This window comes from Flavobacterium melibiosi (assembly GCF_048158545.1).
GTDB lineage: Bacteria > Bacteroidota > Bacteroidia > Flavobacteriales > Flavobacteriaceae > Flavobacterium > Flavobacterium melibiosi.
On sequence record NZ_JBLNKU010000007.1, the window covers coordinates 1 to 55389 of the forward strand.

Annotated in this window: 71 protein-coding genes and 2 tRNA genes (1 of these 73 only partly in view); 18 read left to right on the top strand and 55 right to left on the bottom strand. The window is 34.7% G+C overall.

Annotated features, from left to right (window positions below; translation table 11 throughout):
• Positions 1–125 precede the first annotated feature (125 nt).
• Positions 126–530 (bottom strand): hypothetical protein, encoded by a 405-nt coding sequence (locus tag ACM55F_RS09800; RefSeq protein WP_416853619.1) that lies wholly within the window; start codon positions 528–530, stop codon positions 126–128.
• A gap of 460 nt (positions 531–990) precedes the next feature.
• Between ACM55F_RS09800 and ACM55F_RS09805 the strand changes: the two genes are divergently transcribed.
• The 8 genes from ACM55F_RS09805 (at position 991) to serB (ending at position 8219) form a co-directional block, all read left to right on the top strand.
• A complete protein-coding gene (locus tag ACM55F_RS09805; protein WP_416853620.1) occupies positions 991–2316 on the top strand; it encodes a trigger factor in 1326 nt (441 codons plus the stop codon).
• A 310-nt stretch (positions 2317–2626) separates the two neighbouring features.
• Positions 2627–3301 carry an ATP-dependent Clp endopeptidase proteolytic subunit ClpP gene (clpP, locus tag ACM55F_RS09810; RefSeq protein ID WP_416853621.1) on the top strand — a complete coding sequence of 225 codons (675 nt, stop codon included), beginning with the start codon at positions 2627–2629 and terminating at the stop codon, positions 3299–3301.
• Positions 3302–3387: 86 nt separating this feature from the next.
• Positions 3388–4620 (top strand): ATP-dependent Clp protease ATP-binding subunit ClpX, encoded by a 1233-nt coding sequence (clpX, locus tag ACM55F_RS09815; RefSeq protein ID WP_416853622.1) that lies wholly within the window; start codon positions 3388–3390, stop codon positions 4618–4620.
• A 292-nt stretch (positions 4621–4912) separates the two neighbouring features.
• Positions 4913–5323 carry an SRPBCC family protein gene (locus ACM55F_RS09820; protein ID WP_416853623.1) on the top strand — a complete coding sequence of 137 codons (411 nt, stop codon included), beginning with the start codon at positions 4913–4915 and terminating at the stop codon, positions 5321–5323.
• An 11-nt stretch (positions 5324–5334) separates the two neighbouring features.
• Positions 5335–5748 (top strand): VOC family protein, encoded by a 414-nt coding sequence (locus tag ACM55F_RS09825; protein WP_416853624.1) that lies wholly within the window; start codon positions 5335–5337, stop codon positions 5746–5748.
• Positions 5749–5777: 29 nt separating this feature from the next.
• Positions 5778–6218 carry an SRPBCC domain-containing protein gene (locus ACM55F_RS09830; protein WP_416853625.1) on the top strand — a complete coding sequence of 147 codons (441 nt, stop codon included), beginning with the start codon at positions 5778–5780 and terminating at the stop codon, positions 6216–6218.
• A gap of 22 nt (positions 6219–6240) precedes the next feature.
• Positions 6241–6675 carry a VOC family protein gene (locus ACM55F_RS09835; protein WP_416853626.1) on the top strand — a complete coding sequence of 145 codons (435 nt, stop codon included), beginning with the start codon at positions 6241–6243 and terminating at the stop codon, positions 6673–6675.
• Positions 6676–6980: 305 nt separating this feature from the next.
• Positions 6981–8219 (top strand): phosphoserine phosphatase SerB, encoded by a 1239-nt coding sequence (gene serB / locus ACM55F_RS09840; RefSeq protein WP_416853627.1) that lies wholly within the window; start codon positions 6981–6983, stop codon positions 8217–8219.
• 54 nt (positions 8220–8273) lie between these two features.
• On the opposite strand, the gene ACM55F_RS09845 is transcribed toward serB, so the two are convergent.
• Positions 8274–8423, bottom strand: coding sequence for a hypothetical protein (locus tag ACM55F_RS09845; RefSeq protein ID WP_416853628.1), 150 nt, complete (start codon positions 8421–8423; stop codon positions 8274–8276).
• An 11-nt stretch (positions 8424–8434) separates the two neighbouring features.
• Positions 8435–9958 (bottom strand): GH3 auxin-responsive promoter family protein, encoded by a 1524-nt coding sequence (locus tag ACM55F_RS09850; protein ID WP_416853629.1) that lies wholly within the window; start codon positions 9956–9958, stop codon positions 8435–8437.
• 263 nt (positions 9959–10221) lie between these two features.
• On the opposite strand from ACM55F_RS09850, the gene ACM55F_RS09855 reads away from it, so the two are divergent.
• Positions 10222–11016, top strand: coding sequence for a DUF2797 domain-containing protein (locus ACM55F_RS09855; protein WP_416853630.1), 795 nt, complete (start codon positions 10222–10224; stop codon positions 11014–11016).
• An 80-nt stretch (positions 11017–11096) separates the two neighbouring features.
• Here the strand turns inward: ACM55F_RS09855 and ACM55F_RS09860 are convergent, their stop codons facing one another.
• Positions 11097–13724 (bottom strand): AsmA-like C-terminal region-containing protein, encoded by a 2628-nt coding sequence (locus ACM55F_RS09860; protein WP_416853631.1) that lies wholly within the window; start codon positions 13722–13724, stop codon positions 11097–11099.
• Between the two features lie 187 nt (positions 13725–13911).
• A complete protein-coding gene (gene sppA, locus ACM55F_RS09865) occupies positions 13912–15672 on the bottom strand; it encodes a signal peptide peptidase SppA (protein WP_416853632.1) in 1761 nt (586 codons plus the stop codon).
• A gap of 136 nt (positions 15673–15808) precedes the next feature.
• On the opposite strand from sppA, the gene folK reads away from it, so the two are divergent.
• Positions 15809–16942 carry a 2-amino-4-hydroxy-6-hydroxymethyldihydropteridine diphosphokinase gene (gene folK / locus ACM55F_RS09870; protein ID WP_416853633.1) on the top strand — a complete coding sequence of 378 codons (1134 nt, stop codon included), beginning with the start codon at positions 15809–15811 and terminating at the stop codon, positions 16940–16942.
• 9 nt (positions 16943–16951) lie between these two features.
• Here folK and ACM55F_RS09875 read toward each other — a convergent pair whose 3' ends face one another.
• The 3 genes from ACM55F_RS09875 to ACM55F_RS09885 form a co-directional block, all read right to left on the bottom strand.
• Positions 16952–19060 carry an Ig-like domain-containing protein gene (locus ACM55F_RS09875; protein ID WP_416853634.1) on the bottom strand — a complete coding sequence of 703 codons (2109 nt, stop codon included), beginning with the start codon at positions 19058–19060 and terminating at the stop codon, positions 16952–16954.
• A gap of 89 nt (positions 19061–19149) precedes the next feature.
• Positions 19150–19686 (bottom strand): RNA methyltransferase, encoded by a 537-nt coding sequence (locus ACM55F_RS09880; protein ID WP_416853635.1) that lies wholly within the window; start codon positions 19684–19686, stop codon positions 19150–19152.
• Between the two features lie 75 nt (positions 19687–19761).
• Positions 19762–20202, bottom strand: a complete 441-nt coding sequence (locus tag ACM55F_RS09885) for a DUF1573 domain-containing protein (RefSeq protein WP_416853636.1) — start codon at positions 20200–20202, stop codon at positions 19762–19764.
• A 162-nt stretch (positions 20203–20364) separates the two neighbouring features.
• Here ACM55F_RS09885 and mutS point away from each other — a divergent pair, with 162 nt between their 5' ends.
• From mutS to ACM55F_RS09915, 6 genes are all read left to right on the top strand, one after another.
• Positions 20365–22971 (top strand): DNA mismatch repair protein MutS, encoded by a 2607-nt coding sequence (gene mutS / locus ACM55F_RS09890; protein ID WP_416853637.1) that lies wholly within the window; start codon positions 20365–20367, stop codon positions 22969–22971.
• Between the two features lie 148 nt (positions 22972–23119).
• A tRNA-Gly gene (locus ACM55F_RS09895) sits at positions 23120–23195 on the top strand.
• 12 nt (positions 23196–23207) lie between these two features.
• Positions 23208–23293: transfer RNA gene (locus ACM55F_RS09900), tRNA-Leu, on the top strand.
• 126 nt (positions 23294–23419) lie between these two features.
• Positions 23420–24691 (top strand): tyrosine-type recombinase/integrase, encoded by a 1272-nt coding sequence (locus tag ACM55F_RS09905; protein ID WP_416853638.1) that lies wholly within the window; start codon positions 23420–23422, stop codon positions 24689–24691.
• A 108-nt stretch (positions 24692–24799) separates the two neighbouring features.
• Positions 24800–25096 (top strand): hypothetical protein, encoded by a 297-nt coding sequence (locus ACM55F_RS09910; protein ID WP_416853639.1) that lies wholly within the window; start codon positions 24800–24802, stop codon positions 25094–25096.
• Positions 25097–25258: 162 nt separating this feature from the next.
• Positions 25259–25537: a hypothetical protein gene (locus ACM55F_RS09915; RefSeq protein ID WP_416853640.1), complete on the top strand. Its 279-nt coding sequence runs from the start codon at positions 25259–25261 to the stop codon at positions 25535–25537.
• Between the two features lie 267 nt (positions 25538–25804).
• On the opposite strand, the gene ACM55F_RS09920 is transcribed toward ACM55F_RS09915, so the two are convergent.
• From ACM55F_RS09920 to ACM55F_RS10030, 23 genes are all read right to left on the bottom strand, one after another.
• Entirely contained in the window at positions 25805–25972 is a 168-nt protein-coding gene (locus ACM55F_RS09920) for a hypothetical protein (RefSeq protein ID WP_416853641.1), read from the bottom strand.
• 257 nt (positions 25973–26229) lie between these two features.
• Positions 26230–26496 carry a hypothetical protein gene (locus tag ACM55F_RS09925; RefSeq protein ID WP_416853642.1) on the bottom strand — a complete coding sequence of 89 codons (267 nt, stop codon included), beginning with the start codon at positions 26494–26496 and terminating at the stop codon, positions 26230–26232.
• 12 nt (positions 26497–26508) lie between these two features.
• On the bottom strand, positions 26509–29457 hold the full coding sequence (locus ACM55F_RS09930) for a zincin-like metallopeptidase domain-containing protein (RefSeq protein WP_416853643.1): 2949 nt from the start codon (positions 29455–29457) through the stop codon (positions 26509–26511).
• A 27-nt stretch (positions 29458–29484) separates the two neighbouring features.
• Positions 29485–29952 carry a hypothetical protein gene (locus ACM55F_RS09935; protein WP_416853644.1) on the bottom strand — a complete coding sequence of 156 codons (468 nt, stop codon included), beginning with the start codon at positions 29950–29952 and terminating at the stop codon, positions 29485–29487.
• 2 nt (positions 29953–29954) lie between these two features.
• Entirely contained in the window at positions 29955–30593 is a 639-nt protein-coding gene (locus ACM55F_RS09940) for a peptidoglycan-binding domain-containing protein (RefSeq protein ID WP_416853645.1), read from the bottom strand.
• Between the two features lie 27 nt (positions 30594–30620).
• Positions 30621–31169 (bottom strand): hypothetical protein, encoded by a 549-nt coding sequence (locus ACM55F_RS09945; protein WP_416853646.1) that lies wholly within the window; start codon positions 31167–31169, stop codon positions 30621–30623.
• Complete coding sequence (locus ACM55F_RS09950) at positions 31166–31375, bottom strand: hypothetical protein (protein WP_416853647.1); 210 nt, start codon at positions 31373–31375, stop codon at positions 31166–31168. The genes ACM55F_RS09945 and ACM55F_RS09950 overlap by 4 nt, the downstream gene beginning before the upstream one ends.
• Positions 31376–31377: 2 nt before the next feature.
• Positions 31378–31947 carry a hypothetical protein gene (locus ACM55F_RS09955; RefSeq protein ID WP_416853648.1) on the bottom strand — a complete coding sequence of 190 codons (570 nt, stop codon included), beginning with the start codon at positions 31945–31947 and terminating at the stop codon, positions 31378–31380.
• Entirely contained in the window at positions 31947–32585 is a 639-nt protein-coding gene (locus ACM55F_RS09960) for a hypothetical protein (RefSeq protein ID WP_416853649.1), read from the bottom strand. Before ACM55F_RS09960 ends, ACM55F_RS09955 begins: the two co-directional genes overlap by 1 nt.
• A complete protein-coding gene (locus tag ACM55F_RS09965; protein WP_416853650.1) occupies positions 32582–34591 on the bottom strand; it encodes a hypothetical protein in 2010 nt (669 codons plus the stop codon). The genes ACM55F_RS09960 and ACM55F_RS09965 overlap by 4 nt, the downstream gene beginning before the upstream one ends.
• 40 nt (positions 34592–34631) lie before the next feature.
• The gene (locus tag ACM55F_RS09970; protein ID WP_416853651.1) at positions 34632–35837 is read right to left on the bottom strand and encodes a hypothetical protein; all 1206 of its coding nucleotides are present in this window, start codon (positions 35835–35837) and stop codon (positions 34632–34634) included.
• A 28-nt stretch (positions 35838–35865) separates the two neighbouring features.
• Positions 35866–36399 carry a hypothetical protein gene (locus tag ACM55F_RS09975; RefSeq protein WP_416853652.1) on the bottom strand — a complete coding sequence of 178 codons (534 nt, stop codon included), beginning with the start codon at positions 36397–36399 and terminating at the stop codon, positions 35866–35868.
• A 64-nt stretch (positions 36400–36463) separates the two neighbouring features.
• A complete protein-coding gene (locus tag ACM55F_RS09980) occupies positions 36464–37015 on the bottom strand; it encodes a hypothetical protein (RefSeq protein WP_416853653.1) in 552 nt (183 codons plus the stop codon).
• 117 nt (positions 37016–37132) lie between these two features.
• On the bottom strand, positions 37133–37708 hold the full coding sequence (locus ACM55F_RS09985) for a peptidase associated/transthyretin-like domain-containing protein (RefSeq protein WP_416853654.1): 576 nt from the start codon (positions 37706–37708) through the stop codon (positions 37133–37135).
• 1 nt (position 37709) lies between these two features.
• Positions 37710–38144, bottom strand: coding sequence for a hypothetical protein (locus ACM55F_RS09990; protein ID WP_416853655.1), 435 nt, complete (start codon positions 38142–38144; stop codon positions 37710–37712).
• A gap of 16 nt (positions 38145–38160) precedes the next feature.
• Positions 38161–38613: a hypothetical protein gene (locus ACM55F_RS09995; RefSeq protein WP_416853656.1), complete on the bottom strand. Its 453-nt coding sequence runs from the start codon at positions 38611–38613 to the stop codon at positions 38161–38163.
• Between the two features lies 1 nt (position 38614).
• Entirely contained in the window at positions 38615–38806 is a 192-nt protein-coding gene (locus ACM55F_RS10000; RefSeq protein ID WP_416853657.1) for a hypothetical protein, read from the bottom strand.
• Positions 38799–39674, bottom strand: coding sequence for a hypothetical protein (locus ACM55F_RS10005; protein ID WP_416853658.1), 876 nt, complete (start codon positions 39672–39674; stop codon positions 38799–38801). The genes ACM55F_RS10000 and ACM55F_RS10005 overlap by 8 nt, the downstream gene beginning before the upstream one ends.
• 22 nt (positions 39675–39696) lie before the next feature.
• Entirely contained in the window at positions 39697–39957 is a 261-nt protein-coding gene (locus ACM55F_RS10010) for a hypothetical protein (protein WP_416853659.1), read from the bottom strand.
• Position 39958: 1 nt separating this feature from the next.
• Positions 39959–40327 carry a hypothetical protein gene (locus tag ACM55F_RS10015; RefSeq protein WP_416853660.1) on the bottom strand — a complete coding sequence of 123 codons (369 nt, stop codon included), beginning with the start codon at positions 40325–40327 and terminating at the stop codon, positions 39959–39961.
• An 83-nt stretch (positions 40328–40410) separates the two neighbouring features.
• Positions 40411–40995, bottom strand: coding sequence for a hypothetical protein (locus ACM55F_RS10020; protein WP_416853661.1), 585 nt, complete (start codon positions 40993–40995; stop codon positions 40411–40413).
• 70 nt (positions 40996–41065) lie between these two features.
• Complete coding sequence (locus ACM55F_RS10025) at positions 41066–41551, bottom strand: hypothetical protein (protein ID WP_416853662.1); 486 nt, start codon at positions 41549–41551, stop codon at positions 41066–41068.
• Between the two features lie 54 nt (positions 41552–41605).
• Positions 41606–43315 (bottom strand): transglutaminase domain-containing protein, encoded by a 1710-nt coding sequence (locus ACM55F_RS10030; RefSeq protein WP_416853663.1) that lies wholly within the window; start codon positions 43313–43315, stop codon positions 41606–41608.
• A 305-nt stretch (positions 43316–43620) separates the two neighbouring features.
• Here ACM55F_RS10030 and ACM55F_RS10035 point away from each other — a divergent pair, with 305 nt between their 5' ends.
• Positions 43621–43824 carry a hypothetical protein gene (locus ACM55F_RS10035; protein ID WP_416853664.1) on the top strand — a complete coding sequence of 68 codons (204 nt, stop codon included), beginning with the start codon at positions 43621–43623 and terminating at the stop codon, positions 43822–43824.
• A gap of 45 nt (positions 43825–43869) precedes the next feature.
• Here ACM55F_RS10035 and ACM55F_RS10040 read toward each other — a convergent pair whose 3' ends face one another.
• The 24 genes from ACM55F_RS10040 to ACM55F_RS10155 form a co-directional block, all read right to left on the bottom strand.
• On the bottom strand, positions 43870–44235 hold the full coding sequence (locus tag ACM55F_RS10040) for an ASCH domain-containing protein (RefSeq protein ID WP_416853665.1): 366 nt from the start codon (positions 44233–44235) through the stop codon (positions 43870–43872).
• 2 nt (positions 44236–44237) lie between these two features.
• Positions 44238–44807 (bottom strand): hypothetical protein, encoded by a 570-nt coding sequence (locus tag ACM55F_RS10045; RefSeq protein WP_416853666.1) that lies wholly within the window; start codon positions 44805–44807, stop codon positions 44238–44240.
• 353 nt (positions 44808–45160) lie between these two features.
• Complete coding sequence (locus ACM55F_RS10050) at positions 45161–45382, bottom strand: hypothetical protein (protein WP_416853667.1); 222 nt, start codon at positions 45380–45382, stop codon at positions 45161–45163.
• 31 nt (positions 45383–45413) lie between these two features.
• The gene (locus ACM55F_RS10055) at positions 45414–45656 is read right to left on the bottom strand and encodes a hypothetical protein (RefSeq protein WP_416853668.1); all 243 of its coding nucleotides are present in this window, start codon (positions 45654–45656) and stop codon (positions 45414–45416) included.
• Positions 45657–45706: 50 nt separating this feature from the next.
• Entirely contained in the window at positions 45707–46114 is a 408-nt protein-coding gene (locus tag ACM55F_RS10060) for a hypothetical protein (protein ID WP_416853669.1), read from the bottom strand.
• Positions 46115–46247: 133 nt separating this feature from the next.
• On the bottom strand, positions 46248–46508 hold the full coding sequence (locus ACM55F_RS10065) for a hypothetical protein (protein WP_416853670.1): 261 nt from the start codon (positions 46506–46508) through the stop codon (positions 46248–46250).
• A gap of 423 nt (positions 46509–46931) precedes the next feature.
• The gene (locus tag ACM55F_RS10070; RefSeq protein ID WP_416853671.1) at positions 46932–47159 is read right to left on the bottom strand and encodes a hypothetical protein; all 228 of its coding nucleotides are present in this window, start codon (positions 47157–47159) and stop codon (positions 46932–46934) included.
• Positions 47160–47323: 164 nt separating this feature from the next.
• Positions 47324–48046 (bottom strand): DNA cytosine methyltransferase, encoded by a 723-nt coding sequence (locus ACM55F_RS10075; protein WP_416853672.1) that lies wholly within the window; start codon positions 48044–48046, stop codon positions 47324–47326.
• A 93-nt stretch (positions 48047–48139) separates the two neighbouring features.
• The gene (locus tag ACM55F_RS10080; RefSeq protein ID WP_416853673.1) at positions 48140–48481 is read right to left on the bottom strand and encodes a hypothetical protein; all 342 of its coding nucleotides are present in this window, start codon (positions 48479–48481) and stop codon (positions 48140–48142) included.
• Between the two features lie 316 nt (positions 48482–48797).
• On the bottom strand, positions 48798–49031 hold the full coding sequence (locus tag ACM55F_RS10085; protein ID WP_416853674.1) for a hypothetical protein: 234 nt from the start codon (positions 49029–49031) through the stop codon (positions 48798–48800).
• Entirely contained in the window at positions 49028–49363 is a 336-nt protein-coding gene (locus ACM55F_RS10090; protein ID WP_416853675.1) for a hypothetical protein, read from the bottom strand. Before ACM55F_RS10090 ends, ACM55F_RS10085 begins: the two co-directional genes overlap by 4 nt.
• The gene (locus ACM55F_RS10095; RefSeq protein ID WP_416853676.1) at positions 49360–49590 is read right to left on the bottom strand and encodes a hypothetical protein; all 231 of its coding nucleotides are present in this window, start codon (positions 49588–49590) and stop codon (positions 49360–49362) included. Before ACM55F_RS10095 ends, ACM55F_RS10090 begins: the two co-directional genes overlap by 4 nt.
• 2 nt (positions 49591–49592) lie before the next feature.
• A complete protein-coding gene (locus ACM55F_RS10100; RefSeq protein WP_416853677.1) occupies positions 49593–49883 on the bottom strand; it encodes a hypothetical protein in 291 nt (96 codons plus the stop codon).
• A 210-nt stretch (positions 49884–50093) separates the two neighbouring features.
• Positions 50094–51866, bottom strand: coding sequence for a hypothetical protein (locus tag ACM55F_RS10105; RefSeq protein ID WP_416853678.1), 1773 nt, complete (start codon positions 51864–51866; stop codon positions 50094–50096).
• Positions 51867–51902: 36 nt separating this feature from the next.
• A complete protein-coding gene (locus ACM55F_RS10110) occupies positions 51903–52196 on the bottom strand; it encodes a hypothetical protein (protein WP_416853679.1) in 294 nt (97 codons plus the stop codon).
• A gap of 170 nt (positions 52197–52366) precedes the next feature.
• Entirely contained in the window at positions 52367–52687 is a 321-nt protein-coding gene (locus tag ACM55F_RS10115; protein ID WP_416853680.1) for a hypothetical protein, read from the bottom strand.
• A gap of 10 nt (positions 52688–52697) precedes the next feature.
• Positions 52698–52898, bottom strand: a complete 201-nt coding sequence (locus tag ACM55F_RS10120; RefSeq protein WP_416853681.1) for a hypothetical protein — start codon at positions 52896–52898, stop codon at positions 52698–52700.
• A 1-nt stretch (position 52899) separates the two neighbouring features.
• Complete coding sequence (locus tag ACM55F_RS10125; protein ID WP_416853682.1) at positions 52900–53421, bottom strand: hypothetical protein; 522 nt, start codon at positions 53419–53421, stop codon at positions 52900–52902.
• 13 nt (positions 53422–53434) lie between these two features.
• A complete protein-coding gene (locus tag ACM55F_RS10130; RefSeq protein ID WP_416853683.1) occupies positions 53435–53821 on the bottom strand; it encodes a hypothetical protein in 387 nt (128 codons plus the stop codon).
• Positions 53821–54078: a hypothetical protein gene (locus tag ACM55F_RS10135; RefSeq protein WP_416853684.1), complete on the bottom strand. Its 258-nt coding sequence runs from the start codon at positions 54076–54078 to the stop codon at positions 53821–53823. The genes ACM55F_RS10130 and ACM55F_RS10135 overlap by 1 nt, the downstream gene beginning before the upstream one ends.
• 24 nt (positions 54079–54102) lie before the next feature.
• Positions 54103–54315 (bottom strand): hypothetical protein, encoded by a 213-nt coding sequence (locus tag ACM55F_RS10140; protein WP_416853685.1) that lies wholly within the window; start codon positions 54313–54315, stop codon positions 54103–54105.
• A gap of 187 nt (positions 54316–54502) precedes the next feature.
• On the bottom strand, positions 54503–54721 hold the full coding sequence (locus ACM55F_RS10145) for a hypothetical protein (protein ID WP_416853686.1): 219 nt from the start codon (positions 54719–54721) through the stop codon (positions 54503–54505).
• Positions 54722–54783: 62 nt separating this feature from the next.
• Positions 54784–54969: a hypothetical protein gene (locus ACM55F_RS10150; RefSeq protein WP_416853687.1), complete on the bottom strand. Its 186-nt coding sequence runs from the start codon at positions 54967–54969 to the stop codon at positions 54784–54786.
• A 14-nt stretch (positions 54970–54983) separates the two neighbouring features.
• Positions 54984–55193 (bottom strand): hypothetical protein, encoded by a 210-nt coding sequence (locus tag ACM55F_RS10155; protein WP_416853688.1) that lies wholly within the window; start codon positions 55191–55193, stop codon positions 54984–54986.
• Positions 55194–55344: 151 nt separating this feature from the next.
• On the opposite strand from ACM55F_RS10155, the gene ACM55F_RS10160 reads away from it, so the two are divergent.
• Positions 55345–55389, top strand: partial view of a helix-turn-helix domain-containing protein gene (locus ACM55F_RS10160; protein ID WP_416853689.1) — the 5' end (the start) only. 348 nt of this gene lie beyond the right edge of the window; 45 of the gene's 393 nt are visible here — the first part of the coding sequence; its start codon is at positions 55345–55347; the stop codon falls past the right edge of the window.

Sequence of the window (55389 nt, forward strand, 5' to 3'; positions counted from 1 at the left end):
GGAGATTTACATGGAACTCAACCCATCACTTTGCGAACCGCCGTATACGAGACCCGTACGTACGGTGGTGTGAGAGGCGCACTCCGTTAGTTTCTAGCGGAGCCGTCTACTCGATTACCTGCTGGTTATTCTATTTTTTCATAATATTGATTTAAATCCTCAAATAATGAAATTTTAGGATTTCCTACAAACCAAATTCTATTTATAGATGTTTCAAAACTTTCTTTATTTGGTACAGTAACTATTTCCCCATTTATATTTGTTGAAGAATATCCCTCGCCATAATACAATTCAATTCTTGTTCCACCTAAACCATAAGTTAGCTTATATGTTCCTTTTCCATAATATGGACTTTCGAATTGATTATTTTCTTTTATAATTAGAGTGTCGGCAATATGAGGAATATATCCAATAAAGTCATCTCCATAATTCCGATTGACGTATTTACCTAACAACATACCATTAGTAAAGAAATGATTGTAAGAATACACAGCTATAAAAACAGCCAAAATAATTTTTATTTTTTTCAATTTTTATTTTCTTTAATCTAATTAGGTTTTTATCATCTAGTTCGTCTTAACTAGCAGGTAACTTGCATATACCCGCTACAAAGTAGCGCATATACACCCGATTTTGGTTGGCTTTGCGCTACTTTGTTTCGTTTTATCTGTTTTCAAATATATAATAATTATCTCATAAATTTTCAAAGTAATTTTTTATTGTCGAATACCACGAGCCGCGTGAAGGATGGCAGTGGAGCTCTTTTATGGGCTGCCTTTTTTTGGCAGGCGATAAAAAGCGGGAACGTACAGCCTGACCCGCAGTTTTTACGGAGGGACACGCCCAAATTATTTTACTTTTCATACCTCTGATTTTGTCAAATAACCGCCTAAAATTCAATCCCAAAGGTTCGGCACTAAAAAGCTTGTTTGGGTTGGAAAAATTTTATAATTTTGCAGTCCAATTTTATTATGTAAATTAAAGAAGAAGATGGATATTAAAAGAGTAGCAATAGACGCTGTAACTGAGACAATTGTAATGACAGTTGTTCAAATGGATTACAAAGGGCAAGTAGCAAAAAGAATAAACGAAAAAATGCCTTTGGCAACTGTTAAAGGATTTAGAAAAGGGGCTGTGCCTAAAGATCTTGTTGAAAAACAATACGGTAAAGGGATTAAACAAGAAGAAGTTCAGAAAGTTGTGGATTTAGCTTTAGAGCGTTTCGTACAATCTGAAAGATTAAACCTTCTTGGAACGCCACTTGCTAAAGTAAACGAAGATTTCTCTTGGGATACTGAAGAATTGGTTTTTGAATATGAAATTGGTTTAGTGCCAAACTTCGAATTGGATTTAGAAGCAAAAAACGACATCGTTAAATATGTAGTTTCTGCTGATGATAAATTAATAGAAGGTCAAGTAGAACGTATCCAAAAACAATTTGGAACTGCAATTCCTCAAGAAGTTGTTGCTGCAGATTCAGATGTAACAGGAACTTTCACTAACGAAGAAAAAGGAATTAATAACGCTACCACTATTGCTGCTGATCTTTTCAAAGACAAAGCGACTTGGGATAAATTCATCGGTAAAAAAGTAGGTGATGTAGTGACTGTAAACACTAAAGGTTTATTTGAAGACGATCATCAATTGATGGATGTTATGAAAGTAAATCATGATGACGTTCACGGATTAGATGTTGATGTGAACTTCACAATTGAAGCGATCAATACAGCTGAATTGGCTGAATTGAACCAAGATTTGTTTGACAAACTTTTTGGAGCAGGAACTGTTGCTTCACTTGAAGAATTGAAAGCAAAAATCAAGGAAGATGCTGAAAATCAATTTGCGCAACAAGCAGACCAAAAATTATTGGCTGATGTTCAGGATTTCTTGATCGAAAATACAAAATTCGACTTGCCATCTGAATTCTTGAAAAAATGGTTGCAAACTGTTGGAGAGAAAAAATTGTCTCCTGAAGAAGCTGAAGTAGAATATGCACGTTCTGAAAGAGGATTGCGTTTTCAGTTAATCGAAGGTAGAGCAATGGCTTCAAGCGATATCAAAATTACTTTTGAAGACTTGAAATCATTTACTACAAGATCAATCAGACAACAAATGGCTCAATTCGGGCAAACAAATCCTACTGACGAAGAAGTTCAAGGAATTGTTGCAAGAGTTTTGTCAAACCAAGACGAAGTAAAAAGACTTTCTGACCAAGTTGTTGCTGAGAAATTATTGGAATTGTTCAAAGAGAAAGCAAATCCTACTACTAAAGAAGTAACTTACGAAGAATTTATTGCCGCTTCATACGGAGAATAATTTCTAAAAAAATAAGTATATTTGAGCGTCAAAAGAATAATTTTTTTGGCGCTCTTTTATTTAAATTAATTTTAGGAGCTAATCCAGCTATTCGTTTCAAGTTTTTTCTTCCGTTTAAGTTTTTTAAATCCTTACAAGAGATTCTTCCAGTCGCTTTGTAAGAATAAAAAAACTAAAAAACGGAATTCAAAAAGCTTTTCACTGTTATCTGGGCTAAAAATAAGACATATTGACATCATTTGTAAAGAGGTATGACCTTTGCATTAAATGGAATCACAATATAGTAACGTAAAACTTAGAACAAATAAATATGAACTACGGTAAAGAATTTAAAAAATTTGCGACAAAGGACCACGGCGTAAACTCGATGTATTACGATAAAATCGTAGGCGCAATGACTCCTAAAAACATGACTCCATATATCATCGAGGAGCGTCAGTTGAATATTTCACAATTAGACGTTTTCTCAAGGCTGATGATGGACAGAATTATATTCCTTGGAACAGGAATTGATGATCAAATTGCAAATATCGTTCAGGCACAGTTATTGTTCCTTGAAAGTGCTGATGCTTCAAAAGACATTCAGATTTATTTGAACTCTCCTGGAGGAAGCGTTTACGCAGGATTGGGGATTTATGACACGATGCAATACATCAAACCAGATGTAGCCACTATTTGTACAGGAATGGCAGCTTCTATGGGAGCGGTGCTGTTATGTGCAGGAGCTGCAGGAAAACGTTCGGCTTTGCCACATTCAAGAGTTATGATTCACCAACCATCAGGCGGAGCGCAAGGAGTTGCAACTGATATGGAAATCAACTTACGTGAAATGTTGAAACTGAAAGATGAGTTGTACAAAATTATCTCTCACCATTCTGGACAAACTTTCGAAAAAGTGCATGGTGACAGTGAGCGTGATTATTGGATGATTGCCGAAGAAGCAAAAGTATACGGAATGATTGATGAAGTTTTAGTAAGAGGATAAATTATTAGTCGAAAGTCAAAAGTTCGAAAGTCAAAAGCAATGCTCAGACTTTACGACTTTTGACTTTATGACATTAGACTAAAAGAATGGCAAAAGTAGTATTAGAGTGTTCGTTTTGTGGAAGAAAGAAGCCAGAAACCAATTTGTTGATTGCTGGTATCAATGCACATATTTGTGATAAATGTATCGAACAAGCACACGGAATTGTTTTAGAAGAATTAAAATCCGGCGGAAGTTCAAAACTGGTTGGAGATTTGATTTTGAAGAAACCAAAAGAAATCAGAGCGTTCTTGGATCAATATGTAATTGGACAGGACCAAACTAAAAAAGTAATGTCGGTTGCAGTTTACAATCACTACAAACGTTTGATGCAACAGCAACTGGACGATGAGGTTGAGATTGAAAAAAGCAACATCATCATGGTGGGACAAACAGGAACAGGAAAAACATTGGTTGCAAAAACCATTGCAAAAATGTTGGATGTGCCTTTGGCTATTGTTGATGCGACCGTTTTAACAGAAGCAGGTTATGTTGGGGAAGATGTCGAAAGTATTTTGACTCGTCTTTTACAAGCTGCCGATTATGATGTTGCGAAAGCTGAACGCGGGATTGTATTCATTGACGAAATAGACAAAATTGCACGTAAAAGTGACAATCCGTCTATTACGCGTGACGTTTCTGGTGAAGGTGTGCAACAAGCATTATTGAAATTATTGGAAGGAACCGTTGTGAATGTGCCGCCAAAAGGAGGACGCAAGCACCCGGACCAAAAATTTGTTGAGGTTAATACACAAAACATTTTGTTTATCGCCGGTGGTGCTTTTGATGGAATCGAAAGAATTATTTCGAAACGATTAAACCGTCAAGCCGTTGGTTATTCTACTTCTAAAAATGTGGATAATATTGACAAAGACAATTTGTTGCAATATATTATTCCAAAGGACATCAAAGATTTTGGATTGATTCCTGAGATTATTGGTCGTTTGCCAGTTTTGACACACATGGATCCTTTAGACAGAGAAACCTTGCGTGCGATTTTGACACAACCTAAAAATGCGTTAATCAAACAATACGAGAAATTGTTTTTAATGGATGATGTTGAATTTACCATTACAAATGAAGCGTTGGATTTTATTGTTGATAAAGCGTTAGAATACAAATTGGGAGCTCGTGGATTGCGTTCTTTATGTGAAGCCATCTTAACCGATGCGATGTATGAATTGCCAAGTTCTGATGATAAAATATTAGAAATTGACGTAGATTATGCAAAAGAAACGTTGAATAAAAATTTATTGAAACGATTGGAGATTGCATCTTAAATAATTTCAAGCTCAATAGAAACCAAATAAAGCTCAAAAATGTATTTTTTTGAGCTTTGTTTTTTAAATTTTTGAGCTCAAAGTAAGATTTATGGCAAAGTTTAAATTCGATTTAGAAAAAGAGATTTTAGATTATCTCAGTAAACATCCCAATAGCTTATCTAAACCTGTTCATTTATTTGAGCAGGTTTTTTTTATGTATTATTTTAAAGTTATATTCTTGATTATAAAAGAGAACCGACTTTAAATATTTTGTAAATTTATAGTCCGAAATTTAAAAAAGAATCGTGAAATGATAACAGTACAAAACACAATAAACGCTTCAATTGAAAAAGTCTGGGAATTATGGACTGTTCCGGAACATGTCATGAAGTGGAATAATGCCTCAGATGATTGGCATACTCCTTTTGCGGAAAATGACTTGAAAGTTGGAGGAAAATTCAAATATACCATGGCTTCAAAAGACGGTACAATGCGTTTTGATTTTGAAGGGATTTATACTAATGTGGTGAATACTTCTTTAATAGAATACGAAATGGCAGATGGGAGAAAAGTGAAAATTGTTTTTGAAAAAGATGCGGAAGGAATAAAAGTAATAGAAAAATTTGACCCCGAAACAGAAAATCCTGAAGCATTGCAACAACAAGGCTGGCAGGCAATTTTGGATAATTTTAAAAAATATGTTGAAAATTCAACCCTTTAAAAACAAACAAAATGACAAAGCAAATATGGCTTAATTTGCCGGTAAAAGAAGTGGCGAAATCAAAAGAATTTTTCGCTAAAATAGGTTTTTCTTTTAATGAACAATACGCTACTCCGCAATCAACATGCCTGTCAGTTGGCGCTACTAATTTTGCGGTCATGCTTTTTGAGGAAGCGATATTTGAAGGTTTTGTGCAAAATAAAATTACACATACGCAATCAAGTTCCGAAGTATTAATTTCAATTGATGCAGAGAGTAGAGAAGAAGTGGATGAATTCGCAAAGAAAGTAGAAGAAGCCGGAGGTACAGTTTTTTCTAAACCTGCCGAAATTCAAGGGTGGATGTACGGTTGTGGTTTTGCGGATTTAGACGGTCATCGCTGGAATATGTTATATATGGATTTTAGTAAAGTACCAAAACAGTAGGATTTAAGTCAATTTTAAAAACAAACAAAATGACAATAGTAGAATTTAAAATCGAGATAAATGCTCCAAAAGAAAAAGTTTGGGACGTTTTATGGAATGAAGAAACTTACAAACAATGGACATCCGTTTTTTGTGAAGGAAGTTATGCAGTAAGCGATTGGAAAGAAGGCAGTAAAATTAATTTTTTATCTCCAAACGGGGACGGAATGAACAGCATTATTTTAAAAAAAATTGATAATGAATACATGGCTTTTAAACATTTGAGTGAAATCAAAAATTTTCAGGAAATGCCTGTTGATGATGCAACTCAAGAATGGGCTGGTGCTATGGAAACGTACCGATTAACCGAAAACAATGATCGGACTGTTTTAGAAGCTAAAATGGATTCAGTCGAAAAATATGTCGATTATTTCAAAACGACATTGCCAAAAGCGTTAGATTTGGTAAAGAAACTTTCAGAAGAAAAATAAATATTAATCTTATAGTAGAATTATGGCATCAATTAATCCGTATTTAATTTTTAATGGAAACTGCGAAGAAGTATTCCTATTCTATCAATCTGTATTTGGAGGTGAATTCCCTTATATTGGTAAGTTTAAAGACATGCCACCGGCAGAAGGTAATTCCGTGCTTTCTGAAGCGGAAGGCAATAAAATAATGCATGTTACATTGCCAATAGGTGATGGATCTGTATTAATGGGAAGCGACAGTAATTCAGCAAGTGGGGAAGTTGCTTTTGGACAAAACGTTTCGCTTTCAATCAATGCTAAGAGTAAAGAAGAAGCAGATAAATTGTTTAACGGACTTTCGGCAGGAGGAACAGTGACCATGCCAATGAATCAAACCTTTTGGGGCGCTTATTTTGGAATGTTTATAGATAAATTTGGAATCAATTGGATGGTGAATTTTGATGAAAATGAAAAATAATTATCGTTAAAATAAATTATGGATTGCTCATGGATTACATTCTTTTTTAGGAAAAATACCTTTGTCAAAGTTTAAAATTTTGACAAAGGGTAATACTAAACCTGTTCATTTTTGAGCAGGTTTTTTTAGGACTAAAATTATGTGTTTTAATAGTTTCGGCTCCCTCTCCTTTGGAGAGTCCCGAAACTTCGGGAGGGGTGAGGAATTCAAACTTCCATTCTCTCTTTGTGAAAAAATAGGGGATATTCTTTTTTATAAGCAATAGATTGTCGATTTTTGCGCCTTGTAAATCAATAGTAATAAAAATGGCAATAGAAGATAAAGAGATTATTTTGTTAAAAGTTTCTGGTCAGGATAAACCTGGAGTAACAGCTGGTTTAACATCCATATTAGCGAATTATGATGCCATTATTTTAGATATTGGTCAAGCCGATATCCATGATACGCTATCTTTGGGTATTTTATTTGAAATACAAGCAGGGTCTAGTTCGGCGCCTGTTTTGAAAGATTTATTGTTCAAAGCCTATGAGTTGGGGATTAAGGTTAACTTTAGTCCAATTTCTATTCCGGATTACGAAAATTGGGTAAAAGCACAACGTAAGCAACGCTATATCATCAATGTTTTGGGAGAAACATTGACAGCAGTACAATTGGCGGCTGTGACCAAAATAATGTCGGACCAAAATTTAAATATTGATTCTATAATAAGATTGACCGGTAGAACCTCTGTGGTTGAAAAAGAAGAATATCCTCGTTCTTGTGTACAATTATCTGTAACGGGTAATATTGTCGATAAAACGTCGATGACTGCCAGTTTTATGGAAATTTCCAGAACTTTAGATGTGGATATTTCGTTCCAAGAAGACAATATGTATAGAAGAAACAGACGTTTGGTGTGTTTTGATATGGATTCGACCTTAATTCAAACGGAAGTAATTGATGAATTAGCTGAATTAGCGGGTGTAGGTGAGCAGGTAAGAGCCATTACTGAATCGGCTATGAATGGCGAAATTGATTTCAGTGAAAGCTTCAAAAAACGGATGGCTTTGTTAGAAGGCTTAAGTGAAGACGTGCTACAAACAGTTGCTGAAAATCTGCCCATAACACAAGGAGCACATCGCTTGATGAAGGCCTTAAAATATTACGGCTATAAAACCGCTATTTTATCGGGGGGATTCACCTACTTTGGTAATTATTTACAAAAGGAATTAGGGATTGATTATGTTCACGCCAATGAATTAGAGATTAAAGACGGTAAATTGACCGGTAACTATTTGGGTGAAATTGTTGATGGACAAAAGAAAGCTGAATATCTAAAAGCCATTGCGGAAAAAGAAGGCATAAATATCAATCAAACTATTGCTGTGGGAGATGGTGCAAATGATTTACCTATGTTGAATCTGGCCGGTTTAGGAATTGCTTTTCATGCCAAACCAACAGTCAAAGAAAATGCAGCTACTTCAATCTCTAGCTTGGGTCTCGACGGTGTTTTATACCTATTAGGCTATCACGATAGGCATATTGATATGATGGATGAGGAATAAATAGTGCAAATGATAATACAAAAAAGGCTGTCAAATAATTTTAGACAGCCTTTTTTATGCCTTACTAGTAGCTATTTTTTCAGGTTTTTCCAATGTTTGTTTTTCGGGAGATTTACAAATTCCTCTGGCTCCACAACGCATTCTGTGTGGTCCGCAGGAACTCAGAAAAACTAGAGTGATCAAGATGTAGAAGGTATTTTTCATCTTCTCGTTTTTTATATTGTTTGAAACTGCATGCTTTTCAGTTGTTCCAAATAATCTCTTTGGTTTGATAATCTTGGAATTTTATGTTGTCCACCCAGTTTATTTTTTCCTTTTAGCCAGTCATAAAATAAATTTTTTCGGGCTATATTAATTACTAACGGATTCAACGTCATGTTATTGTAGCGTTTCGCTTCGTAATCAGAATTTAAGGATTGTATGGATTCATCCAGTACTTTCTGAAATTGGGATACATCAGCAGGATTATCTTTAAATTCAATCATCCATTCATGGGCACCTTTTTCTTTTCCATTCATAAATACAGGAGCAACGGTATATTCAACGACTTCCATTTGGGTCATTTTACACGCTTTGGCAATAGCCTGATCGGTATTTTCAACCATTAATTCTTCGCCAAAAACATTGATGTGATGCTTGGTCCTTCCCGTAACCCGAATTCGGTACGGATTCAATGAGGTGAAACGTACGGTATCGCCTATCAAATAGCGCCATAAACCGGAATTGGTAGTAATCACTAATGCATAGTTTTTGAAAAGTTCTACATCAGCCAGACGAATTACTTTTTGATCTGGTGTGCCAAAAGTATCCATTGGAATAAATTCATAGAAAATTCCGTAATCCAGCATCAATAATAAATCACTGGAATTATTTAAATCCTGAATGGCAAAAAATCCCTCGGAGGCATTGTATATTTCGTAATATTTAAAATCTTTTTTCGGGAGTATTTTTTTATACTGTTCTCGATAGGGCTCAAAATTTACGCCACCATGAAAGTACACTTCGAGATTGGGCCAGATTTCGAATAAATTTCCTTTTCCGGTTTCCTCCAGCATTTTATTCATTAAAACCAACATCCACGAAGGAACTCCTGCAAAACTGGTTACATTTTCGTTTTTTGTTTCGTTTATAATCGCAGCAATTTTGGTTTCCCATTCACTCATAAGGGAAGTTTTGTTGCTTGGCGTACTGCTGAATTCAGCCCAAATTGGCATGTTTTCGATTAATATTGCGGATAAATCTCCAAAGAATGTATTGTTGTCTTCATAGATTTGTGAGCTTCCGCCAAGACGCAGACTTTTTCCAAGAAAGAGTTCTGAATCTTCGTTGTTATTTAAATACAAACACAATAAATCCTTACTTCCTTTATAATGACAATCTTCCAACGCTTCGTTGCTTACCGGAATAAATTTACTTTTGGCATTGGTTGTTCCGCTTGATTTGGCAAACCATTTTATAGGTTCTTCCCAAAAAACATTTTGCTCGCCTTTACGTGTTCTTTCTATCAAGGGCTGTAATTCTTCGTAAGTGGAGATGGGGACACGCTCTGCAAAATTCGCATAGGATTTTATTGTAGCAAAATCGTATTGCTTGCCTAAAACAGTATTTTTGGAAGACTGAATTAAATTCATAAGCAATTCTTCCTGAACTTCATTTGGATATTTAAGGAAAAGTTCGATCTGATGAATTCTTTGTTTGAGAACCCAAGAGGCAAACGAATTGATTATGGTTAAAGGCATATAGATTTCAGATTGTTGATTAACGATTTCTGATTTTAAATTTCAGATTTTTTTCTATTGGAAAAAGGTTGAAATTTAAGATTTGAATATCGATTGACAAATACTAACTTTGTCAAAGTATCAAAAATAGTGTTTTTTTATAAAAAACAATTCTATATTATAGTAAAGATTTCTACTCAGAAAAGGATTCTAATAATTGAAATCCTAAAAGGGTAGCGTTAAATCTAAAATCAGAAATCATTAATCAACAATCTAAAATCGCAATGACATACGAAGGTGTACTTACAAAAATGCAAACCGAATTTGGAAATCCAATTCAATATTATTTGGTTTTTGAAAATAGCTTTTTAAATGTGAATCAGTTACTGAATAAAAGCATAGAGATTAATTTTGTAGGGTATCAATGTTTGAATTGTGGCAAGAAGAAAAAAATATTCCGACAAGGATTTTGTTATGATTGTTTCTATTCAAGTGCAGCTGTGGGAGATTGGATTATGAAACCGGAGTTAAGTACCGCTCATCTTGGAATTCAGGATAGAGATTTGGCGTATGAAGAAAAAGTACAATTGCAACCGCATATTGTTTATTTGGCTTTGTCCAGCGAAGTCAAAGTAGGAGTGACCAGAAAAACGCAGATGCCGACACGATGGATTGATCAGGGCGCAACTCAAGCCATTTCGATTGTGGAAGTTCCTAATCGCTATTTGGCAGGAATTACGGAGGTCGCTTTGAAAAATCATTATGCCGATAAAACTAATTGGAGAAAAATGCTGACGAATAATGTGGAACAAATTGACTTAGTTGCAGAACGATTGAAAGTGGAGAATTTAATTCCAACGGAAGTTCAGGAATATTTTTATTCGCAGAAGAATGATTTGTATGAGATGCATTATCCTGTTTTACACTATCCAAATAAAGTAAACAGTTTGAGCTTGGATAAAACACCTCAGTTTCAAGGAAAACTTACCGGAATAAAAGGACAATATTTACTTTTTGAAGACGGAACAGTTTTCAATATCCGTGGTTCAGAAGGATATGTAGTGCAGATTAATGTATAAAATTTTACAAAAAAAGCAGGAATTTCTATTTTAGAAATTCCTGCTTTTTTTATGATGAAAAACTACTGTTTTTACTCGAATTATTCCTGTTGCACTTTCGGTTCTTCTACTTTTTTCTTTTTATTAAACAATCCATTTAATAAATCCGCAGCCTTAGCTTTCACCTCTTCCTTTGTCGCAGGGGTTGTAGGAGTTGTAGTTTTTGTAGTATCTCCTGGTTTCTTGTTTTTATTGATGAAATCAGTCAAAGCCGAAGTTCCTTGTTTTACCAATCGTTCTTTTTGTTGTTTCACTAATTGAGTAGTCAAATTGTTAACAGCACTTTTTATATCGGTTGAAATTTTTGGATTAGTAAAATTCCCAGTTAAAATGGCATTTATAGGGAGATTTTCCAATTTAGCAGCATCAGCAGGAGATAATTTAGAAATTAATGCATTGGCTTCTGAACCCAGATATTTAGCCGGAACATCAAATGTGATATTGTAATTCATACTTTGGTCAAAACCATGAGAACCGCCAATTGTTGCTTTAATGTCTTGGTATTTGATGTTAAATGGTTTTACATTCACTTTTCCGTCTTTGAAAGTAATGGCCGCTTTCAAATCATTCAAATTGATTTTACTTACATCGATGAACTTCAGATTAGATCCTAATGCAGTCAGTAAAGTCGAATTACTGGAGTTTACTGTCGTAGAAAGCAATTGTCCTAATAAATCTCCAGTCAGTGTTTTCAAGTCAGGAGTTAGTTCTGTTGCATCAAGATTTCCGTTCAATTTGATGCTTGAATTTAATTTTCCGTTGATGATTCCAGCGATTGGTGCAATTTTTTTCAACATATCCAGTTGGGTGAAAGACTGTGCAATATCGACTTGATTTAATTTTAAATCCATATTAAAAACTGGCGTTTTTCCTTTTGTGGAAACAGCTCCATTTACACCAATTGTTCCACCGAAAATAGATGTTTTTACATTTTCTAAAGTCACTTTTTCGTCTTTCACGATTAGTTTTCCCGAAACATCTTTCAGGGTCAAATTATCATATAAAACCGTAGTCGCTTTTGCGGTAAGCGTACAATTTAAGAAAGCAGGAATCTTCATTGCGTCTGCTTTTTTAGTTTCTGTTTTAGTCCCAACTTTAGTAGTTTCACTGGTTGTCATAAAATCATCAACGGCCAATTGTTTAGAATTCATGTTGAAGTTTCCTTTCAATTCTTGGTTTCTAAATATAAACCCGTAAAAATTCTCTAAAATTCCGGTTACACTAATGTCGCTTTTTCCTGTAGTCGCGTTCAGTTCTTTCAAATTGACCTGACTAGGGTTAAATTGTACCAAGGCATTGTTAATGTTCATTGTTTTACCGTTTTCATCCACATAATTGAAACCGGACAAACTCATTGTTCCCGCATTATTTATATTTTGATATTGACTTTTCTCTACGGATAGCATATCAAATTTCGTAGTCACATCGGCCTTTAAAATTCCTGATAAAGGCTTGTCCAGCTTTATAGGATATGCTTTGGAAAGATTGGCTAAATTGATAGTTCCTTTTAAAGCGGCATCAACTATCGCATTTTGTGTTATGTTTCTAATATTGGCTTTGGCATTAAAAATATCCTGGTCTATTTTGAAAGAGAGCTTGTCTAGATTGACATAAGTGTCATTTAGAACACCCGTTTCATTTATAATTTTAGTGTCAATAACGATATTTTGAACCGATTTTGGTAAATTAGGATATTGAAATGAAGCGTTATTGGAAGCGATTTCAATATTGAATTTTGGCACTGTTGTATCAGAATACAAGCCTTTTGCAAAACCCGCAACAGTAAAATCTCCGGTTGTTTTCACGTTGTCCAAACTCGATGCATACGCTGCAGGGATAATTCCCAAGAAATTTTTGAAAGAAGAAGTCGGAGTTTTAAATTTCAAATCATACTCCTGACCCGTTTCAACCATTTGAATAAATCCATCAAATTCCAGCGGTAGTTGATTAATTAAAGCTTTGTTTTCTTTGAAGGTGTATTTGCTTTTTTCTAAATCGATTCCCAAAACTGCGTCCAGAGTCAAGGCAACATTTTTCATGTAATTGACTTTGTCCATATCGAGTGATACTTTTGCGGTTGACTTGGTAACCAAATCTAATTTTTTGGCTGCAAAATCCCCAGTTCCTTCGTGGTTTAAACTGTCGATTACCATTTTTATTTTTGAACTTTCGTCAAAATAGCGGAACTTGAAATTCTCAATTTTATACTCTTGGATTTTTAATGATAACGGACTGCTTTTTCCATCGTCTTTTGTTTTTTCATCTTTCAAAGCAATGTCGTAATTCCCGATTCCGTCTTTATTAAAAATGATATTGATTAATCCATTTTTCGAAGTGATTCCGTCAATAGATATTGCTTCATTTTTACCTTTAAAAAGTTCTTTAATAGACATTTTTAAATTCAATTCGCCTAGTGAAATCAATGTGTCACCTTCAAAAGGAGCTTTGTTTATAATGACTAATTTTTCCAGCGTTACATTCGCATTTGGAAAATTTTTGAATAAGCTTAAATCAGCTTCTGCAAAAGAGACTTTGGCATCTACTTTGGCATTGATAGCTTCAGAAATTTTAGCTTTTATTTGATCTTTAAATAGATAGGGCGAAGCAAATAAAGTCACGATGAGTAGGATAATCAGAATTCCAATGATTTTTAAAACTTTCTTTACCATAATTTAATTTCTTTAGATTCTATAAGAGTAACAAAAATAATGCCTTCTATTCTTTTGCAAAAATAGTATTTTTAGGACAGAATAATTTTTTTGGTGTTTTTTATAAACAATAATTTAACTTTATATTATAAAAAAAATCCGTTTAAGCAATTGATTAAACGGATTTTTTAGTGAATTATAAAAGCTCTTAATGAATGTTAATTTCAAAAGGCATTAGGGCTTGAACTCCTTTTTGCGCTTGTAATTTTTTTATTTGTTGCATAATTCTATAGTTTTCTTCTCCTATTTCTTCTTTTATGAAATCTTCTTTAGATTTTGCAAAAGGAAGATTAGCTAAAAGATCATTGAAGTTTTTCTCGTATTCAGGATAGTTTTGAGTGCTATATGTTTTTGTTTTTGCCAAAGTAGCGGCTTCATGTATGGCATCATCTAAACCTCCAATTTTATCTACAAGCCCAATTTTTAAGGCCTCGGATCCAGCCCAAACTCTTCCTTGAGCGATAGCATCGACTTGTGCAAATGTCATTTTTCGCCCCTCGGCAACGTGAGTAACAAAAGTTTTGTAGATTTTTTCAACCTCTTCAAGAGTAACTGCTTTAAATTTTTCATCCAATGGTACAAAAGGACTATATTTTGCAGCATTTTCATGCGTTTTTACTTGTTCTACATTTATCCCAATTTTTTTTGTCAGCTTACTAAAATTAGGCAATATTCCAAAAACACCAATAGAACCTGTAATAGTATTGTTTTCGGCAAAAATTTTATTGGCGTTACAAGCGATATAATACCCGCCGGAAGCTGCATAATTTCCCATAGAAACTACCACAGGTTTTACTTTTTTAGTTAATTCAATTTCTCTCCAAATCAAATCTGATGTCAATGCATTTCCACCAGGACTGTTAATCCTAAGCACAATTGCTTTTACATTCTTATCTTTTCTGGCTTCTTGAAGTGAACGGCGCATAGAGCCTTCGCCAATAACGTTTACATCACCTTCACCACTATGAATTTCGCCTTGAGCATATATAATGGCAATTTTGTCATTCGAATCCGTGATTTTAGAGGTGGTAGCCACTTTTTTTGCATAATCCAAAATCTTTACTTTATTGTAATCGTCGTCTTTGGCTACTTTTAATATGTTTTTAATTGCATTATGATACACATCTTCGTAGGCCACAACATCAACTAATCCTTGTTTTTTTGCCATCTCAGGAGTTCTGGCCAAAAGTCCGTTTGCAATTTCGTTTAGTTTGGCAATTGATACGTTTCTGCTTTTAGAAATATCGCTTGTAAAGGAGTTCCATACGGCATTCAACAATGCTGAAATCTGTTCTCTATTAGCATCGCTCATTTTGTCTTCTAGAAAAGGTTCCACAGCACTTTTATATTTTCCGTGGCGTATCACTTCCATTTTCAATCCTGATTTTTCCTGAAAATCTTTGAAGAACATAATTTCCGAAGACAATCCTTTAAAATCCATTTCTCCAACGGGGTTCATGTAAATAGGAGTAGCAACGGAGTTTAAATAATATTCTTTTTGGGAAAATGAATTGGCGTAAGCCATTACAAATTTCCTTGATTTTTTAAAACTTTCTAATGCATCTCGTAATGCTTTACTTTGTGCCATTCCCAATGAAGAATCGGTGTTCAAAATTGAAATTCCCTTGATGTCATCGTCAGTTTTTGCTTCTTCAATTGCATTAATAATGTCCGAAAGACCTATGTTTTTGCCATCGGAAAACAACTCCATCCATGGATCTTTATATTTACCTGCGTAGTCGTTTTTTATGTCTTTTAAGTCCAATTCGATAACTGAATTGTTCTTCACGGTTACACCTTCCGATTCACCTCCAAAAATGGCTCCTATAATTAGTATTCCAAAAAAGAACAGCATAAAAAAGATGAAAATACCGATGATGGTTGCCAACACATTTCCTAAAAACTTCATAATTATATTTTTTTAATAAGTCTAAAAAGAGGCTGAATTGTTACAGATTTAATTTTATAAATTCTAAATTTAGTTATCAACACTCTTTGCAAAGATACTTCTATTCTAAAATTCTTTTAGTTAATTTGTGCTTAATATGAAATCACAACATCAAGTTATTTTATCGATAGGAAGTAACCAAGGTAACCGATTAGAAAACATCGAGCGTTGCTTGCAATTGATTCACCAGGAAGTAGGAACGGTAATTAAAGTTTCAAAGCTGTATGAAACGCCGTCTTGGGGTTTTGACAGTAGTGCATTTTATAATTGCGCATTGGTAATTCACACTTTTAGCTCGGCAAATAAAATTCTGGCTCAGGTTTTGAAAATTGAAAAAGGATTGGGGCGTATTCGCAGTGAAGAATTGGGATACCAATCTAGAAGTATAGACATTGACTTGATTACTTTCGATTCAGCAATTATTGAAACCGAAAAGCTTCAAATCCCACATCCCTTGATGCAAAACAGGAAATTTGTTTTATTGCCAATACAAGATTTAAATTTAGACTGGAAGCATCCTATTTTAAAAAAAACAATTTCGGAGTTGATAGAAATCTCACCGGATCAAAGCGTTTGTGAAATTGTACAAGATTTAGAAAATCCTTTGCAAAATATTCCTTTAGAGCAATTTAATTATGTTGCTTTTGAAGGGAATATTGGAGCAGGAAAGACAACTTTGGCTACAAAAATTGCTGAGGATTTTAATGCAAAAACAATTTTAGAACGTTTCGCAGACAATCCATTTTTACCTAAATTTTATAAAGATCAAAACCGGTACGCTTTTCCGCTCGAAATGTCATTTCTCGCCGACAGATATCAGCAATTATCAGATGATTTAGCGCAATTTGATTTATTTAAAGACTTTTTAGTAGCCGATTATCATATTTTTAAGTCTTTGATTTTTGCCAAAATAACATTGGCTGAAGACGAATACCGTTTGTATCGAAACCTGTTTGATATCATTTACAGAGAAATGCCGAAACCAGATTTGTATATTTATTTGTACCAAAATTCAGAACGCTTATTACAAAATATTAAGAAAAGGGGCAGAAGCTATGAGCAAAAAATCCCAGCAGAATATTTGGATAAAATTAATAACGGATATCTTGATTACATTAAATCACAAACGGAACTGAATGTTCTGATTATTGATGTTTCGGATAAGGATTTTGTAAAAAATCAAAAAGATTATCTCTATATTTTGGATGAAATTCAGCAGAAAATCGGGTAATTTACAAAACTATCTTTTAAGTGAAAAATGACCTTTCACCTCGGGTCTTGTATTGTCGATTTTTAAGACATACCAATAATCGGATGCAGGCAATAGATTTTTGTTCAATGTTCCGTCCCAAGTTAGTTTTGACGCATTTAATTGGGTAATAAGTTTTCCATATCGGTCAAATATGGTTACTTCGGCTTCAGGGTAATTAATTAATCCTTTTACTTCCCAAAAATCATTATAAGTATCGTTGTTTGGGGTAAAAAATTTAGGTATAATTAGAACAATAAAATTTTCTGCGTCGTAACCGCAATAGTTTATTTCCCTAACATAAGCAGTTTGCAATCCACTTGGCACATTAAAAAAGACATTTGAACTTTGGTAATTGATTCCGTCAACGGAATATTCAAAATAAACTTCTTCTTGTTTTAAATAGATGACAACAGTGCTTTCATTGACGTCAATACGGTCTATTTCGGGTGTGTTGTGTTCTATAACAGTGATTTTTTTTGTACTAGTGCAGTTTTCTGGGGCTGGACTTGTTACATTGACAGTATAAGTTCCTGGCGTAGAAACGACAATTTTTTGAGTTGTTTCACCAGTAGACCATAAATAAGTCATACCTGAAAGTGAAGCATCTAATGTTGCAACTCCTGATTTGCATAATACGACTTCTTGATCAGTAACAACTGGCGGTGTATAAATGATAATATCTATAGGATTTCTATTCATGGAAACGCATCCATTGTTTACTGCTTCCGCATAATAAGTTGTGTTTTGCGTAACATTAGGGATTGTAAAACTTGTTCCTGTTGCTTCAATAGTTCCGCCAGTTACGGTAGAATACCAATTGATGTTGCCAATATCTGCGGTTGCTTGGAGCGTTACAGATCCAGGACCACATCTAGGAACTGGAGTATTGGTAGATGTAATGGTAGGAATAGTGTTTACGGTCGCCACAACAGGCGTTCTTGATGTTGGACATCCAGCTTCTACATAATAAGTCGTAGTAGTTGATAATGAGGGGGTGGTATAACTATTGCCAGTTGTCAATAAATTTCCATTTATTGCTGCATCATACCAGTTTACTGTTCCATTGGAAGCAGTTGCTTGAAGAGTAACTGTTCCTGAACCACATCTTGATGCTGGTGTAGTAGAAGTAATTTGAGGAATTGTTATAGTGGTACCAGCTGAAATTTCAAGAATTGGATCTTCAGGCATACCGCCGTATTCCACAATATACCCTTTGGGTTGGTAATTTCCGCTTGCATCACCGTTTAATTGTAAATCATTCCATGAGCCTGATATACCAACACCTGGCGCAGTTATGTGCGCATAGTGTTCTATACCATTGCTATTGTTAGGTTCATTATTATTCCAAAAAGAAAAATTAGGACTTGATCCATTAATGGCTCCATTCCAAAAAATTACTCTGTCAACAGCGGGTCCCGTTACCCATTTCCAAACACTTTCTGTTTCGGCATCGCTACCACCAATCCATCCTGCTCCCAGAGTCTGTTTCCCTGCTAATTGCGCTTCGTCGTCGGCTGTAATTGTTGCTAAGTATCCTTGAAGACCAAAATAGGTACTGGCTTCAGCTGCTGCTTTTGCCGCTGTCCAGCTAATGCCTAAATTAGGAACATATTGATAATAATGGCTGTTTCGAGGTAAGTAGTTTGCCTGCCCAATTGTGATTGAAAAGTTCCTATTACCGAAGGGAGTTGCGGAGGAATTACTGAAAATAATATCTTTTATAGCAGTTATAAAGTCCGTATACAATACTTCTGTTCCAAGAGTTGGACTCGATAATTTTAGTTTTCCTTCGGTAGGATTCCATTCAGAGAGAATATTCGGGTGTAATGCGGGATTGGCTAATTGTATTAAATCCTGCCCATTAACATATCCCGAAGAAATTTGGATATAAATCGCCTCAGTTCCTGTATCAATAGCATCTGATCCTGTTATGTTTACATCGGTTACTATGTTTAATGAAGTTCCCGGACAATAGTTTTGATTGCCTGTGGCAGTAATTCTTGGGGCATTTTCTGTAATAGATGATTTTATTGCTTTTTCGAGTGCATTAAAGGTGTTTTTTTTAATGCAAATTGGAATGGCTGAATAATTTGCCATGGGAACAAACAATAAAAAAGCTAAAGTTATTTTCAAAAAAGGATAAATTCTCATGTGATAAAAGTATTACTATTCTTATTTAAAAAAAATTATTTCGGCCAGTTCAGTTTTTGAAACAAATCCCAAACTACAATACCTGCACTTACTGAAATGTTTAAAGAATGTTTGGTGCCTAATTGTGGAATTTCGATACATCCATCACATAAAGCCACAGCTTCCTGAGAAACACCATAAACTTCGTTTCCGAAAACTAAAGCATATTTTTTTTCTTTTTTAACTTCAAAATCTTGAAGAAAAATAGCACTTTCTACTTGTTCGATTGCAAGTGTGGTTATATTTTCTTTTTTTAATTTTTCAATAACTTCAAGAACGTTTTCATGATGTTCCCAAGCTACGGTTTCAGTTGCGCCAAGTGCTGTTTTATGAATTTCTTTGTTTGGAGGTGTTGCAGTGATACCGCACAAATATATTTTTTCTATTAAAAAAGCATCGGCAGTTCTGAATACAGAGCCAATATTATGCAAACTGCGGATATCATCCAACACTAAAATGAGGGGTGTTTTTTTAGATTCTTTAAAAGCTTCAATGGATTTTCTTTCGAGTTCGCTGTTTTCCAGTTTTCTCATATATTTTTGGATTTTATTTCAATAAAAAAAGCTTCCGAAATTAGGGAAGCTTTTTTGTTATAATTAATTTAGAATTTAGCTCTTTGCGTTATCTGCTAAAACAGTTCCTTTTATTGTAAGTACTTTAGTAGGTTGTCCTTCAGCATTTGAAGTAATTGTTACCGTTTTTGTAAATGCACCAACTCTATCAGTAGCATATTTCACACCAATAACTCCTTTTGCACCCGGTGCAATTGGTTCTTTTGGGCTCGTTGGGACTGTACAACCACAAGAACCTTGGGCATTTGTGATAATTAATGGTTTGGTACCATTATTAGTAAAAACAAACTCACGTTTTCCATCTGCATTATGTGCAATAGTCCCGTAATCAATAACTTCGTTTACAAAAACCATTCCAGCGCCACTTACTTTAGTAGTTGCAGCTTTTATTTTTTTTGTAATCTTTGATGTTTCTTGTGCGTTAGAAGCTGTGACTCCTAAAACTACTAGCATCGCTAGAGTAAATATTTTTTTCATGTCAGTTTTAATTTAAGAATTAAACACAAATCTATAGAAAAAATAGAAATTACATCTTAAATTTTCCTTAAAAATATTTTAATTTTTGAAGTGATAGTTATTCGCTATAAAATATATAAATTCGCTGACACATTTTTTTTCATTTATTAAATATAAAATAACTTGGCATCTAAAGATAAAACGGTTAAGGAAACGCCATTAATGAAGCAGTACAACGAGATCAAAAGGAAATATCCGGATGCGTGTTTGTTGTTTCGAGTAGGAGATTTTTATGAAACTTTTGGAGAGGATGCTGTAAGGGCTTCAAAAATTTTAGGAATTGTATTAACCAAACGTGGAGCGGGATCTGAGACTGAAACGGCACTGGCTGGTTTTCCGCATCATTCCTTGAATACATACTTACCAAAATTAGTCAAGGCAGGACTTCGTGTAGCAATTTGTGACCAACTAGAAGATCCAAAAATGACCAAAACCATCGTGAAACGCGGTGTTACTGAACTTGTGACTCCTGGTGTTTCTATGAATGATGAGGTTTTACAATCTAAAACTAATAATTTTTTAGCCTCCATTTTTTTTGCCAATAAATCAATAGGAATTTCATTTTTGGATGTTTCTACAGGTGAGTTTTTAACGGCGCAAGGAAACGCAGAATATATTGATAAACTATTGCAGAATTTTAATCCAAGTGAGGTTCTGATTCCAAAAAATAATAAAAATGATTTTCGGGAAATTTTCGGGGATGACTATCATAGTTTTTATCTGGAAGATTGGATTTACAAAGAAGACTACGCATTTGAAACCTTAACTAAGCATTTCCAGACCGTTTCCTTGAAAGGATTTGGAATCGAAGAATTGAAAGAAGGAATCATTGCTTCGGGAGCCATTTTGTATTACTTATCCGAAACACAGCATAATAAAGTACAACATATCACGGCGATTCAACGAATTGCGGAAGATGCTTATGTCTGGATGGACCGATTTACAATTCGAAATCTGGAGTTGTATCACAGTTATAATCCAAACGCGGTGACGCTTCTGGATGTTATTGATAAAACGCTTTCGCCAATGGGCGGGCGATTGTTAAAAAGATGGTTGGCACTTCCTTTAAAAGACAGTGCTAAAATAAAAAGTCGTCATCAAGTTGTTTCTTATTTGAAAGAAAATCAAGATGTTTTGAAAAACATTCAGAAGCAAATCAAGCAAATTTCTGATTTAGAACGTTTGATTTCGAAAATTGCAGCCGGAAAAGTGTCGCCTCGTGAAGTGGTTTATCTGAAAGAATCATTGGATGCTATTATTCCGATAAAAACGCTTGCTTTAGAAAGTCCGCAAGAAGCAGTAAAAGTGATTGGTGACAGTTTGCACAGTTGCGAATTGTTGCGTGAAAAAATAAAAACGGTTTTAAATCAAGATGCCCCTGTGTCTATTGCCAAAGGAAATGCGATTGCCAAAGGAATAAATGCGGAATTAGATGATTTACGAGCAATATCAACTTCTGGTAAAGAATTCCTAGAAGGAATCGAAAAACGAGAATCACAATTAACGGGGATTTCATCTTTGAAAATTTCCTTTAATAACGTTTTTGGGTATTATATTGAAGTTAGGAATTTACATAAAGATAAAGTTCCATCGGAATGGATTCGAAAGCAAACTTTGGTTAATGCAGAGCGTTATATTACAGAGGAATTAAAAGAATATGAAACCAAAATCCTTGGTGCCGAAGAGAAAATCCATAAAATAGAAGTAGAATTATTTGAACAATTGGTTAGTTGGATTGCTACTTATATCAAGCCAGTTCAAATGAATGCTAATTTGGTGGCGCAGCTGGATTGTTTGTGTTCTTTCACCCAATTGGCTATCGAAAATAAATATGTTTGTCCGGAACTTGACGAAACATTCGAGCTGGAAATCAAAAACGGAAGGCATCCTGTTATCGAAAAACAATTGCCTGTTGGCATGCCTTATATTGCCAATGATGTTTTCTTGGATAGAGAAACGCAGCAATTGATCATGATAACTGGTCCGAATATGTCCGGAAAGTCTGCTATTTTACGTCAAACGGCTTTGATTGTGCTGTTGTCTCAAATGGGAAGTTTTGTTCCAGCAGACGGTGTGAGAATGGGAATTGTCGATAAAATATTCACCAGAGTGGGAGCGAGTGATAATATTTCGATGGGAGAGTCCACTTTTATGGTCGAAATGAACGAAACGGCTTCTATCTTGAATAATATTTCCGATAGAAGTTTGGTGCTGCTAGATGAAATTGGAAGAGGAACTAGTACCTATGACGGAATTTCTATTGCTTGGGCCATTGCAGAGTTTTTACACGAACATCCTTCAAAACCTAAAACATTGTTTGCAACGCATTATCATGAGTTGAATGAAATGAGTGAATCTTTGCCTAGAATTCAGAATTATAATGTGGCTGTCAAAGAATTGAAAGATACAGTACTTTTCATTCGAAAATTGGTAAAAGGAGGAAGCGCACACAGTTTTGGAATACACGTGGCAAAAATGGCTGGAATGCCTCAAATCGTAATTTTGAAAGCACAAAAGCTTTTGAAAAAATTAGAAAAGAATCATTCGAGTGATGCGTTAAATGGAATAAAAGCTGCTAAAGACGAAATGCAAATGAGTTTCTTTAATCTGGACGATCCTTTGTTAGAGGAAATCAAAGAAGAGATTCTCAATTTAGATATAAATACGATTACGCCTATGGAAGCATTGATGAAACTCAATGAAATTAAAAGAATGTTGACCAGAAAATAATTTATTTTGTTTTAAAGTTTACGATATCAGAACATTAACTTTAATCTGTAATTTTTTTATAAAAAAGGCTTGTTTAATTCAATAAATGTCCTAAATTTGCATCCGCAATACAGAACAAGTATCGCGGTTCTTTCTAAGAATTGAAAATGCGAAAATAGCTCAGTTGGTAGAGCGCGACCTTGCCAAGGTCGAGGTCGCGGGTTCGAGCCCCGTTTTTCGCTCCAACACCACATAATGCTCGGATGGTGAAATTGGTAGACACGCTGGACTTAAAATCCAGTGAACAGCAATGTTCGTGCGGGTTCAAGTCCCGCTCTGAGTACAACAAAAACCCTTATTTTATAAGGGTTTTTTTGTTTTTGGCTCTATCCTGATTATGAAATATTTTGATATAATTATTCAAACCGAGCCTACAAACGAGCCTATAAACTTTAAAATCAAAGTTGGAATGCGGGACTTTTCAGAAGTGAAATTATACATACCAAAAGTGGACGGAAAACCAACGGTTTTACCAAATCACCGTTGGTATGTATATTTTTATTTTAGGAATCCTGCTACTAACAAGATGACAAAGTTTAAATATTCATGCAAAATAAATACCTATAAAACGGTTGCTGATCGGAAGCAAGCGGGCAAGGTTTGGGTAGATTTTTACACACTCTTACTAAATCAAAATCACAATCCATTCAATAAAACAGAAGTGATCTTAAAGACTTTTGACGAAATTGAATTAGTGGCCAAGGAACTTGTTAAGCAAAACGAACCCGAAAAAACCTTTGACGAAATTAGATATACCGTAAAAACAGGACTGCAATACGCTTACAAAAATAAGTTAGGGACTTGGAAAGAAACTACCGCCAGCGACTATAAAACTCGATTAGGCGTTTTTATGGAGTGGGTTACATTAAATTCGTTACAGGATTTAGACATAACAGAACTAAAAGAGGTTCACATCATTGCATTTATAAACTGGCTTATTAAACCAAAGCCTGAAGGTCGTGGAGTGAAAGGAACTTCCCAAGACAATTACAAAAGATGTTTATCCGGATTAATTGGAAAATTAGTAAAAGATAAAATCATTGAAAAGAATATCGTTTCTGAAATTGAAACAAAAAAAGATGATCCAATTAAAAACACTCCGTTCACGGGATATGAAGTCAAAGATATAAGAGACTATCTCTTGGTAAACGACATTCAACTCTATTATTTTATCCAATTTGTAATTTATACCTTTTTACGTCCACGTGAAATTATACGCTTGACAATGGAGGACATCAATTTGCGTGAAAAATATTTACAGGTAGAAACAAAAACTAAGCGAAAACAAACTAAAAAATTAGTGGGTCCTATCATTGACTTTTTGGAAGGAATTGACGTAACTAACTTACCAAGTAAGGCAAATCTATTTACTAAAAACGGGGTTATTGAGGTTTGGAACGCCAAAGAAAAGACGAAAGTCGATTACTATGGACATAAATTTGAGAAGGTAAAAACGCATTTCAAATTTAATAAAGATTACGGGATTTACAGTTTTAGGCATACGGCTGCTATTGATTTGTTTTACTCTTTTATGAAACAAGGATCCACGGAACACGAAGCCATTTTAAAACTGATGCCTATTACTGGGCATTCAAGTGAAACCGCATTAAGAAATTATTTACGTGATGTTGGTGGGATGCTTCCAAAGGATTACGGTGCAGATTATACGCTAGAGTTTTAAAAGGTAAATTTACCTTTTTTATATTTTCCTGAATACAGGATTTTCAGACTGGTTCAGACTGGTTACGGAAAACCTACACTTTCCATCATATAAAAACAAACCTATAAGTTGATTTCAAACGATACTTTAATAAAAATCGAAGCCTTATTTCGTTATTTACAAATGCTCGACTGTCCTTCTGTACAACAATACGACCCTACACAAGAATATAGGACCTACTGTGCTTTTGCTATTGGGTTAGACTGGAAACACAATTGTAAAACGGCTTACTTAAATTTTCCTGTTGACAAAGTTCGCTCCTGGCATTTGAAAAATTGGGAGAAAAGAAAAAAGGAAATACCGCACGAATCCTTTGTAGAAGATTTTACAAATGAAGAAGTAATTCGTTTTGGTTTTAGATCATAATTAAAAAAGGCAACTATCTATTAGTTTGCGCCAAATTATTTTAAATGATTACATAATATTGATAGATTTTAGCTATTTTATTGCTGCATTAGATAGTCAAAATCTGTTGTTTAAGAGCAACAAAAGTTTCTATATTTGCAAAAACAATCAATAACTCATTCAATGGACAATCTTGAACAAAAGATTATAGCATTAGAAAGTAAAGTAGAAAACATTGGAGATAAATTAACCGATGGTTTTGAACTAATTTTAGCACGTCTTGATTCTATAGACAATAGAATTTCAGACTTAAAAGGTAATGCAAAAGGTAATTTAGGAGCTGTTGAAGGCGCTGTTAATGATGGCTTCAAAAAAGTTATTGAAGAACTTAAAAAAATAAATCACGTTACAAGATACGAAGATATGCATGATAACTTACCCTCGTCACTAGGTAAGGCTTAATGCTCTTTCATAAAAGATTAATAAAAAAAACCGTCTCAGTATGAGACGGTTTTTTTTATTTTATTTTGGATTCTAATTTAAAGCTTACTTTAAATTATCCTATTGACAAAGTTCGCTCCTGGCATTTGAAAAATTGGGAGAAAAGAAAAAAGGAAATACCGCACGAAGCATTTATGCAAGAATTTACAAATGAAGGAGTAATTCGTTTTGGTTTTAGATAATAAAAAAACCACTCATTGAGTGGTTTAAAATTCACTTATAAGTGAATTATTTCTTTTTTGCAAGCTTCTTTTTTGCAACTACTTTCTTTTTTACTGGTTTCTTAGCAGCCGTAACTTTTACGACTCCACCGCCTTTTACGTATTTGAACCCTTTTTTTAAATGCGTTCCGCACGCTGTAGTTCCTTCTTTCTTTGATACTCTTTTTGTTGCCATGATTGGTTTGGTTTAATGGTTGTTTTTTAAGAATTTAATTTTTTTGAGTTTCTTGCCTTTTAAAATACAAAGTATTTTTCGCAAATATATTTCTGATAATTGATTGTAATCAGCGTCAGGCAGATTGTATGCTATTAGTTTTAATGAAAAATATATTTTTCTTAAAAACGCAATAAGTATTATTTCTACTATAAGAAAGAACACAAATAACGAAATGCAAATTGCTGTTAACATGATTGGTTTGGTTTAATGGTGATTTATTTTTTCGAAAATCGATAGACTTCTTTTAATAATTTAATATCTAAGTATTTTCTATCAAATGTTTTAAAAATATCTCTTAAAATTTCATACTTGATTTTCGAAGCAAAAAGTGCAGCTTCTTCAGTTTTGAAAATTGCAGGATAACCAACTCCTTTTATGGTTAAAGTGTATTCACCTGTCTTTATTTTATTGGTTTGTACTGTTCCGGGATATGTTTTTATAACAACACCGTGCGAAGTTTTTTCAGTTTTTAAAGCTTTCATATATTTAATTTTTTAAATTCTCTCTACTTCATCCGTGAATTCTAATTCTTCCTCCGGCTCCAAGAATTCTGCAATTTCTTCATAACGTTTTGGAGCGAAACGCTTAAAACCTTCTTCCCAAACAATGTGATAACCCATACCGTAACGCCCTCTATTTTCCATCAGGAAGTTTTCGACGGTTACAATGGCATCTACAACGTGCGTCCAACCTTGATCGCCTTTGAAATTCCCGCCTTTGGTAACTTCAAAAATCAATATGAAAGATACGTTTGGGTATTTTTGTATGAATCTTGTTTTAAATTCATCAGGCGAGATTTTCTCTTTACGGATATAATCTGAGATCATGTCTATAAAAACAAAAGTGTATTTTCCTGTAGCGATTTCTTTTTCTAAATCTACCAAAGTGTTTGAATCACTTGGTTCGGCTTTTGAGTTATCCGCTAAACCTGAATTTTTCCAAAGTTCTTGTGTGGATAAATTGAAACCCTGATCCGCAAAATTGTACAATACGTTTCCAAACTTGGTTAAATAATTGGCAAATTGCAAAGCACCTGCGGTTTTTCCGTTTTTAGGCGGTCCCCAAATTGCAATTTTCATGTTTTTGGCGGGGTTCTGCATAAAGTTTTCCCAACCGTCACCCATTGGCAAACTCTCAAAATGCATTTGCATCAGTTTGTTTTTGGTTGGTTTAGTTTCATTATCGTCAACTCCTGGAGTTTCAGGATTTGAAAACACCTCTATTAATTCCGTTGGAATTCCGTTTGTAAAACCCGTATCGTTATTCTTTATAATTGGCACTTTCAAGCCTTCAAACAAAGCATAGTTTCCGTTTTGATTGTGCAAACTTTCCAAACGGTTTTTTATAGCCGTAACCAATTCAAAACCCGCTTCGGTAATTGATAGCGTACCGTCAAAATAAGAATGAAAAATAGTTTCTTTATTCATTCGACTTTGTTCGTAGCCACTTGTAATTGTTTTTTCAATATAGAATTCGTCAAACTCTTCCTGATTCCATTTTTCGTCCTTGAAATTTTTATATAAAATTTGGGCTTGTTGCGCCTTAATTCCTTGATATTTTGGTAATGCAACAATATCGTTTACCGCTTTTTGAACTGCGGTACTTTCGGGTTTTATGGCAAATGGTTCAGGGTTATTGGTCTTTTTCTGTTCGTTCGGTTTACCTACAACCGCTTTCTTTACTGTTTTTTTTGTTTTTACAATCCCTTTTTTAACCGGTTCTTTGGTCTTTTTTTTGTCGTTTGGTTTAACGGCACTAAAATATTTACTAACGTCAATTTTATTCGTCAATTTGTTTTTGCCGTTAATATTTTCAACCTCATAAACCAATGGCTGTAAATTATGGAATTTTGGGTTATAGTTTTCTGAAATAAATTTTATTATTTCGGGTAAAGTTATTTTGGTAGCAACTATTTCCGCTGTTATGTTGTCAACTACGGCGTAAGCAACTATAGTGCGTTCTTTTGTTTTTTTAGTATCAGGCTCACTTATAATTGCTTTTCTTATTTTGTTTCGCAAAGCAGTCGGAAGCCCTTTTTTATGCCACGTAATTACACCGTGTTTATTGACTGTGGCAATTTTTATTTCATTTTGTAAAAATTCGGTTGCTTCGCCTTTTTTCACGGAATTAAAAGAAAGATCTTGTTTTTTAGCAACTGGCTTTTCAATTGGCTTTTTCACTTCAGCTTTCTTTAAATCCTCAAAATACAACGGATCGCCTTTTTCGTCAAATTGCAATACAAAATCTGCTACTTTTTGTGCAGCAGTACCGGCTTTCATGATAAATTTATTATCGTCTTTTATTTGCGTTAAAACAGAATTCCAACCTTTCAAATAGGCGGCATGATTTTTATTGTTGTGCCACACTATCCCGGCTTCAGCACTTAGGAAGATTGCGCCTAGTTCGGCAACCAATTCTTCAAACGCATATTTTTTAGAGCCTTGACTTCCTGTAAAATCACGGCTTAATCTTTTGGATGCGCCTGTACTATGGGAATATTCATGTAATAACGTTCTGTAATAATCCTGCACCGTGTCAAAATCTGATAAATACGGCATTTGAATTAAGTCTCTGCCTGGACTATAAAACGCACGGTTTCCACCAAATTTAAGCGTTGGCTGTGGCTTTGGATAGTTTTTAAGGATTGCTTCGGGAATTGGCATGCGGTTCGCTTCGTCAGCGGGTTTTTCAAGATCGATAAAACCAATTTTGAATTTGTCTAAACCAAAATCAATTCCTTCAATATCTTTTCCGTTGTAAACGTGATAATATTTAAGCATTGGGATTACGCCTAAATCATTTTGTATTCCGTTTTCAGTCGCAAAACTTTCTACTTTGGTTTTATCGTAGGAAGAAAATTTCAGGTTTTTTGGTCGGTCTTCGGCTTTCCAAATTTTGGTAAAATACACCACTTCAAACCCTTTTGCGCCTTTTTTTACTTTCCCTTTCAAATCCTTGATCTGTTTAAAAGTCAGGAAGAAAGGATTTTCAAGCGGTTCTAGTTCTGTAAGCATCAGCACATTTACACCTCGGTATCTTTTTTTAGATGCAAAATTAAAAGGAATCGTGTAGCCGGTCCCGTATTCCTTTGCTTCCCAAGTTTTCTTGTAATCACGGGAGTTTGCTGCTTCAATCATTTTTACGATTTTAGCGGTAATCATGTCATATACTTCGGTAGGGGAAACTTTGCCTAATCCTTGCGGTTCGTCTGTAATGGCTTCGTAATCTAATCCATGCAAGAAACTGGAAGGAACGGGTTCAATTATGTAATCGTCGTTTTCCAGTTCAAATATTGAAGCTTCAGGATAAGCAAGAAGTAAATTAGCAATTCGGGAAGCAATTTCGGTATTGCCTTCTTGGATGGCTTGGATTCGAATTTGGTTCAGGCTTTCACGACTGGTTATCGCGCCACCTAAACCATTGAATTGGTTTATTAATGACATGGTTGGTTGGTTTAATGGTGATTTTTATTATTGCTCAACTACCCAAGTTTTTCCGAGTGCCTCTACAATAGTGTGAATTTGGTAATTATCCACATTTGTATCTAGGCCACCTTTAAGGAATTGGTCAACAATATTCAAAAATAACAATTCTACTTGAATATCTGTAACTAAATAATTACTTTTTGCAGGGAGTTCAAATTCTGTTTTGCTTGAAAATGCATTTCCAATCAGAACGCCTTTATACATCAACTTTATTTGTTTAACTTTTATCATACCCGCAGTAAATATATTCATATCATAGGTGGTAGGGTTGTGAAATCCTATGTCGATATCCAAATATAATTTACCGTTGCTTAGGCGCATTTTTCGAACATTACGAATATCCATTGTCATTTGTTCAATGACTTTAGAAAAATCGTTTTTTTTCTTGAAGGCGAAAAGCGTCGATACAACCGCCGCTCCTCCCAGTACTTTTAAAATTGTTTTTCCTTCCATGATTACGTATATTTTTCAATGTTAGCGGCACTCACAAAACCTATTGTTTGTCCGGTCCATAAATCACCATTCCAAAAATCATTATAAAAAACAGTGTACGCATTACCGTCAGCACTTTGCGAACGTATCACGCCTACAGCTTGTCCGTACGGTATGGTTTTAGCTACTTTTCCAGTGCTATAATACGTTCCATCGGCTTTTTTGATGGTTTCATAAATGTTTGCACCTGCTTTGTTTGAGACCATTACTTTAGTTCCGTTTGGAAGTACGTTTCTGTTGATGGTTGGTATTTTTGCGTATTGATCGAGTGAAATTTCTTTTACTCCTTTCAATCTGTACAACATCGCTTCGGTTTGTGCTCCAAAGAAACCATCTGCGGAAATTTTCATTAAGGCTTGCAATCTTTCTACTTCAAGCCCTTTTGAACCTATGCTCAACACTTTGGTTAAATACAACGCAATGGGTTTCGTGGCTGGATCAACTACAGCGTTTATATCCGTTAGCGGAGCGTCAGTAGTTAATGGTTTTTTGTTTTTTGAATTAAAATAAAGATAACCACCGCCTAACAGTAGGGCTACGCCTACATAAATAGCTGTGTTTTTATCGTTGTTTTTACTGGGTTCTTTAGTTGGTTGGCTCATTTTGTGGTTGGTTTAATGGTGATATGGTTAAACTGGTATTTTGGTTCGGAAAAATAATATTAATTTAAGAATAAAAAAACCGATTGTTCCAGCTCCTATTATCATCAATATCAATTGCCATTTTGGAATAGGTCGGTTTACTGGAATGTCTGTATGTGAATAAACAGTTTTAGTTCTGTAAATGATTTTTGTAAAACTGGAACTGTCGCTTTTTGTCGCACCCACTCGGGCATTAAAATTCAAGCTTTTGTCTTTCTTGTCGTAAAAAGCACCAAAGGAATTATCTCCCGATGTTTTTTTTGTGTTCAGCTGTGCGAGTAAACGATCAACTGCTATTTGGCAAACGGAATCACACTCTTTTTTATCGGTGTAAATGCGTCCAATGACAATTTTTAAACTGTCGATAATTTCCCTGTTTACGGTTATGATCTGCAATTTATTAATGCTGTCATAATTTATTGCTGTGGTTTCTGTTTTGGTTTCCAATGGTTGTTTTGACTTGCAACTCACTAAAAAAAGTGAGGAAAAAAGCAAAATCACAAGCAACGAAAAGAAATAGGCTAGGGCTGTTTTCATGATCGGCGGTTTCTTGGTTTGTGCTTTGCTTTTTCTCTTTTGTCGGCTTGGTGCATGATGTACCATCTGTGCAAGTTGTACCCAACGAATATCAATGCTGTAAGTAGTTTTAAACTCTTTTCCATGTCCACAAAATTGAAAAATAATAACATAAAGGAGTATAAGAAGGTTATTTTAAAGTCTATGATTTCGGCTAATAATTTCATAATTACGGCTTTTTAGGCGAGTACGTACTCTGATTAAAATTGAAATAAGTAAACAGGAAATACGCCACTGCACCAAAAATTTTAATGTAGCTTTCTGTTAATGTGCTAAGTCCTAAACCGGATAACATTCCTGAATTTTCATTTAGTAAAATGATTAATCCATAAACAAATGATCCTATTTTCCAAAAAACGGTGTTGATTACTGGCGTAGGTTCGTTTAGTTTACTCATGGGTATTGGGGTTTTTAAATTGTCGTTTATTGAATTGATGCAATGGTTCTTGTCTAATTTGTCCAGGACATGAACCAAAAAGCGTCCTTTGGATTTTAGTTTATTTAAAACTTGGTTTCGTCCCAGTGCGCTCGAAAGCGTTTCTCCTTCTCTGCCAAATTTGTACCCGTCCGGCTCAATAAGTACGGCATTCCAAAACGCTCTAAATTCCCTATTTGCGAAAATGTCCAAGTTCTTTGCTGTATTCCTAAAATACCCGGATTTGTTCTCTACGTACCAATAATTCACGATACTTAAAAGGAATATCAGCACTAATGCGATGTTGAATAATAGGAATCCCATTACTGTAAATTCATTAAGATTAATTCTCTGACTGTCATTGGCTCGTAACCAAAAACGAAGTTGTCAAAAACTGCGTTTATATCAGGATCAGTTTCTCCGTTGATGGCAGTTACTAGATTGAATTTTTTACCTGTTTTTAAATAAAATTCATAATGTGCCGTGTATCTACCATAGAGTAATGCGTATAAATTTGGGTTTTTAGATTGCAAATAATCATCCGCACTATAACGCTCTTCTTTCATGGACTTACGCATTTTTGGGCTTGAAAAACCAATAACCGTTTCGGTTCCATCTCCTACAAATACAGGCTCTAAATTAAAGTAATAAGGTTGCATAGGTTTAGTAACTTGAAGCTCTCCTGCCCAATCTACCCAATGCATATCTTTTTTCCAACCTAAATAAGTATTTGGATAAATAACATCATTATACTCATAATCCCCATAGATTTTATGACATACAATTCTAATCGCTTCTTTCTTATTTTCAAAATAATATGATTTAGATACTTTTTCTCCTTTCATATTAGTTACAGGTTCACGTTCATTTAACCAACTAAAATTGCTAAAATCTTTATCTGTAAGGGTATTAAGATTAATACCCCTTTGTTCTACTATATAATCTATTACTAATTGTATCATAATTGAATATATTTTATGCCTACAACATCGTAAGCTTTTAATTTAATTTTAAATAACATATTTTCAGTTCCAGTGTGCATTGTAGCTTTTATAACCCCATCAATATAAAAGTATAAAGTACCAGCTATATACCTATACTCATAAACTTGTATTGGATTTGATGTAGCCCAAAAAGAAGCAGGTTGATGTGGATAAAGTTGAGCACTTCCACTACCAATAATACCACCAAATGTTTTAAAAGAATTTGAATTTTGATACATAGATACTTGTGATAATTCAGTATTATTAGAAGCCTTTATAATAGTAAAATTTCTTTCATCAGTGCCACCTGCAACACCAGCTCCCATAGGGTCACCTAAAGGGCTTTTTTCTAATTTGAATTGAATTCTCCAAGTCTGTGTATAATCTAAAACTCTATTCCATGTAGCAGATTTATAAGTTGCATATATACCCATATGAAGCTCACCTTCTTTACTAATATCAAACGAAGTATCTGCAGTCCATTCTGCTGCTGTCGGTTTAAATACTGTTCCATAAGTAATTAATAAAGCAGACGCCTTAGTAGTTGAAAGTCCATTATCCAATGTACATGAAAAAGCACCTTCAACACTTCCTGTTGTTGCATTAACCAATATTTCCTGACTAGTCACGAAAGTTGCATAATTAATAGTCACACCTCCAAGAATAATTGCATTCGGATTAAGTATTCTATCACACATAGAAGGAGTAAAAAAGTCTCCTAATATTCTAATATTCCCTGTTGTCGATGGTAGATAAGAATCGGGTATTAATTCTTTAATCCAAGGAGCAGGAGCAATAGCAATGGTGTATAGTTTTAAGTTTCCATTTACATCTGTGCTTAAAACTCTATTAGTTGGCAACTGTCCATCATTTCTAGTATTTGGGTAGTTACTTAGTTTTAGGTCTTTATTTAAGAACTCGGTAACTTCCAAAACATCGGCTGCAACAATAGCAGCTTGGCCAACTCCAAAACTTCGCCCTCTTAATTTTAGTTCAAAAACTCTACCTGTATCCGTAGTATTATATTTTACAATTTCACTTGCTCCAACCACAAGAACTGGGTTAAGCACATTGATATAAGTGACAAATCCCGCTACATTTTGCGTTGCTAAAACAGTTGATAGAATTGGTTTAACAGTTGTAGTAATACTTCCTAATCCTGAAAGTTTCGTAATTTCGGCAGCAGTAATAAGACGCTCTCCGGTTACTTTATTTACTTTATTAGATAATAAATCATCAACCGTTTCTTTTACATAAACCGTAGGATTAGGCTTGGTCACGTCTGTTTTAACGATACCAAATTTAGCACTCGTAGCTTTAGAAACGGAAGTTACATTTGAAAGTAATTGAAAATCGGCAGCGGTGCTTTGTAAATCTGCTGCTCCGTACGTTCCGGTAACGCCTAACCACAAATAACTCTCTACTACACCGCCATTAGTTAGTTTTATTACGGTATAACCTGTGTTTTGATCCTGAATTAGTATTGAAGGTGTTTTAGCGTTTAGTACCGTTTCAATAGCACTGGCAGAGGAACCTAAATCTATAGTTTGAGTAGTGGATAAAGTTTCTATTTCGGTTACCGTTGGTTCAAAAGAGGTGATCTTAATATTGGCAGTGGTTAACGCTGTATTACCTATGCCATAATCACCACGCCCAATGTTTAATAACTCTACATAATAGGTTACCGGGTCAGTTCCTAAAGAGATTGCTTTAAATGTAGGTATCGTTTTACCGTCAATTGTAAATGAGGGTAGCGCATTAATTACATCGGCAAAATTAGCCGCCGTTGGGTCTATCGGTGCCGTGATCGCTATTTCGGTTTTTATATTGTCCATCACCGCAAGAAATGGTGCGAAAACTTCTTCTTTTGGAAACGAACTCACCTCTTTTGTTTCAGCATTTCGCATCAATATGTGATCCGCAGCTTCGTCTTGAGGTGGGTTTTTTATTTTTAAACGGTTGTCAATTGTTATTGGTCCTGGCATGTTGTTTTATTTAAAATTTACTGCGGAATTTTTAATTATTTTATGGTAATACACACGATTCTTCACTGTATATGAAATTATTTGTATTAACAATGCTGCCACTTACCCTTTCGAAACTACCTAATTCTATACATAAATTAGGATCACCCACATCGGCATCTAACGTGTAAGTGAAATAGATTCCACCTGAATTTGAAAGGCCTGTAAAAGTATATTGGGCATAGACTGTTGTTCCGTGTAGTTTATACCTAAATGTGATGTCACCAACGCCTTTATAATCAAATGAAACAAGTGATTTATAAAGAGTAGGCGTTTCGACAACGCAATTAACCGCTTCGGCTATAAACCCACCGTTATCTATTCTGTAGGATATACCATCAATACCGTATTGATACCATAAATTACCACTTCCTACAGGCGTGGACAAGTCAGAATTAATAAACAATTGAACTCCTAGATCAAGTGTGTTTACGGCCGCATAAAGCATTAAAGGAAATGCTGTTTGTGCACAAGATAAACTCGAAGAACTTCTTCCCGGACTGGAAAAACCAAACGAGTAACTTACTACCGGTGTTGTTACGGTACAATTAGCAATCATGGACCAGTAGGACTGATGTGTAATTGTTTGATCGCTCGTTGCAATGGTGGCTCCTAAACTGTTTTTTAGATACAAAGTAAAATTGACGCTTGCGCCAACGGCTGTAGTTTCTTGGTAGGTAATAGAAAAAACACCGCTGTCATTATTCAAGGTTGCACTTGCTGATGTGGATGCTGTTTGTATCATTTCAATGTATGAACCCGCAGGCGCATTGCTTGTTGTAATTGGGAACTTAACCGCACAGGTTGAATTGTCGTTGCAACTGCCTAAACTCCTGCATGATACTGATCCAAAATTAATCGTCGGAGTCGGTGGAACAACAACTGGTGGAACAACAACCGGAGGGACATACGCTTCATCCAGTTCAATTTCTACCAAAGGCGTGTAATTGTTTCTGTTTTCTCCGTCACCGCCGTTAAATCTTGCCGCTTCCCAGTAAAAGTTTGCGTCTTTATAGCCTTCTACAACATCGTTTATTTCCTTTACATATTCGTCTTGTCCAATGTTTGGAATACCGCCTTGTTCTCCTTTTGCTATCACACGTAATTGCAAATAAGGAATAGGGGTATTGTTACCGCTACCGCCTGTACCAACACCGCTACCGCCAACTATGAAAAGTGGGTCTCTTATTACGCCTATCGTTACCATTTGTTTGTGTTTTTGTGAATTATATTTTTTAAACTAGGCTACTCCACTCAGCGGGAATTTTTGTAAGCAAAACCCGGTTTACTTCGCCTACGGTAATTAAGCCGTTAGCATTGGGTTTAAAGACTCGGTTTGCTTTTGCAAATGCTTTACCCGGAATAGATTTGGATTCAATTACCGCATCGTGTCCTTTATTTACTTTGGATGGAAAAAGCGTAATTAAATAGAAATCGACAAACGAGCGAGGTAAGGAAATTTTTAAATAGCGAAACCACATTTTATAATATTTCTCTACATAGTCCAGTTGTTGCACCGCAGTCATTTTGCTTAATTTAAGAACAGATGTTTTCAAATCTTTGGCGGCAATGTGTCCAAATTGAATTAATCCTACATAGTTTTTTGTAGCTGAAAATTTTGAAGGCGAAAATGTTCTTGCGCTTTCAAAATACATGATAATCATTAACCAGTTTGGGTTGATTTGCAAATTAGCCGCTACACTTCTCACTTTTGCAATAAAAGCCGTGCGGTAAGCAATAGGTACTTGGGTTTCGAATATTAAAGCCATGATTGTATTTTTTTTCTGTTTTTGATAAGTAGTACTGATCCTAAAATGAACATGAGACTAAATACTATTGTGACACTTTTTTTTTTAGAAAATCAGCCATCCACTCACTTGGAAGTCGTGACAACATTATTTTTTGTACTTCGGCAACTGTGACTTGTTTGTCTTTATTAATGTCAAAAATTGGATTGGCTCTAGCCAAAGCGGCTGCCGAAATTCCGTTTGATTTAATTACAAAGTCCAAACCTTTATTTACTGCAGCAGGAAAAAATGTAATGAGGTACGTGTCGACGTAACTCTCAGGAACAGAAATTTTTAATATTTTGTACCATGATTTATAATACTTTTCAACGTAATCTAATTGCTGTACGGCTGTCATTCCTCTTAATGCAGTTGTGGTAGTTCCTATTTGATTTGCAGCAGCAGTACCAAACTGGATTAGACCTGTATAACCTAAAGAATTTGTGATAGACGGGGAGAATGTTCCTGCACTCTCAAAATTGATAATTGCCATTAACCAGTTAGGATTAATTTTCAAATTAGCCGCAACTATTTTCAGTTTTGCAATAAAAGCCGTGCGATAGGAACTAGGTACTTTATTTTCGTAAATTAATGACATGGTTTGGTTGGTTTAATGGTGATTTGGTTTTAAAAAAATTGCCTTTTTGCTACTCAAACTCGTGATGAGTAGCAAGGGCAACTTCACGCAATGAACAATACTAACTAGAGTAATTTTTTATATTTTAGCTTTAACCGTTTTTGGTTTTGAATCCTTGAAATACTGCATTCCTTTGTACACACCGCCTAAAAGCAACAACCACATTACCCAACTCATTCCCGCTTGTTGAACTACTGGAGGAATATCTTCTGTAGTTGTCGCAGTAGGAGTGGTTGTTGCTTTTGGTTTGGGCTTTATGATAACTTCGTTTAATTCGTTAACATTAACCTGCATCATTACTTTTTTAGGTAGAAATACCGCACTGATACTGTAATCTTTCATAGATACATGAGTAATCTTAACCGCTGAAATACTTGTTGCGGCTCCGGTAACTACAACAGAACCATTTTCATTAGTCTCTGCAATCCACTTACCGTCAATCCAAATATTAGCCCCTGGTAAAGGGTTACTGTATTCGTCGTAAACGGTTGTCGAAATTGTTATTTTATCGGATAAAATCGGAGTTGAAATTGGATTTACGAAAGTCGTATTTACCGTATTAAGAGGCACAAGCGTTCTTATAAATTGCGTTTCTAGGTTTTCAAAACCATCTAAAAAAGGTTCTTGATATCCGAAATAAGTTTTTGGTTCCATATTATAGCGAATTAGGGTATTTACTTCTTAAAATCGCATATTCCTGCGCTGATAATTCCTCTTTTAACCAAAACTTCAAATCGTATTTTGTTAATGATCCAAAAGGATTATAATTGACTTGATCTCCTGTAACTGGATTGTAGTTCAGTTTGCCAAAGGCAATAATTACTTGTGCAAATTGATTTTGGTTTACATATTTCAGTACTTCCAAAATCGCTTCTTCCTCCGTACCTCTGTCTTTCATGGCTTCCCAAAGTGCTGTTGAAACTTTTTGAGCATTAAAAACGGGAATAACAGGAATATACCCGCCGTTTCCGGTTGGGTCTTGCGCACTACCTGAATTATCATTCTTTTTGCTAACAATCAAGTACAGCAAACCAAGGCCTGCTAGTACTATTACGCCTGTTTTTAAGTTTTTTATTTCTTCGGGACTCATATCAGTGTTGTTTTTATTAAAAAAATGCTCCTCCTAAAAGAAAAGAAAGTTGTTGCAGTTGATAACTGTTAAATTGATTTTGCAACCACTCGATAAGATTTAGATCGCCACCTAATAGCGTTCCTTTCTTATGTCCAAAGGCATTATAAACACGTACAAACCCGTTGTAATTTAAGCCTGCTAATTGCTTGTAAACAGTGTCAAAGTCATTGCTTACAATCCCTATAGAACCGTTAATAGCGTCGGCTTTTCCTTTTGCTTGAGCATAACTCACATTTGCGGCAGCATAAGAGGAATTCTCTTTTATCTTTACAAAACGGTCTGTATATTTGTTGTAGATATAATATCCCAGTCCGCACACGGCAAAAAGTTTTATCAAAAACGGAATAGCTTCAGCACTTTTTTCAACCACTTTTGCACCCGCAACAATTGCCACTGGATTTCCTAATTTTGATACCTTTTTTTTCATCTTATATAAATTTTTGTAGCAATGCGAATTTTATATCACTGGATAAATACGCTAATGCTTTTGGTGATTTTACCATTTTCAACACTCTTTTTAACTGATCTGTTGATAAATCATTTACAGCGTCGATAGCTGTTTTTCTGGTCACTAATTCCATATCGGTACTAGCTATGACGGTTATTTCAGTTCTAGACATGGGCGTATTGCTGTATTAATGTTTTTAATTGAGTTGTAAATCCTTCATCGTTTATGAATCGGCAAACAGAACCTAAAAAATTAACTTGGTTTTCGTCTAAACTTTCAGCAATGTGTTCTAAAAGTTGGCGATGTCCTTCCGTCATTGGCGCACCTAATGCGCCTGCAATGGCCGGAGCCACGCCCCCTGATTTTAAAGCAGCAAAACCACTAAGCAACTCGGGCGCTCTATCCATCATAGCGGTAAATGCGGGACTGTCAAAAACAGATTTGTTTTCCATTTTTGCCAGCATTACAGCCATGTCTTTTTGTGCTTCAGCGGTTGAAAGTTTTGTAAGCGTGCCTCGATGTTCAACATCCAGTATGTCGTAATTTTTTTTCAACTCTTTAAAGTCGATTTTCAATTCGGCATATTGTTCTTCTTTGTCTATCAGGCGATCTGCTTTTCTTTGCATTCCTATTACATCAGCAAGCCCAAGTCCAAAAACATTAGGCACGTTTGGATTGCCTAAAAATGGGGTTGGTTGTTCTTGATACTGTTGTTGTTGGATTGGCTGAATTGCAGGAAGTGCATTCACTTGTTGCGGTACAACTTCTTGTTGGGTAATAACTGGTGAAATTTCAATAGCACAAGCATGATCCTTTTTAGAAGTCGCTCCTTGTTTGCTTCGCATTTCAACCCAAACTAATGTTGGTTTAGTTATAGGACCTAAATTATTTTTTATGTATTGCTCTAAATCTTCATTAGGAATATCGGTTAAATAAATAGTAGCTTTTCCAATGGACTTATTAGTTTCTTGGACTGTAATAGTTATATACCGATTGTCTTTTGATTTCAGATATTGTATAGTATTGGCTATGTTACTCATAATTATTGCGTGATTTTGAGTGTTATAATATGGTTTTGACAAATCCTACGTATAGGATTTTAGACTTGCTTTGATCGGGTTCAAAAGTGATGGAGATTTCATTTTGCAAAATCACATTGGGTGCGTTTATGGCGTAACTTTCTCCTTTTTTTACTATTCTACCGTCAATAAAAACAGTTGCTTCACCATCGTTTTGAAACGTTGGATTAATCATGTCTTTCAATGAATAATTCGCATGATTAGCTGTAATCACTTCGTTTATCAATTCTCCGGGTACAAACATCTTAGTTGGTATCTAGTTTTTCAATCATAAACAACACTTGAACCGTTACGGTTTGCGTTGCAGATAAAGACAATGCCACTAATCTGGCTTCAAAACTGCGACCTCCTAAAAAGTTAACCGGGCGCATACTGTCTCTAAATGTTCCGCCGTTTGTTTTTTGAGAAAAACGAACGTCAGCAGGTCTAACCACTTCGTTACCGTTACTTAATACTGATAAATTGATAATTCTATTTTCAGTATCTCCTGCAACTATTGCCGATATTGCCACCACTTTTCCGTCCGGAATTACAATTGGCTCATTAGCTAATACAGTACCGTTGGTAAGTGTAACATTGGCTGTTACATACTCGTATGTTTTTTCTTCGTACATTGGATTTGCTTTAAAAAAAAAGCCTTGCCTAACTAGACAAGGCTTTTTTTGGTTTAATTGGTTGGTTTAATGGTGTGATCGAATTACGATTTCAAAGCGGTTTGTAAACCTGAAAGACGTAAATAAACGTAGTGGTTTGTACCTGCTGCTAAAGTAACTCCCGGAGCAAACTTCAATTGAATCGTGATTGTTTTTGCATCAGCAAGCAAGATCAAAGATTTTAATTTTGTGTACTGGTCTGATGCATTTTGTCCTGCTGTAAGATTCGTGATGTCAATTGCTGGCATACGCAACACTTCTTTACCGTTTTGACTAATGATTAACGTAGCGTTTTGAAGTTCAGCAGGCAAAGAAATATTATAAGCTAGAGCTCCTTCTTTGCCCATATCAGCGTGGCTTCTATAGCCAAGTGAAATTTCATCAAAAACAACGGCTCTACCTGTTTCCAAGGTGTTTTTGTCAAACGTACAAATACCGTCAACTCTTTGAGTGGTTGCGTCAATCAAGTCGATTGTTCCTCCGCCTTCTATTCTTTTCTTGATTTCAAGAATTTGAGGGGTTAAGATCACTTTTTTGTTATTGGCGTCTCCTCGTAATTGCATTGTCAGGTTATCTGACATGATTGCCAAAAAGGCTAAAACTGTGTGGAAAAATACTGAATTATACATAATTGTTTGGTTTAATGGTGTTTTTTACTTTTTTACTTTTTTCTTAATTTTGGAATTGATTTGGTTTGCTTTATACTCCTGTAAAGGACAATAAAGGTGCTGCTGGCTCTAATTCGATAGGTCTCTCCCAAGTAGCGTCACTGTTTTCTCCTTCCCAAGGTGCACCTAAATACTGTTCGTAAGCAGGAGATCCTAAATGACCTACGATAGCCTGAACAAAACGATCTGTAGCGTTTAATTCAACTTTTGCGCCTGTAGTATCTACTACTTGTACTTTTACTGGAATAGCTTCTTTCAAAGCATCTGTTGCTTCATCGTACAACTGTTTTGCTCCTAATCCTAGCAATCCGTTTTGTACTGCTTGCGCAGCTGTTGTACTTGGATTGATACAAGCGGCGGCAACTATACCACCAACTCCTAAAATCCATCTTTTGTAGCTATTGGTAGAGGCGGGCATCACTGCTGAAACTCCGTCACCAATTTTAGCTCCTAGAACAATTGCGCCACCTGCTAAGGCAACACTTGTTACTGTTTTTGCTGTTGGTTTTTTTAACATTTTTTGTCGGTTTTAATGGGTTCTTTTTTTCATGATTTCAAATATTATTGCTTTTTACAATAAGAGTTTTAAGGCTAACAATCCAGCCCCTAAAATCAAAGGAGTTGATGATGATTTTTTAGCTGTTACAGGCGTTCCGGTTGAATTTGTTGTTGCTCCAGATGTGCTTGTTGAGTTTGTTGTTGTTCCGGTTGTGTTGGCCGCCGCTACTGTCGCAGGTGGTGGTGTTTGCACAACTGGCTTTGGAGGTACTACAATGAAGCTGTCATAAGTAGATTCGTTAAAACCTGTCCATGTTTGCCCTTTTTTATACATTGGCAATCCGCCCGGTATAGAAATTCCGCTTTTCTTTTTTCCATTAGGTATTAATTGAAATCCCTGTGTGGTAAATTGCTCAAAAGTGTCTTTTCTTAATTGTTCAATTGCTTTTTGGCGCAAAGCATGACCTTTTCTCGTACAACTGGCATATTTACTTTGTTGGCCGTTTATAGCGTCATCTAAGTACCCTTGTGTGACTAACATGAAACGATCTAAATTTGAACTGGTAGGTTGCTGATATATTCCTGACCATTTAACCATAAAAGGTAAATCTTGTTCTATGTCTAGTTTTGCTTTTTGTTCGCTGTAGGATGCTCCCCAACATGACAAATCAAAGCCGTTTGCGAAAACTGCTCCGAATGTTTTTTCCATTGGGATAATTGCCTTTAACACATCTAAACCTGCGCCAATAAAGTTTCCTGTAGCAAGACTTGTTGCTATACTTCCTACGTTTATTCCTTGAACTGATATGTTGCTTAATGCTGACATACCGGCTGTCGCTGCGCTTGATGTAAATTGAGAAAATGATGAAGAAGTTGGAGCAACGTAGTTTCCAGTAGGAAGACTTGTTGCATATCCTCCATAAGTCGAACCTGCCGGAGTAAGAGAGAAAGAAGGTACTATTTCTCCTAATTGTCCGGCTGTAGCTAATGCTTTTTTCAGTACTTCCCCCATATTAGGATCAATACCGTTTTCAACATTGGCACGAACAATTGTCAACATGCGATTTGTTACTTCTTTGGAAAATCCTTGTTTTTCCAATACATCAAGAAAAGAGTGAAAATTTCTGATGGTAATGGCTAAATTTGCGGGACTTCCTAAACCACTACTTTTTATCGGTGTTCCTTGACAAGCACAACCTAATGCGCTAACGTATGGACTTGCTAAACCTTTGTGTTTCATGGTATAATCGTGTTTTTGTGTAAACGAAACCTCTTTGTTGTCGTGTGTTGTGGCATCTATTGTAAAATGCATATTCCCATTTGGCACAATCACGTAAACGTGTGACCATTCGCTTGGCATAATTCCCGCTTGCTGTACCATTCTGAATGAATGCGGTATTCCCAAGTTTTGCAGAATTGTACTGGCTAAAATTGAATATGTTTTGCAGTCGAAACCTGTTTTTCTAAAATGCCATGCAGCACTTGGAGACATCAGGTTTTGCGTTTCACCGTCTAACTTGTATTGAAAATGAGAATACAGAAAATTGTAAATTTTGTTTACGGTTTCCTGTTTTGTATTTCCTTTCAATAGTGGCGCAATAGCTTTCATTTGGTGCGAAAACTTCAAAGCCCATTCAGACATGAAGCGTAACGTATCATAAGTATTGCTGTTATCGGCTTCTTTGTCAAAATTGTATTGAGTGCCTTTGTAAACTGGAATAAGTCCTTGGTAGGCTGCTCCATCCTGTAAAGTGCGATACAATAGTGTGTCAATGAAACTCATGCTTTTTTCAATTTTATAAAATGAGAGAAGTGCAAAGGCTTTTTGGTAAATCGTATTTTTGATGTACTACAACCTATAACTACTTTGCACCCAACTAACTCAAATCAATTCCGTATGAAATAGAAAGGCAAAGATGTAGGAATGCGTAAAATGTTAATTTGGATTTGTTTGTGTTGGTGCGGGATGGTTTGGATTTGTCAGTAATTATTTAGATTTGTATGGTTAGGTTTGGATTTATTCGGATTGTTCCTATGTTTATTGTGATAATTTTTTATACTTTTGAAAAACCATTAAACCACGTTCTTATGACCCAAACCGTACCACAATCAAAAAGAAAAGGAGAATTACAACAATTGCTAAATAAAGAATGTGGTTTTTCTTGTCATACCGTAAAAAAAGAAATTATTGCTGTTATTGTCGAAGTCAGAAAGGTTTCTCTCAAAGAAGCTATGGATACTAAAACGGTGTATCCTAAAGAAGTAGAGGAAGTGCTAAAACGTTTTGCATAAAAAAACCACCCGGTTAGGAGTGGTTTGAAGTGATTTTTGTAATTATTAGCAGTTCTTTCTGTTTATTTCTTCACCTAAGTGAATTCTGAAATATAATTTATCTTTTTCGGCTCCCCATTCTTCATTGCCTTTTGCTACTGAAATATATTTTATTTTTTTTGTTACTTTTCGGCTGTTTTTAGAATAACCGTTAGTAAATTCTACTGCATCATAATCGTATCTAAAATGATCGGTTTCTTTTGTAAAATAATCCGCAATAGATTCATTGGCCCAGTATTTAAATTCAGAAACCGGAACAAGTGTTAACCGACTTACAAAATAAGGTTTTACATCTCTATATTCTTCTGATTTTTCACCTGATAAAATCTGATCGAAATACTGTTTTTTTAAAGTGAGTTTTAAAATTTTCATGGTTAAGTTGGTTCTGTTAGTTTAAATTCTGTTCTAAATTTGCCCTCTGACCAACTCATAGGTTTTAAAGTAGCGATGTACTCATTTATTTCTTTTAATTTTTGAACTAAAATTTTATCAAAGTCTGAAAGAGTTTCGAAATTTTCAGGCATTTCATCTGAAAAATAATCTTCCTCAATTTGACGGCAATAATTTGGCGAACAAATCATTAATTGTAAATCATTTTCGTCAATTTCGTTTTCTTCCATGTATTGTTCTACTGATTCTACATCAAAGAAATATTCATTTGAGTCATGTATTACCAATGGCGTTTCTCCGTTCCATTCTAAAAATGGTTTATTATAGTAACTTTCATTATTGTTTTTTTTATAACAAGGTTTGCAATATCCGTTTTTGATATATGGATTTTCGCAATTTGTACAAATTTTATGCGTGGCTAACTCACGCCTAACAGTGTGTTCAGTGACAATGTATCTTGGAACAATTTCACTGCCTAAATTGTAGACTTCAATAGTTTTTTTAGATGGTAAAATAACATCTTTTTCTAATAGTATTTTTTCTTCGTTTTTCATGGTTCAATGGTGGGATTGGTTAGTTTATTTATTTTCTTTTAATGACTGAATGTTATATTTGTAAATCTGTTCGATTATTTTTTTAAAAGCATTAAAATTGAAAAACGCATTTGCTGAAAAATTACCCTCGGATGAGTTTATATTAACCGTGCAGCTAAAGCCGTCTCTTACGGATATTCTGTAGTAATTACAGTTGTTAAAAAACTGATCTATTCGCTTTTTTATGAATTCACTGTCTTCTGAATTTATACAAGCAAAATAAAAAGAACGTAATTTTTTTATTTTTTCAAGTTTTCTTTTTCTATCGATTCTTTTTCTAAATTCAATGAAATAACTTATCGGTTCTAAATTTTTCATAGTTCAATGGTGGGATTGGTTAGTTTATCAATTTTATTTTGTTTGTAGATAATGATCCTATTTAGCCTGGCAATTTCCTTTTCTTGTTCTAAATAATTGTCCAGTGAAAAAAACAGTATTTCCGGTACTGTTTTTAGTTTTTGGGAAGCCGCAACGGTTTCTAATTGTTTCCGTTGCTTTGCTGTGAAATTCCTGATATAAGTACTGTTTTTTATCATGTGCTATTGAAATGTAGATTTTTTAAAGGCGTTAGTCGTTATCTATCACGAATTTTACTTTAAATATTTCTCGAATAGTTCTAAATTCCTTTACTCCGTTGTAACTCATTTTATGTTCGTTAGCATAATTGGCTATTGTTTGTAAATTGAGATACTTCCCGGACGATTCAATAAATTGCACCAAGTCCTCATTTGTGAATTCCCCTGTGTGCATTTTTAGATCTAGAAATTCGATTAGTTTTTGTCCGTTAGGCGTGGTTGTTGGGTTTTCCATAATGGTTCAATTTATTGAGTTGCGCTTATAAGATAGTTAGGAGAAACCGCCTAATATAGTCGCTCTAGTGGGTTAATTATTGGTTGGTAGTGGGTAATCTCAATTACAGGATGTAAACCTAATCCTAAATTAGCCTGAGTGATTGAAAATCCATTACTTACCCCCATTTTAGGAATCTCCGAATTTGAATATAAAATCCAATAATAACCGCTTGGTATGTTTTCATTTTTAATAATTTCAATCCACCCGTTATTATTTTCGATACCTTGGAGGGATTTAGGTCTAATGGTTCCATTTGTTTGATAATCATTATTTCGAACATCAAATAAATCATTGTTTTTATATTTATTAAATATAACGCCAAACTTGTCTCCGCACCATCCATTATCTCCTTTTACGTGTTTTATTAAGTTTGGGTAATCCTTATATACTTCTTGTATTTTTTCTTCTTTTGTCATTTTAAAATATTTAAAAATTAGTATTACGTGGTATTCTCCTAACAAGCGTTTGGAGCAAGTTGCTACAACTTTTTTCTTTCTATTCAACTTTTTCGGTGGCAGCCTGCACCAAGCGCAACCGTTAGGGAACAGCTTAAGAAGCTCGTGCATCTTCCGACGTTTCATAAAAAACATCAATATGAAAAGATTTTAAGATATTTTCTTCTCTATTATGATTTTCTATAAATCCTTTATGTGCTTGGTAAAAAACTTTCTCCAAAGCATTTACATCAGTTTTTGCGATTACAATAAAACTATCAACATATCTTCCTTGATAAGGTTCTGCATTTGGTTCATCTTCATCAATTGAAATATCTAAATAATCAATTGAAATTTCAGTATAAAATGTTTTCATAATTCGTGGTATAAAGCCGATTCCCTAACAGCTAGTATATTTCAGCTTAGCATCGGGCTTGATTAATAATTGGTTTTGTGTCAGATTTATGGTTTCTCAACCGAAAGACTAGGCTTTTTTGTCCCAGCCGAAATTATACTAGCGAAACGTTAGTGGCAACCGCTTATAGGTGTCCATAAACTTTCTTTAATCTATCTTCAAATTTTTTTATTGTTATTTCAACATATAGTTTCACATCATAGCCTTTAGAATATTGCAAATAATATTCTGTAAAAACATCAATTGCTGTAAAATCATATTCTTTTCCTTTAATGAAATTAGCAATATCTTTTTCTAATTTTTCACAAAAATCTTCGTGTTAATGCTGTGATGCTTCAATTAAATTATCCATTTGATTAGCCATGTAAGCTCCTGTATCCATAACTATTTTTGATTTATTGGTTTAGGTATATTTGTCCATTGTAAGTCGTTTTCATTTTCGGGACAAAATATTATATCTGAATCAGTAACTTGCCAGAACAAATTTTTAAAATCATAATATCCTATAAATAATTCTCCATCAAAAAGGATTAAAACATCAATACTAAATACTCCATTACATTCAACATCTTTAATCGGATATTCTAATGCTGTTTTTAATTTTAAACTCATAATTTCTAGTTTTACGTGGTATGCCACTAACAGCTATTACAACTCACTAGGGCATCGGTCTTTTGGGTTATTATTGTTTTGTATTTGGTTTTATTTGTCACATCGGAAAGAAATTCGCTTACTTATCCCTAGCGTGCTGTACTAGCAGGACGTTATAGGCAATCCTAAGCAACATCGTCGAAAATAGAAACCTGATTAATATTTGATTTTTCTATTATTCCTCTTGCTGTATTAAATATTGTTTTTCCTGCTTCATAGTCTACTAAGTTACGAGCCATTTTAAGCATCGGCTGTTCGCCTTTGTATTTTGTGAAATCGTATTTGTGAAATTCACATAATCCTTTTAATTCCTGTTTAGCGGATGAAATAGCAAATCTTCTATCTCCCAAATCGTTTGGTAATTTAAAGTTTGTCCAATACAAGTGGCGACCTCTTTTTATTGCAGGAACCAATGGTTCATAATAAGGGATTACATTTTCAACGACCCATTTTCCGGTTTTATAATAATGCTGTAAAAACAAAATTTCTTGATATAATTTCATATCTGGGTAAATTGCTTCGGTTGTAGTTTCATAATTTGAACTATTCCAATACCTGGCTCTTGAATGACTTGGGCAAGGTGGAGAACTCCATATAAAATCAAATTCTTTGTAATGACCTAATAAATATTGATGCGCATCAGCAACAATTACCTTATCGTTTGGGAATCTTTCTTGATATAATTTTGCTGCTTCTTCATCAAGCTCTACAGCTGTAACTTCGCAATCTTCCCATAACAATCTATTGCCACCTAAACAAGCGTATAAATTCAACACTCGAAAAGGACTGCCTATAACAGCGGTTTTGTCGCATTGTGGCAATTCTGAATTTTTGGATATTTCTAGCATAATTTAAAGTTTGGGTATTGTTAGTTATTATTTGTGATTAACCAAATAAAGTCTGTTTGAAGGTTTTTAGACGAACTGACGTTAGCAGCAATGTTACCCAAAAATCCTAATAGACCTATCGAAATCAGGAGTTTTTTTTAACATTCCAGTTTCATCGTAAATTCCTAAACCACGATGTTTGTAACTTTCAATTATAATTTCACTTCCGACACAAATAATTTTATCTTCAGTTTCTTTAAAAAATACTTCTTGAAATTGCTCAACCATTTTTACAACTTGCAAGTCATTTAACCAAATGCCTTCAATTGCCAATCTGTTTTCAAAAAGCAATATTTTTTTATCATTCGTTTTAATGTAAATGAATTCGAAGCCTTGGTATTCGTTTGAATATGCGCATTCGTATAAATTTTCCGTTTGTCTGATGTCTGTTTTCATAATAAACACTGCTGCTAACCACGGTTTGGCGCAACCGCTGGTCTGATTAATAATTAAATTTTGTTATCACGAAGTCGCATTTTCCTAGCGGAAAATACTCGGTTCGCTTTGTCGCGGCTTCGCCAAGCCGTCGCCCGTTAATTCCATTTTGTTTCATTGGGAGCGCATGAAACGCCACCAAATAAAAGATTACTGATAAATTCAAATGTTTTGTTGGCTAATTGTTTCATGCGCTGGGGTTTGGTTTAATGGTGTTACGTCAACGTATCACGTTAACGGGTTGTTTGTATTACGTTAACGTGATGCAACGTGATTGCTACGAGAATAAATCTATTTGTGCAGGTTCTTTTGGTTTTTCAGGATTAACCTCCGGGTGATGAACGTGATTTGTATTGAGATAAATTACCGCTTGATCTGATAATACTTTCCAATTTGGGTAATAAAAATCCAGTGTTCTAATGGTTCGGGTTTCACCGTTGGTTAGCATTTCATAAACGACTCGATCTTGTGTGAAAAAATGACTGTGGTTTGCGGTTTTTTCTACTTTCATACTAAATCCTTTAATTGTTTATCTAAATCAATCCTTAGTTTTGTCGTTACGTGCTTGGTGTATAAATCCCTGTCGGCACGATGGAAGTTGCAGCATTTTAATATGGTTGCAGCTTGACTGACGGTGAAACTAATATTATATACTTCTTGGCTTTGTTCTATTTTATTTCTAAGCACGAAATACAAACTATTTACTATGTCAAATGTGATGATGGTATTCAGGAAATCGGTAGTCAATTCCTTTATGGCTACGTATTTATTAAAAATATCTAGTTCAATTTGCAATACTTCTAAATCTTTGAAGTGTAAATTTTTGACTGTTACTTTTGTCATGATGGGCGTTTGAGTTCATGAATTAATTCACCGTTTTCAAAAAACTGATAGACTTGCACCCGGTTTACGGCTTCGGTTGCTTTAAACCGTTTAATCATTCCGTTTATGATTTCCATGTTAGGCCTTTTGTTTAACGAAATGAAGGAGTGCCAAGTGATATTATTCTCATTAGGTGGCATTAAAGCCACCATCTTGATTTTACTGATCCCGTTTTGATAGGCTGGCATCGCTACGCTTTTTTGAGTTGTCTGCGAACGGTACTGGCTTCTTTTTTTAATTGTTTGTAGTCATACACTGCTTTAGCTTGTGTTTTTGCATAAATGACTACGTTACCGCCTTCAAATTCAAATTTTCGCATTCCGTTAGCGAGTGCTTCAGTTGTTTTTTTCTTGATTAACACACCTGCTTTGGCGTTGAGCCACATATTTTTTAACATGGTCCAGTTCAGGGACCAACATAAAAAAGCAATAAAAAGAAAAGAAAGAAAATACGATGCGTAGTTTAATAGTTGTAAATACATGGTTTAATGGTGTTTGTGGTTTATAAATAATTTTTTATGATTCTCCTACGGTGACAAATCCAGTTAAGCATATTACTGCGACTCGGCTAAAGGTGTCCCATTCGCCAGGATTGAAATTCCATTCGTAAAAACAGAATATGATGTAAAAAAATACTAATGGGAATACTATAATTTTTACTTTCTCGAAGATTTTTTTTAGTAATTTCATGGTTAACAGGTGTATTGGGTTGCAGCACGTTTTTTAATTGAATTTGTTATTTCTTGCATGTAGTTTGCAGGTAAATTATCTTTCACGTAGGTGATTAGTTCCTCAATCGTGATTTTGTTGTTAAAAAATCTACTTTCGATAGCATGGTATTTGTTAGAATAATTAATTTTTGCTTTTCTGATTGCGGCATTTTTTTTGATTATTGCGGCTTTAATAGGCTGTTTTTCTTTCTCTTTCAGGTGTTTTAGGTAGGCTTTTTTAGTATAACCAAATCCAATTTCTTTTTTATCAGTTCTCGTTTTATCCAGGTAATCATGCGGATTTAATGGTCGCCAATTTCTTTTTAGGAACCATCGTTGTGCAAAATTGATTCTCCAAACCCATTCTTTCAACTTGTCTACCATCATATCCTTACTAATCAGGAATTTACCGTTCCCATTACTTACATAAAATTCATCTTCAAATAAAACTAATGCTTTTTGGTACGTTCCGGCATAAGGTGTTGAACCTCTGTAAATTCGGGATAGGTATTTGAAAAATTCATGCTTCACTAATTCCATTTTTTCAGGACGGGTAAGTGTTCCGCTGTAGGCTTCTTTCTCTAAAACTTCAAAATCAATGCGTTTGTAATTGTGAAATTCACCAGATGCTAAGCGAGTTGCAAGGTTTTTGTCGGCCAAGGTGTGATTTCTTAAAAAATCAGTTCTATTTTGCGAAACTTTAACATTTGCCGGCGCGGCCCCAAGTTTGCTTTTTTCATCTTGCGCTTGGATGTTCTTGTAAAAAAAAGACGGAAGGCCAGCCGCAGGCGTTCCTAAAACAGGAAAATCGGCTTGTCCGTTTTCTGTATTATCAACTTTTATTGAAGTTCTTGTAAATGCCTTGTTTTTATCTGTAAACTCTTTACTAGTTTGAGGGGTAACGGCTTGATTTTCAGTGTTAGTGAAATTCCCTGTTTTAGCATCAAAAAGAACTAAAATTTTTGGCGAAAAATGCATTTTAACCCCTTTTTTATGACCTGCAAAACAATAGTGGGTAAAGAACCCGGCTCGTTCCAGTTTGCGTCTGTGGTTGCGCACGGTGGCGTTGCAAACGGGTAGTGAATAAACGAAAGTTTCGGTATCGTTTTGACGTTCTAATGCTGTGACGTGATAGCTATTAGCGTCAAAAGGTCGCACGGTGCTAGGTTCTGAAATGCTTAATTTCATGTACTCTTTAGTATATTGAGCCAGTTGTTTAGCGTACAGATGCAGGAGGTTTTCAAAAACTTGCTCTGAAGGGTATTTTAACGTTTCTTCTTTTCTTTTTTTAAGCAGCATGCCACGATCATTATTGAATTCTTCCACTAAAAGGTTGTATTCTTTAGCTTCGTATTTCAATTTTTTTTCTACTAGTTTAACATTTTTAAGAAAAAGCAACGGGAATTGTTTTTGAACTTCGTTGAGTTCTCCGGCACAAAAATTTTCAACTTGTGCGTTGTATTTCTCAATTTCTTCGTTTAGGGCTTCAACTCTGTTGTTGTGTATGGCTCTTTCTAGTCTAAAATTATCCATTGTCATTGCTCTAGCTTCTTTGGTTAGCATTGGCCAACAAGCAACGACTGGAGACAAATCTTTGATAACTTCCTCAAAAATTACTTTCTCAGGTCTTTTGGTGGGTGTTTTTTTAGATTGGTAAGCAGGTTTCACGCTAACGTTCCCGTTAGCGGGATTCCCAAAAATATTGGCTTGGAATAAGCTGCCAATACTTTGTGATTGGTTGGTTCTTGATTGCATTATAGTGGTTGGTTTAATGGTGTGGTTTAGGTTTTGCTATAAAAGCTTTTTTTGAATTTTATTTAAAAAATCATTTATTTTTTCTTTAAATTCTTCTTGAGAGGTTTCTTCCCAATATCCATTTTCATAATACGTAACATCATTGATTATACTAAATGCTTCTTTAGTTACAAGATTTTCAATATATAATAAAATCCCTGTAGCATGTTTTTTTTCTACTTTTTCACATTTGAAATGATATATACCCGGTGGCTTGAATTGGTGATTTTCTAAAGTTTGTATATAACTTTTCCCTTCTTGAAATGTAATTAGTGCAGGGTTATTTTTCATTTTTTTAGGTTTTAAAGGTTTTTAAAAAATTCTATTATTTTTAGTTCTTGTTCAGCTGTAAGTTTGCTTTCGAGGTACGCATACACTTTTATTTTTCTTACGTACGGAGGTTTTTCCATGTGAGTAATGCAAGCGCTTTCTTTTATTTTTACTACTACCATTTTTAGGCTTTAATTTGGTTCGTATTTTGAGAATGCTTCTTCAAATAATTCTAATACTGCCAGTTGTTCTGTTTCGTACAAAAGACTATTGTAATCCTCTCTAAAAAGTTCTTCGTCTTTGGTTTGGTCAATATGATTATTGTGAATTCGATAAGCACAATCTTTAGCGTCTACCATTATTCTGTATAAAAACTTTTTTGAATCCATAAATGTCCATAACCATCCACTGATGATTATTCCAATTAAGTTTCCTTTTATAAGAACTGTATCCCCTGTTTTAAAATTTTGGACGGGATCAAGGATTATGTTTAACTTTTTTTCTTCTTCCATTTTTTAGGTTTTAATTTGGATTTAAAATTTTAAAATCATCATTCAAGGCTTGGCATACATGGTAGTAACTTTCACCGTAATATATTTTTGCGTCAGCGTTTAGCTTTTGAAAAATGGAGCGCAATTCCTGATCCTGTATACCCAGTTTGTTCATTCCGTATAGCAGGAAAAACAACTGTTCAAATTCTTTGGAGGCTAGAGCGAGTTGCATTTTAAGGCTGTGTTATTGGCGCTCCGTATGAAACGGTTTTAAATTGAGCCTTCAACTCTTTCAAAAAACGATCCACGCAATCAGTTGTGGTATGAGACATTCTAAACCCACTTAAATAGTAATTTTGATATGCAGAAATTACGTGTCCAGCGTTGTCATTTCCAAACTTGTAATTATAGAAGTTGCAATAAAATTCTATTCGATGTTTCAAGTAAATCAAACCTCTTTTTGGTGTTGGTTGATAATTTACAAGAAGATCAAATTCTTGTCTAAATTTTTCTTGTCCTTTTGGCGTAATGTGATACACCTTTTGTTCGAAAACTTCTCTTTTTGAAGCGTAACCATCTATAACTAATTTTTCAAAAACTTCACAATTTGGAACCTGAAAAAAATTCCTGTAGAATTCTTTTGGCAATATTTTGTCTTTAAGTTGGTGCGACATTACACTTTCAAAAAGTTGAATACCTAAGCTATGAGATATTTTTTTCATTTCTTCTACGGTAAATAAAATTTCAGTATTCATAGGTTTTAGGTTTTTAGTAATTAGAATGAATAACGTTAGGTTTTGTAGCGAACAGTAAATATATTTTTTCGGGACATTTTACTTTTAGGTTGTTGTCCAGGACTAATTCAAATCTTCTACTATCACGAGTAATTACTTCCCTAGCATCCACTGGATAGGTTTTTTCGATTAAAACATATAAAAGCGGTTCGGATTTTGATATTTTTTCTTTATATTTTTCAAACTCTAATGCAGCATTGAAAATGCTTCTTTCTTCTTCGTCTAGTCGTTTTTTTTGAAGATTCAGGTTGTCGAAATGGTTTTTAACGAAAGTCTCGAATTTTAAAGGAACGGTTTTAAGATGCGTTCCGTCAACGAGTACTTTTGTTCCTCGTTGCTGTCTTACCATCGTAAGCTCCATTAGTTCGAGTAAACTAATTCATTAACAAGCGTGTTGATTTTGTCTTCGTCAATTTCGGCTTGGACTAAATCGCCGCAAATATTGGCGCATATTGAAATCACTTCGTTTTTTTCCATATTGAAAATATCAATTTGGTTGTCAAGAATAATGATTGCTTTGGGAGTGTTTAAAATCTTACAGGCTAATTTTAGTCTTACTGTAAAGCTTTTGAAGACAGAAACTAAGTTTTCTTCAAGTGGTAATGTTGGATTTTGCATAATTCTAGGTTGGTTTAATGGTGATTAAATATGAGAAAGGCGGTCTATTTCTTCGCTTTGTACTTCGATATTTATTTTGAAGTTTGAAAGTTTTTTGACTACAATTCGTCTTTGTTCGTTTAGGTAATTTAACGTAGGCTTTAAAACTTCCTGATTGTGATTTACAACCAACACTTCTATACTTTCGATAGCGGTATTAAAATCGTCTATTTCTTCTATTAATGCTTTTATGGACATGGTTGGTTGGTTGGTTTAATGGTGATAAAAAATGCAAAGGGCTTGGTATGCGTTGAATTAGTAGATAATCATTATATAGAAATTCGGGTAAGAACGTATTTGCCTTTGCAATTATTTAATGGTCAGAACGTGTAACCTTTCAGTACCGGTTTGGGAACCTAAAACCCGCCCCGGAACTTCTAGGGAATTATGCAAGTTTACCTTGCGCTTGGATGCTGTGTATTTCTCTCACGTACTGCATGCAGTTTTCGAACGTTGGGAAAATTGTTTTAGGTTTTATTCTTTTTGGCTTACAATTTGCTACTGGTTTTTGTAGCTTTTCAAATTCAGCAATAAATGCCGCCATGTCCTCCGGAGAGAACGACTGAACGATATTTAGTACTGATGTTGATAATATTGTAGACATATTTTTTTATCTTTGTATAGTCGGGGTGGTTCCTGGCAAATTTTACCTTCCGAAAGGTTGGTTTAATGGTGTGAGAGGGCTTGGTCGCCCTCTCTCTTTTTTTGGCTTACTTTGAAAGCTAAATTTCTTCGTCTTTCTTTTCTTTCACTCACCGCGAAATCAACAAATATTCCCACCGCTGCAATAAACCCCGCTATTAGGATTATGGTTGCAAAACCTTCAAAATTATTATTTTCTAAATATTTCATTCTTTGGCACGGTTTTATGTGTTTTTAACACTTTTAGGAAGGGGTTTCTGATAACTTGAATTTGATAAAATCTGCTTAATTGTTCCATGCGATATTCCATGCTCGGCTTGAATAATATCTAAACGTTGGTCACGGGTTAGTTTTGGAGTTTTTTGTAATTTCAACTCTTGTGACCTCGCTTGGATGGCTTCTTTTCGTTGTTCATAAAACTCTTGATGGTTCATTTTGTTTGCTTTTAAATTATAAATGTTTTAATTTTCTGAAACAAAGAAAGTAATAAAAAATAGAATTATTCTATTTTTTATAGAATTATTTATAAAAAAATAGAATTAATTTTTTAAATCGTTGTTTTTCAATGATTTAATTCCTGTTAAAATGATGATAAAAAACTACATTTCCGTTAATATTCTATATTTATTA

Bases quoted from the DNA above. Each gene is read 5' to 3' on its own strand.
- ACM55F_RS09905 (WP_416853638.1), top strand. From the start codon at position 23,420: ATGCGGGACTTTTCAGAAGTGAAATTATACATACCAAAAGTGGACGGA.
- ACM55F_RS10010 (WP_416853659.1), bottom strand. From the start codon at position 39,957: ATGTTTGTACCCGGAGAATTGATAAACGAAGTGATTACAGCTAATCAT.
- ACM55F_RS09835 (WP_416853626.1), top strand. From the start codon at position 6,241: ATGGCATCAATTAATCCGTATTTAATTTTTAATGGAAACTGCGAAGAA.
- ACM55F_RS10130 (WP_416853683.1), bottom strand. From the start codon at position 53,821: ATGGAGCTTACGATGGTAAGACAGCAACGAGGAACAAAAGTACTCGTT.
- ACM55F_RS10055 (WP_416853668.1), bottom strand. From the start codon at position 45,656: ATGGAAAACCCAACAACCACGCCTAACGGACAAAAACTAATCGAATTT.
- ACM55F_RS10005 (WP_416853658.1), bottom strand. From the start codon at position 39,674: ATGAGTAACATAGCCAATACTATACAATATCTGAAATCAAAAGACAAT.
- ACM55F_RS10140 (WP_416853685.1), bottom strand. From the start codon at position 54,315: ATGTCCATAAAAGCATTAATAGAAGAAATAGACGATTTTAATACCGCT.
- ACM55F_RS09850 (WP_416853629.1), bottom strand. From the start codon at position 9,958: ATGCCTTTAACCATAATCAATTCGTTTGCCTCTTGGGTTCTCAAACAA.
- ACM55F_RS10125 (WP_416853682.1), bottom strand. From the start codon at position 53,421: ATGAATACTGAAATTTTATTTACCGTAGAAGAAATGAAAAAAATATCT.
- ACM55F_RS10045 (WP_416853666.1), bottom strand. From the start codon at position 44,807: ATGAAAAACGAAGAAAAAATACTATTAGAAAAAGATGTTATTTTACCA.
- ACM55F_RS10110 (WP_416853679.1), bottom strand. From the start codon at position 52,196: ATGAAAAATAACCCTGCACTAATTACATTTCAAGAAGGGAAAAGTTAT.
- ACM55F_RS10030 (WP_416853663.1), bottom strand. From the start codon at position 43,315: ATGAGTTTCATTGACACACTATTGTATCGCACTTTACAGGATGGAGCA.
- ACM55F_RS10060 (WP_416853669.1), bottom strand. From the start codon at position 46,114: ATGACAAAAGAAGAAAAAATACAAGAAGTATATAAGGATTACCCAAAC.
- ACM55F_RS09830 (WP_416853625.1), top strand. From the start codon at position 5,778: ATGACAATAGTAGAATTTAAAATCGAGATAAATGCTCCAAAAGAAAAA.
- ACM55F_RS10105 (WP_416853678.1), bottom strand. From the start codon at position 51,866: ATGCAATCAAGAACCAACCAATCACAAAGTATTGGCAGCTTATTCCAA.
- ACM55F_RS10015 (WP_416853660.1), bottom strand. From the start codon at position 40,327: ATGTACGAAGAAAAAACATACGAGTATGTAACAGCCAATGTTACACTT.
- ACM55F_RS10025 (WP_416853662.1), bottom strand. From the start codon at position 41,551: ATGTTAAAAAAACCAACAGCAAAAACAGTAACAAGTGTTGCCTTAGCA.
- ACM55F_RS10150 (WP_416853687.1), bottom strand. From the start codon at position 54,969: ATGAAATATTTAGAAAATAATAATTTTGAAGGTTTTGCAACCATAATC.
- ACM55F_RS10000 (WP_416853657.1), bottom strand. From the start codon at position 38,806: ATGTCTAGAACTGAAATAACCGTCATAGCTAGTACCGATATGGAATTA.
- ACM55F_RS10115 (WP_416853680.1), bottom strand. From the start codon at position 52,687: ATGGAAGAAGAAAAAAAGTTAAACATAATCCTTGATCCCGTCCAAAAT.
- sppA (WP_416853632.1), bottom strand. From the start codon at position 15,672: ATGAAGTTTTTAGGAAATGTGTTGGCAACCATCATCGGTATTTTCATC.
- ACM55F_RS09995 (WP_416853656.1), bottom strand. From the start codon at position 38,613: ATGAAAAAAAAGGTATCAAAATTAGGAAATCCAGTGGCAATTGTTGCG.
- ACM55F_RS09985 (WP_416853654.1), bottom strand. From the start codon at position 37,708: ATGGAACCAAAAACTTATTTCGGATATCAAGAACCTTTTTTAGATGGT.
- serB (WP_416853627.1), top strand. From the start codon at position 6,981: ATGGCAATAGAAGATAAAGAGATTATTTTGTTAAAAGTTTCTGGTCAG.
- ACM55F_RS09930 (WP_416853643.1), bottom strand. From the start codon at position 29,457: ATGTCATTAATAAACCAATTCAATGGTTTAGGTGGCGCGATAACCAGT.
- ACM55F_RS10040 (WP_416853665.1), bottom strand. From the start codon at position 44,235: ATGAAAATTTTAAAACTCACTTTAAAAAAACAGTATTTCGATCAGATT.
- ACM55F_RS10020 (WP_416853661.1), bottom strand. From the start codon at position 40,995: ATGTATAATTCAGTATTTTTCCACACAGTTTTAGCCTTTTTGGCAATC.
- ACM55F_RS09975 (WP_416853652.1), bottom strand. From the start codon at position 36,399: ATGGCTTTAATATTCGAAACCCAAGTACCTATTGCTTACCGCACGGCT.
- ACM55F_RS09980 (WP_416853653.1), bottom strand. From the start codon at position 37,015: ATGTCATTAATTTACGAAAATAAAGTACCTAGTTCCTATCGCACGGCT.
- ACM55F_RS10080 (WP_416853673.1), bottom strand. From the start codon at position 48,481: ATGAAAACAGACATCAGACAAACGGAAAATTTATACGAATGCGCATAT.
- ACM55F_RS10035 (WP_416853664.1), top strand. From the start codon at position 43,621: ATGACCCAAACCGTACCACAATCAAAAAGAAAAGGAGAATTACAACAA.
- ACM55F_RS10120 (WP_416853681.1), bottom strand. From the start codon at position 52,898: ATGCAACTCGCTCTAGCCTCCAAAGAATTTGAACAGTTGTTTTTCCTG.
- ACM55F_RS09845 (WP_416853628.1), bottom strand. From the start codon at position 8,423: ATGAAAAATACCTTCTACATCTTGATCACTCTAGTTTTTCTGAGTTCC.
- ACM55F_RS09860 (WP_416853631.1), bottom strand. From the start codon at position 13,724: ATGGTAAAGAAAGTTTTAAAAATCATTGGAATTCTGATTATCCTACTC.
- ACM55F_RS09855 (WP_416853630.1), top strand. From the start codon at position 10,222: ATGACATACGAAGGTGTACTTACAAAAATGCAAACCGAATTTGGAAAT.
- ACM55F_RS09820 (WP_416853623.1), top strand. From the start codon at position 4,913: ATGATAACAGTACAAAACACAATAAACGCTTCAATTGAAAAAGTCTGG.
- ACM55F_RS10100 (WP_416853677.1), bottom strand. From the start codon at position 49,883: ATGTATTTACAACTATTAAACTACGCATCGTATTTTCTTTCTTTTCTT.
- ACM55F_RS09805 (WP_416853620.1), top strand. From the start codon at position 991: ATGGATATTAAAAGAGTAGCAATAGACGCTGTAACTGAGACAATTGTA.
- ACM55F_RS09875 (WP_416853634.1), bottom strand. From the start codon at position 19,060: ATGGCAAATTATTCAGCCATTCCAATTTGCATTAAAAAAAACACCTTT.
- ACM55F_RS09990 (WP_416853655.1), bottom strand. From the start codon at position 38,144: ATGAGTCCCGAAGAAATAAAAAACTTAAAAACAGGCGTAATAGTACTA.
- ACM55F_RS10135 (WP_416853684.1), bottom strand. From the start codon at position 54,078: ATGCAAAATCCAACATTACCACTTGAAGAAAACTTAGTTTCTGTCTTC.
- clpX (WP_416853622.1), top strand. From the start codon at position 3,388: ATGGCAAAAGTAGTATTAGAGTGTTCGTTTTGTGGAAGAAAGAAGCCA.
- ACM55F_RS09960 (WP_416853649.1), bottom strand. From the start codon at position 32,585: ATGATACAATTAGTAATAGATTATATAGTAGAACAAAGGGGTATTAAT.
- ACM55F_RS09825 (WP_416853624.1), top strand. From the start codon at position 5,335: ATGACAAAGCAAATATGGCTTAATTTGCCGGTAAAAGAAGTGGCGAAA.
- ACM55F_RS09970 (WP_416853651.1), bottom strand. From the start codon at position 35,837: ATGGTAACGATAGGCGTAATAAGAGACCCACTTTTCATAGTTGGCGGT.
- ACM55F_RS09955 (WP_416853648.1), bottom strand. From the start codon at position 31,947: ATGGGATTCCTATTATTCAACATCGCATTAGTGCTGATATTCCTTTTA.
- ACM55F_RS09880 (WP_416853635.1), bottom strand. From the start codon at position 19,686: ATGAGAAAACTGGAAAACAGCGAACTCGAAAGAAAATCCATTGAAGCT.
- ACM55F_RS10085 (WP_416853674.1), bottom strand. From the start codon at position 49,031: ATGAAAGTAGAAAAAACCGCAAACCACAGTCATTTTTTCACACAAGAT.
- clpP (WP_416853621.1), top strand. From the start codon at position 2,627: ATGAACTACGGTAAAGAATTTAAAAAATTTGCGACAAAGGACCACGGC.
- ACM55F_RS09925 (WP_416853642.1), bottom strand. From the start codon at position 26,496: ATGAAAGCTTTAAAAACTGAAAAAACTTCGCACGGTGTTGTTATAAAA.
- ACM55F_RS09885 (WP_416853636.1), bottom strand. From the start codon at position 20,202: ATGAAAAAAATATTTACTCTAGCGATGCTAGTAGTTTTAGGAGTCACA.
- ACM55F_RS10155 (WP_416853688.1), bottom strand. From the start codon at position 55,193: ATGAACCATCAAGAGTTTTATGAACAACGAAAAGAAGCCATCCAAGCG.
- folK (WP_416853633.1), top strand. From the start codon at position 15,809: ATGAAATCACAACATCAAGTTATTTTATCGATAGGAAGTAACCAAGGT.
- ACM55F_RS09915 (WP_416853640.1), top strand. From the start codon at position 25,259: ATGGACAATCTTGAACAAAAGATTATAGCATTAGAAAGTAAAGTAGAA.
- ACM55F_RS10090 (WP_416853675.1), bottom strand. From the start codon at position 49,363: ATGACAAAAGTAACAGTCAAAAATTTACACTTCAAAGATTTAGAAGTA.
- ACM55F_RS09965 (WP_416853650.1), bottom strand. From the start codon at position 34,591: ATGCCAGGACCAATAACAATTGACAACCGTTTAAAAATAAAAAACCCA.
- ACM55F_RS10050 (WP_416853667.1), bottom strand. From the start codon at position 45,382: ATGATAAAAAACAGTACTTATATCAGGAATTTCACAGCAAAGCAACGG.
- ACM55F_RS09950 (WP_416853647.1), bottom strand. From the start codon at position 31,375: ATGAAATTATTAGCCGAAATCATAGACTTTAAAATAACCTTCTTATAC.
- ACM55F_RS09920 (WP_416853641.1), bottom strand. From the start codon at position 25,972: ATGGCAACAAAAAGAGTATCAAAGAAAGAAGGAACTACAGCGTGCGGA.
- ACM55F_RS09935 (WP_416853644.1), bottom strand. From the start codon at position 29,952: ATGGAAGGAAAAACAATTTTAAAAGTACTGGGAGGAGCGGCGGTTGTA.
- ACM55F_RS10095 (WP_416853676.1), bottom strand. From the start codon at position 49,590: ATGCCAGCCTATCAAAACGGGATCAGTAAAATCAAGATGGTGGCTTTA.
- ACM55F_RS10075 (WP_416853672.1), bottom strand. From the start codon at position 48,046: ATGCTAGAAATATCCAAAAATTCAGAATTGCCACAATGCGACAAAACC.
- ACM55F_RS10070 (WP_416853671.1), bottom strand. From the start codon at position 47,159: ATGAGTTTAAAATTAAAAACAGCATTAGAATATCCGATTAAAGATGTT.
- ACM55F_RS10145 (WP_416853686.1), bottom strand. From the start codon at position 54,721: ATGTCTACAATATTATCAACATCAGTACTAAATATCGTTCAGTCGTTC.
- ACM55F_RS09940 (WP_416853645.1), bottom strand. From the start codon at position 30,593: ATGAGCCAACCAACTAAAGAACCCAGTAAAAACAACGATAAAAACACA.
- ACM55F_RS09945 (WP_416853646.1), bottom strand. From the start codon at position 31,169: ATGAAAACAGCCCTAGCCTATTTCTTTTCGTTGCTTGTGATTTTGCTT.
- ACM55F_RS10065 (WP_416853670.1), bottom strand. From the start codon at position 46,508: ATGAAAACATTTTATACTGAAATTTCAATTGATTATTTAGATATTTCA.